Here is a 57671-nt window from a genome sequence, read left to right on the forward strand (position 1 = left end):
TTTTTCTGATGGCCTACAGCCAACTTCAAAAAACGAGGTTGGAAGGATCCATCGCGATCTACCAGAACAATTTGAATGTCATTTTAAACCAGGCGGAACGCTATGTGTTAACCCTCGATGTGAAGGGTGAAATTTTGTTTGCCAACCCATTCTTTATAAACGCAGTAAGTCCCAAAACAAAGATTAAGCATGCTAATTTTCTCGATTTGCTAAGCGAGACAGATCGCGGTGTTTTCCAGAAAGAAGTACTTGATGCTAAAGGTTTTACGGGCAAAGTCATCGCAAGTCATAATGGTGCAGACCATCCAATTACAGTGTCCTGGAGTTTTGTAAAACTCAAGGATGATGCGGCGCGAAACATCATGCATATTACGCTATTCGGCGCGGATATAAGCGATCAGAAAGAAACGGAGCTTTCTTTAATCCAGGCGTATGAGGAACTTGAGGTTATGAAGAATAAACTCGAGGCTGAGAATCTCCAATTGCGCAATGAAAGCAGTTTTCAGGGTTCACGTGGACGGCTGGTGGGCGCAAGCCCAAATTTCAATTATGTCCTCAACCGGATTGAAGACGTAGCCCCTCTTGATGTCCCGGTTCTTCTGGAAGGCGAAACGGGCGTTGGAAAGGAACTCTTTGCATCGGCCATTCACGAAAAAAGCAATCGAAGTACAAAACCCTATATTAAAGTTAACTGTTCGGCGATTCCGGAAAACCTTCTGGAAAGCGAGCTCTTTGGATTTGAAAAAGGTGCTTTTACCGGCGCAGACAAACTAAAACGCGGAATGTTTGAACTCGCTGATGGCGGCACCCTTTTCCTCGATGAAATTGGAGACCTGCCCATGTCTTTGCAACCCAAACTTTTGAGAGCATTGCAGGAAGGAGAAATAAAGCGCCTTGGGGCCGAAAAGACGATGAAAGTTGATATCCGCCTGATTGCGGCCACAAACCTGAGCCTCCAGAAACAGGTTGAAATTGGCGAATTCCGATCCGACCTCTTTTATCGCCTAAACGTCTTTCCCATAACCATTCCTCCGCTGAGGAAACGCAAATCTGATATCCCGAGGCTTATCAATTCCTTTATAAAGACCTTTAATGAAAAATACGACAAACAGATAACTGAAATTTCAGGGAGTCTTATGAAGGACCTGACCGATTATTCCTGGCCGGGCAACATAAGACAACTTCGAAATATTATTGAACGTGCGGTAATCACCACCAGCGGCTCAATCCTGAAGCTGGCCGATCCCCTTCCGTTTACCGAGAAGGAGGATTCACGACCTGCCAAGGACAAATCGGGCCTTAAGAGCCTCGGGACCCTGGAAGATTTCGAACGGGGGCATATCACAAGGGTACTTGAATATTGTGATTGGAGAATATCTGGCAAAAAGGGTGCTGCCGAAATCCTGAATCTGCCCGCGAGTACGCTCCGTTCAAAAATGAAAAAGCTGGGAATAACCTCACCGGCCAAATCCTAATACACATATTCCACTTCATTTTTGCTTCTGATTCTGATCACGATATTTCGCGTTAAACGAAATATCGCTAACTCAGAATACGACTGTATTAAATCGCTAAAAATATTTTACTAGCGTATTCTTTTGTTTTTCAATTGCTTATATTTTTTCATAACGAATTCTTAAAAATTGGTACGGTCATTGGCTATGTCGGGGACAACCCCTTAGCGAATCTCAATATGTACCTATTTTTATTGCAGTTTGAAGTTCCCACGAACAAACTCTATGAATTCAACCTCGCCTTAGGCCGCCTCGTAAAATGGCCTGTATATGCCCTGCATAGGACCGGGGGCGATCAGCATAAGGAAAAATTTGAGATTCTGCGCGAATGGGACAACAGCGATATCATGAAAGCTGAATTGGAAAGTCAGGCTTTTGAAAACCTGAACGGGATGATAAAGGTCTTAGGGGAGATCACCCAATCGAAGATTTTTCATGTTTCGGAACAAAAAGATTTGCTTTTAAAGCACCATAATTAAGATAAAGAAACCCCCAAGAATATCAATTCACACATTTAAGCTAGCAAAAACAACAATTATGAGAAGAACACTGTTAACGGCGATTCTGCTCGTCTTTTTTATGAGCTTTGGAAGGGCACAGGAAAAGGGAAAAGCGGAATTCAAGGGAAAAATCGGAACGACCCTTGCGGAATCTGAAGAATATTGGCCGGAACCCGTTAAAGCACCCGAAGGGGCTCCCAATGTACTCATATGGTTGATCGACGATATGGGCTATGGGCATTCTTCGGCCTTTGGAGGCTTAACCCCCATGCCAACCATAGAGCGTCTGGCAAATAAGGGTTTGCGATATAACAATTTTCATACCACTGCCTTATGTTCTCCTTCCAGGGCTTCAATTGCAGCAGGTCGGAATCACCATAACATCGGAATGGGGTCACACTCTTTGACTGCCATGGGATTTCCGGGCTATAATGCCCACCCCCCGGAATCCGCCAAAGGATTTTCTGAGATTTTAAAAAGAGAAGGCTGGTCTACCATGTTTATCGGAAAATGGGACCATACGCCTCAATGGGAAAGCACGTTTTCCGGACCCTTTGACCGCTGGCCTTCAGGAGATGGCTGGGAACACTTTTATGGTTTTATGTCCGGCGACATGAACAATTTTAACCCGATCATGTGGACGGATCATACCCCCATGCAACCCAACTACGATCAACCGGGCTACCATGTAAATGAGGACATGGCCAATACGGCGATCAACTGGATCTCGATGTTAAAGGCCTCTGATCACGATAAGCCTTTCTGCATGTTCTGGGCAACCGGAGCCGTACACGCACCCCACCAAGCACCTAAAAACTGGGTAGAAAAGTTCAAGGGAAAATTCAGTATGGGGTACGATAAGGCGAGGGAAATTATCCTGAACAACCAGATAGAAATGGGAATTGTGCCGAAAGGGACAAAGCTTTCTCCTCGTGACGAAACCATTCCTGCATGGAATACCCTGAATGAAAAGGAGAAAGCACTCTATGAGCGACAAATGGAAGCCTTTGCCGGCCAGTTATCCTATACGGACTATGAATTTGGCCGTGTTTTGGACTACCTGGAAAATATTGGAGAATTGGATAATACGGTTGTCATATTCACTTCAGATAATGGGGGTTCCGGAGAAGGTGGTCTGCACGGAACTTTCAATGAAAACGGCTTCTTTAATGGCGTACCGAACATTCCTTACGAGACGAATGCCCAATACATTAACGAATGGGGCAATAAGGTAGGGGTTTGGCATGTTACTGCAGGTTGGACCCAAGCGGGTAATACGCCATTTCAATACTACAAACAATCCGCCCACAGGGGTGGAAATGCCGATGCTTTGGTCATTTCCTGGCCCGAAGGGATAGACCCGGCAAATAACGGGCAGGTACGTGATCAGTACCACCATATCATCGATATCGCCCCAACTATTTTAGAAGCTGCAGGGGTTGAGGCTCCGGAGGTGATCGATGGAGTGAAACAAATGCCTTTTGATGGTGTACCTATGAATTATTCATTCAATCAGCCAAAAGCCGAAGATACACGGACGGTTCAATACTATGAGCTCTTCGGGAACCGGGGGATTTATGCGGATGGATGGACTGCAGTTACGCTTCACCGGGGTAAAAGACCATGGGTTTTAAATGCCGAAGGGACTTTAGCGGATGATAAATGGGAACTCTATAATTTAAAGGAGGACTTTTCGCAAAGCAATGATTTGGCAGCCAAATATCCGGACAAATTGGAAGAACTAAAACGTTTGTTTGAAGAAGAGGCTCGAAAGAATAATGTGTATCCCTTAGATGGTGATGTCGGGCCTCGTCTGGCCAAAATGCAGGCACGTGCGGCGCCACAGGATAAAGAATTGGTCTACTGGCCACCCGCGGCGATCCGGGTACATGAATCCGTGGCACCACCTTTAAAGAACAAATCCCATGAATTGGTGGCAGAAGTTGAAGTACCTAAAGGAGGGGCTAACGGCATGCTGGTAACCGCCGGAGGAAGAACCTCTGGCTATGCCTTTATGGTCCTGGACAACCAATTGGTCTATGTTTATAATTATATAGGGGACCGTACGGTTATCATGTCTTCTGAAGATGTCCCTGAAGGGAAATCAGAATTAAAAATGGTATTTACAAGTACCGGACAATTCCAGGGAGATGCGGAGCTGTTTATCAATGGGAAAAGCGTAGGCAAAGCGCGAATTCCAAAAACAATCCCCGCTACCTATAGCATAGAAGAAACCTTTGATGTTGGGCAGGATACGGGTTCTCCAATCATCGAAGACACCTATGCCGTCCCATTTAAAAACGAATCGCTTCAAAAGTTAACGGTTCGAAGGTTAGACTAATGGACAAAATATAATTTCAACTCCTATCAATTAAATTAAGTCATCAAAATGAAAAACTATTTAATCTTACTATGCAGTGCATTCCTGATTTTTTCTTGCCAGCAAAAAGAGGACGCTTCTCAGGAAGAAGACCCGAGAATGGCTGGTTTTAAAGGGAAAATAGCTAAGACCTTTCAGGAGTCCGAAGAAGACTGGCCTGAAGTGGAAAGCTTTACCGGTAAGGAACCTAATGTCTTACTCATACTTCTTGACGATGTGGGATATGGGCAGCTCGGACCCTACGGAGGTTTGACTGAAACTCCGAACATCGATCGGTTAGCCAAGGGAGGGCTGGTTTTCAACAACTTTCATACAACTGCGCTTTGTTCGCCTTCCCGTGCCGCTATCCTGGCGGGCAGGAATACGCATTCCATAGGTATGGGATCTCACGCACTATCTGCCATGGGATTCCCAGGTTATGCGGGGCGTGTACCCATGGAAGCCCAAGAAGTGACGAAAATTGCCCAAAAAAGCGGCTGGTCAACATACGCATTGGGAAAATGGGATCATACGCCGGGCTTTCAGACCCATCAGGTAGGACCATTTACCTACTGGCCAACGAGTGATGGTTTCGATCACACCTACAATTTTATGGCTGCGGATGCCAATAACTTTACCCCGGTCATGTACGCCGGTCATGAGCCAATTGAGCCATCAAAAGGGAATCCTGATTATCACCTTTCGACAGATTTATCTGACAAAGCGACTCATTATTTAACCGGCCATGCGTCTATCGATCCAGACCGCCCATTCTTTATGTTCTGGGCACCCGGTGGTATGCACGCGCCTCATCATGCGCCCAAGGAATACATCGAGAAGTACAAGGGTAAGTTTGATATGGGCTGGGACAAAGCGCGGGAAGAAATCTTCAAACGCCAGATGGAATTGGGAATATTACCTCCCGGTTCTGTCCTGACTGAGCGCAATAAAGAAATCCCTGCCTGGGACTCCTTAACAGCAGATGAAAAACGGATGTATGCACGCCAGATGGAGGCTTTTGCAGGCCAGCTGGAGCATCTCGATATGGAAATTGGTCGTATGCTCGCTACGCTGGAACGCATCGGAAAGCTGGACAATACCCTCATCATCCTGACCTCCGACAATGGGGCCAGTGGGGAAGGCGGGTTATCGGGATCGCATAACGAAATGCTAATCGTAAATAGCCAGCAAACAAGACTTGAAGAGAATTTAGAGCGCTATGACGTATGGGGATCGGAAGCGACAGATAATCACTACCATGCCGGTTGGGCTTTGGCAGGCAATACCCCGTTCAAATACTTTAAGCAAACGGTACACAACGGAGGTATTAAGGATCCGTTGATCGTCCATTGGCCGGCTGGAATTAAAGGTAAAGGAGAGATCCGCAATCAGTATCACCACATCATCGACATTGCACCAACAATCCTGGAAGTGCTCGATCTGGAGTTTATGGAGGAGATCGATGGGATTAAGCAAATGCCATTAGACGGCGGAAGCTTCGCCTATTCGTTCAATGAGGCAGATGCGGCGGATCAACACACCACCCAGTATTACGAAATGTATGGCAACCGGGCCATTTACAAAGACGGGTGGAAAGCGGTCACCATCCACGGAAACCGCATGCCATGGGACTTTGCCGGAACCTATCCCTTCGAGGATGATGTTTGGGAGCTCTATAATGTGACTGAAGATTTCACAGAGTCCAACGACCTGGCCGAAGAGTTTCCTGAGAAGTTGGAAGAGCTAAAAGCGGCCTGGGAAGAGGAAGCCTGGAAGTACAACGTATTCCCATTATATGATGACTTGGGTGCAAGGTTTAGCAACGTGGCCAAAATCTATGCGCCTAAACGTAAAGAATTCATTTTCTATCCACCGGGGGCTGTGCGAATCTCCGAACCTTATTCGCCCCCCGTGAAAAACAAAAACCATAGCCTGACCGCTCACGCGGAAATTCCTAACGGAGGTGCCAGTGGAGTGCTTGTGGCTGCAGGAGGTCTTTATGGCGGCTATACTTTATATGTAAAGGACAACCGATTGGTTTACGAATACAATGCCTACAACGAGGATAGATTTACGATCCGGTCGAACACTACCATTCCAACGGGTGAAGTCGAGCTCAAAGCAGTATATGACGTGAATGAGGATAAGACCGCAGTGGTCACGCTTTATATAAACGGTGAGCAGGTGGGGCAAGGTCCAGTAAACCGGACACATCCCGGACAATACTCACTTTCTGAAACTTTTGATGTCGGAGAAGATACGGGTACCCCGGTCTCCAGGAATTATACACGTGAGAATAAGTTCAGCGGTAACCTAGACAGGCTAGTTGTTACTTTAAAATAGAAATAATACCTAATCTAAAGTAAAAGGCTTAAAACATAAAAGAATGAAGAAGAGTTTCGCTTTAATTGTTGCCCTAGTAACACTCTCTTATATTGGGTTTGCCCAAGAGATGCCTATTACAGGTAAAGTTAACACCCACATAGGGGAATTGGAATTTGATCATGGTGTGCCCACAAAGGAGACTACTGATAAGCTTTATTATGAGAAGGATTACCAAAGAGCAGTACAAGCCTATCTTTGGTCTTTACCTATTGTGGGGCAAGCCCAATGGCGACAGTCTTATTTTGATCTATATGACTTAAAGCCCAATCAATCGGTTTATGCAAAAGAATTTAATGATCGTTCGTTAATTCTCACAGCAAATGAGTCAACCCCATACCTTTTCACATGGATTAATGTAAAAGAAAAGGCCGTCGTTCTCGAAGTTCCACCTGGATCAATTATTGGCTTGTATATTGATTTTTGGCAGCGAGGTTTAACTGACGTTGGGCTTTTGGGAAGATATTCGGCCAATGGCGGGAAATATATTTTCACAGGACCTGACACTCCGCGGGATCAAATCCCATACATGGAAGATGTTACTTATATTGAATCAAAGACGAACAATATCTGGTCTGTGGTCCGCTTTTCAGGGAGTTTGGAAGAAAGAGAGAACTTAATGCGCTCTATGAGAACCTACTTCTGGGACGAAGAACCTAAAATGGACATCGTTCCAGCAGGAAACAAGCCTGGCAGAAACTACCAACCCAGGGGTATGGATTATTGGAAAATGCTACATGCCATTTTACAAGAGGAACCGGTAGATGAGCGTGACCGTTTTTACATGTATTACTTAAAGGATTTAGGAATTGAAAAGGACAAGCCCTTTAACCCTACTGCCCAACAAAAGGAAATTTTGACCGATGCAATCATTGTTGGAGAGGCTATGGCAAAAAGCATGGTCTTTCGCGAACGACTGCCTGGTGTTCTTCGAAAAGATGGTTGGAGACACGTAATGGGTAGAGTTGTCGGGTCAGAACCTGGTGATGCGTGGGAACATACACAAAGAACAAAATACTACGATAGATTGGATCCCCGCGCTCGATATACGTACGAAGCATGCACCATCTCCGAACGAATGGCTTTCGCAAAGGATGGCTTTGGGTTGGGTTATGGGGGTATGTTTTTGGATGCTGAAGGTGAGCCAATGAAAGGTGACAAGTCCTACGTAATGAGAATCGAAGCTGACCCCCCGGCAAAACTTTTTTGGGCCGTAACAATTTATAATACGGATACACGGTCTTTGATAATAACAGATCAGGAAAAAGCTGAAATTGGATCTGCACATGAGACTACTCAAGTCAATGAAGATGGTAGCACCTACGTTTTTGTGGGTCCTAAAGCACCCAAGGGATGGGAAAGCAACTGGATAAAATCTGTTCCCGGGCAAGGATGGTTTCCGTACTTACGGCTCTATTTCCCTACAGAAAGATTTTTTGATCAATCCTGGCCTTTTCCAAAGATTGTTCCTGTGGATTTTAAAGATTATGAGAAGTAGATAATAGAATTATGGCAAAAATGAACCTGAAAATAAAGAACATTGGACTGTTAATGATGCTAATGGGTACATTGCTGTATAGCGGCTGTATTGAAAAGAATAAAAACGAAAAAGTAGCAGAAGGGGTTGAAGAACAAACCTCTAAAGTTAGTCACCTACTCCCTCCTGCCAATCCCTTTTTAATTGCGAATAGCAGCTACCCTTCTGTACATTCCAATCCCGCTCAGAGCGACGTAACAAAATGGGCCACCTGGAATGAAAATGTAGATATTAAGGAAGAAAACACCCAGTGGTTGCCCTGGGTAACTTCCATAGGAACCGTTCACCGTCCCTATCCCAATGGAGAAGAAGCCTTGTTTGTCTCGGGCACGAACAAAATTGGTAAGATCAAGATCACCAATGGTGTTTTTGAATGGGTTGACGAAGTTGTGGTACCCGGATACGAATACGAAGTGCCTTCCGAGGACGCGATTAGAGCGACGGTAGATGAAATGATCGCTGGTGGAACGGATGAATCTAAATACCTACCGCCCTATGCCAATCACGTAAAAGCCATTAAGCAAAGTTCAGCCAACATTGGAAATGGTATTTACACCATGATGGACAATGAAGGGAACTATTTCTGTGGTTTTGGCACTTCAATCTTTAAGGTGAGCGATAAAAATCCCGGGGATGTCAATTCAGAGATTGAGATTGTAAAGGCCTTTGATGTAAAGGACGGGGTAACCCCTGAAGAAGCGAAACAAATAAGCAGAATATTCGCCCTGGGCATGACCTATGACGGTTATATAGCTGTTGCCATGCCCGGTATTATCGCCGTCCTGGACCGAAACCTCGAAAACATGCAATACATTATTCTCGAAGGTGAAGCGGTGGATAACGGCATTAGCATAGACGATACGGGCGGGATTTACTGTGTCACTTCAAAGTATATGCGCAAGATTGTATGGGATGGGAAGAAAATATCCGATAAAGAAGAAGACGGCGCATGGAAATCGCCTTACGATTATGTCCCCAACCCAAAAGCGCTTTCAAGAGGCTCTGGAAACACCCCCTCCCTAATGGGCTTTGGACCCGATGAAGATCATTTGGTTTTTGTAGCCGATGCCGGGGAAGACATTAGCGCTGTGGCTTTCTGGAGGGATGAAATCCCCGAAGATTTCGAGCAAAAGGAAGGCACTAAATCCAGGAGAATTGCAGATCAGATTAAACTCACTATAGACGTACCTGCCACCATAGAATGGTCACCGCATATTTACGGAAATGGGGTGATGATGATGGCCTCTGCATGGCCGGACCCTGTCTATGATGAAAATGGGAAACTCGCCATATTTGAAACCGTACTTACTGCGGGTATCACCAGAGAACCGCCCACAGGGGTCGAAAAATGGAGCTGGGATAAGGAAACCTATAGCCTGAAAAGCGATTGGACGTTGCAACGCGGTTTGCAATGGGCACTATACCCCGTGTCTGCCACCTCCAATACCGTTACCCTTACCATAGCTGAAGAAGGGAATTATTCGCTGCAGACGGTGGATTGGGATACGGGTAAGGAGATCTCGACAACCAACCTGGGCAACAATCCTATTTTTAACACAGCCGGAGGATTGTTTATTCCCATCGATGAAAACCGGATTTATATTACCGGGGTGATGGGACCTGTGATGATTCACAAAGAGTAAAGTATGCCAATGGAAAATACAATGGGTGTGGGTGGTTAGAACCGTTTAAACTATTTTTTTATGCTCAAGGAGCGTGTTGGTTCAATTATCTCCTGCACGTCCTCTTCGAGGTCAAAACAAATATCGATACATCCTACTTAGCAATATGCCAACTGGGTAAATCGTTCCGTTGGAAAGATTTAGCATCAATAATTAAAAACTTTCAAGTGTATCCTTTCTTTGGGTATTGGGGTGTTTTACCTTTTATTTTTTACGTTGAATTCAAAAACATCAGGTCTTGCATAATGTCCTACGACATCAAACATTCGTTTTGCTTTTACAATCTGTGTGAGATCAATATCTGCATATAAAATACCCTCTTCTGCCTCAAGCGGACCTGCTAAAATCTGTCCATTGGGAGCAATTATAGCACTGTTTCCAACATTAATCCATTCTCTTCCTTCTGGATAAAGTTTTTTAAACTCGTACTCTTCGGGTATATCATCTATTTTTAATGCCATACAAGTGCTTATGACAAACACCCCTCCTTCTCTTGCGATATGCTGCATGCTTTGGATCCAGTTTGGGCTTTTATCCCAGGTAGGAGAAGCCAATATCTGAGTTCCAAATTCGTAGATTGCATTTCTTGCTAATGGCATAAAATTTTCCCAGCAAATCAATCCTGCTATTTTTCCTGCTGAGGTGTCATAAGAAGATAAGGTACTCCCATCTCCCTGAGACCATATAAGGCGTTCTCCCCCTGTTGGTATTAACTTTCTGTGTTTACCCAGAATTAGGCCCTTGTCGTCTATAAAAAGTAAGCTGTTAAATAAACTGGCACTACTGGTTTCCGTATTGCGTTCATGCATTCCAATAACAACATTGACCCCAGCCATTTTAGCCGCTTCACATAGCCTTTTGGTAGCATCATCAGGTACGGAAACAGCATTTTCAACAAGTTTTAAATAAAGCTCACTCAAATCTGCTCCTTTGCTGTTTGGAATAAGCCATACCCAATCGGGATACCCGGATATAAATGCCTCCGGAAAAACGATCAGTTCAGCTCCGTTTTTACCTGCCTCCAATATCGCCTTACAGGCTTTTTCAATCGTTTCTTCTTTGTTTAGGAAAACAGGTGATAGTTGTGCCGCAGCTACTTTTATTTTTTTTGTCATCTGTCAGATTCTTTAATGAGCTGTTTGCATGGTTAGCAAAGATTCTACTTGATAGCAACTACGGCACTTGTTGGACCGGTTAATGGCATAATACGGGTTTGCCTAAACCCTGCTTCTTTTGCCCATTCGTTAAAATCCGATGCTGAGAAATCAAAACCCTGCTCTGTTTCTATGGCCATATTTAATGACATCATTAGCCCAAAGGCATTCTTATTTCGCTCATCATCAATAATGTTCTCAATAACAACAAATGCGCCTCCTTCGGGTAAGGCGTCATAGGCTTTTTTTATTAATATTAGTTTGTCTTCCACACTCCAGTCGTGAAGAATATTCCCCATGGTAATCACATCTGCCCGTGGTAATTCATCAACAAAAAAATCTCCTGACGCCACCACTATTCGATCACTTAATCCAAATCTTTCCACATTCTCCTTGGCAATAGGGCCTACTGGAGGAAGATCAAAAGAAGTGGACTTTATATGGTCGTTGTTTTTTGCAATATGTATCGAAAGATTCGCACCCGAACCACCAACATCACAATGGGTCTGATAGTCCGAAAAATCAAAATCATGGGCCAGCTTCATAAAATTTCCAGCCTGAACCCCGCCCATGCCATGAATGAATTCCCTAAGCCTGTCTTCATCGGCATAAATAGCTTCAAACAACGATTTATCCCCATTTTTCGTTTCATTTTGCGGTTTACCTGTTTTTAAACACGCTTCCAGGTCATTCCAAAAAGGATATAATCTATTGTTTGACATTTCGAGTATTCCACCTATGTAGCTGGGTTTGCCTTTGTCTAAAAAAAAGTCTGAGTCATCTGAATTACTATAAATAGCATGATCTTTTAATCCAACACGTTTTAAAAATCCCAATGCGACTAACGTATCGAGAAAATCGTACAGTGACCTTTCATGCAGCCCTAATTTATCTTGAATTTCCCTGCCTGATAGTCCTCCTTTGGCAAGATGTGTAAACAGTTCCATGTTAACGGCTGTGAGCAAAGTCTTTGACGCCCAAAAACCCATTCCAATTTGCATTATTTTAGAAGGGTTAATCTGATTTTCATTTGGAGTATCCATAAGATGATTGTTTAGGTATGTTTGTTTAATTTTTGCAACGGTTGGGGGGGACAACACAATCTCAGCGGACTAAGCGCCTGAGCGACAGACCCTGCTAATAATGCCGTAAAGAGAAAAGCAATCATTTTCTGTCTTCGTTCACTTTACCATCTTAAGGTAACAAAACTCTTTGAAATATCGGTATGATTGTGGTTCGGGATTGCCCCAAGCGGTCGCACCCAGGACAGCTGCCTGTCCGGGCAAGCATAAAACCCTAACAAACTTCGTTTGTCGGTTTTGTATTCCCGATCCGCTTATGAAAACAAGTTTTCAACGCGTCCTGGAAATACAAAACCCGCAACTTGCGTTGCGGGTTTCTTTTGCGGAGGAAGAGGGATTCGAACCCCCGGAGGTGTGACCCTCAACAGTTTTCAAGACTGCCGCATTCGACCACTCTGCCATTCCTCCATAAAATAAAGCGAACAAGTCGCCAATCAAAAAGCCTTATTCCTAAGGCGGCACAAATATAACAAAGCTTATATACAAAACACTACGGTTTTTACAGAAATTATTCGAAACAATGTTTATCAGTATCCCTGTGGTTATAGACAAAAATTCCGGATAGTTTTGACTATTTTCATATCTTCAGACACCCTAAGGTTAAACGAATGAAGCACTATAATGTAGCGGTTCTAGGTCCCATCCCCAGGGATCACATCACAACACATAAAGGTGAGATTATTGAAAAATACGGCTGTGCCACACACACAACTATTGGTCTTTCCCGCCTTTTAGGGTCTGCCGGGACGGTCTATCCTATTTCTCATGTACGCAAAATCGACAGGGAGCCCATTGAAGCTATTCTCAATGCGTATCCCAATGTGCAGACCAGTCACATCAGGGATCGTGAAGACCAGGGAGATGTGATCCGGCTGAAGTTTCTGGACCAGAACAATCGAAAAGAAACGCAGACCGGTTTTATGAACCCGATCATTGCGGAAGATGTTGCCGACCTTCTCCATTGCGATGTTTTCGTGTGTGTCCCGATTACCGACTACGAAGTGCCTCTTGAGACCCTCAAGTACATTAAAAAAAATAGTGAGGGGACGATTATTTTTGACGCCCACGGACCTACCAACACTGTGGATGTCCTGGGGGCCCGTCATATGCGATTCTGGATTGAACGCGATCTCTGGCTGCCCTATATCGATGTACTCAAAATGAACCTTGAGGAATCCCGCTGCTGCTGGTTCGAGAAAGAATACAAAATGTCGGAGCTCCAGCCCCTTCACGATGTCGATACGACTCATCTGGACGCTATGGCAGCACACGTGCTCAGCAAAGGTGTCAAGGCGCTTATCGTTACCCTGGATGCTGGCGGAAGTGCCGTTTATTTCATCGAGGAGGGTCGGATGAAGAAAGAAATTGTTCCATCCGTGCCGGTTAGTGATGTTGTGGATACAACAGGTTGCGGTGATTCTTTCGCCGGGGGGCTTGGCTTTGGACTTCTGAAGAATGCAACCGACTATGTCAGGGCTGCGCGGTACGCCAATGCCCTCGGAGCCCAGCGTACGCAGGGCAGGACTTTTGAGGTGTTTAAATCCCTGGAAGAAACCAACCTCATGATCCGGGAAACCTACGGAGACTGATCTCAAACCCCTGTAATCCTGACTTAAAATGCCATCTAAGGCAGGACTCCCCTTCTTCTTATTTTTGACTATTTTTGGGGGATTAATAAAAACCCAAAATGAAAAAACTGTTCTTTATTGCTGCGGCCCTATTCCTTTCTTGCAACGGGTCTCAAAAAGCAATTTCGGAAAACAACGCCCTGGCACCTGAAAAACCAGATGTTTCAAACCTGGCGGCATCCATATCTGAAGAAGAATTGAGAGAGCACCTTTACACATATGCCTCAGATGAATTTCAGGGAAGGGAAACCGGTACGGAAGGTCAGAAAAAAGCAGTTGCATATTTGCAAAAGGCCTATGAAGATCTGGGTATTCCTTCTGCCGTTAAGGATGGGAATTACCTCCAGAAGGTTCCCCTTGAAATGGCAAAATTACCCACAGGAACCATGTCCATTGGAGATCAAAATATTGAAAACGGACAGGGTTTTCTAACATTTACAGGCCTTGAGGGCGAGTATAGCTCCGTCATTTATTTGGGTTATGGGATTGAAACCGACTCGTATTCCGATTATAAAGGGGTAGATGTCCGTGGGAAAATTGTTTTGATGAAGGCCGGGGAGCCTAAGAATGATGATGGGACCTTCGTGCTTACAGGAACTACCGAGGCCTCAAAGTGGAGCAATGTATCGGAAGCCATAGAAAAGCGGACCGAAGTAGCCATGGCCAAAGGGGCCAAAGCCATACTATATGTTGACGCGGCTAACTATTCCCGTTACAACAGGTATTACGAGTATATGAAAGTAAACAACGGGGGGCGTATGGATTTGGCGTCCAGTGATGAGAAACCCGGATTGATCCTGCTCAAATCGGATTATGCCAAAAGAATATACCCGGATCTCGATCAGAAACTGGCTGCAAAAGTAATTCCTGCCAATATAAAACTGAATGTTCAAAGCAGGAATGACATGGTGGACTCAGAAAATGTGGTCGCCTTTATCAGAGGGTCTGAATACCCTGACCAATACGTTGTAATATCATCCCACCTGGATCATATTGGGGTAACCTCCAAAGGAGAAATCAACAATGGGGCCGATGATGACGGTTCCGGCACCGTTGCGGTCCTGGAAATTGCCGAAGCCTTTAAAATGGCCGCAGACGAGGGAATGGGTCCTAAGCGATCTGTGGTTTTCCTTCACGTAACGGGTGAAGAAAAAGGACTGCTCGGATCGAGATACTACACGGATGTGGATCCGGTTTTTCCGCTAAATCAAACCGTGGCTAACCTGAATATCGATATGATTGGACGGATTGATCCCAAGCGCGAAGGGGATCGAAATTACATTTATCTGATCGGTTCAGATAAATTGAGTACGGAACTCCACGAACTATCAGAAACGGTAAATGACACATACACCAAAATAGAACTGGATTACACCTATAACGATGAGAACGATCCGAACCGCTTTTACTACAGGAGTGATCACTACAATTTTGCGAAGAATAACATCCCGATTATTTTCTATTTTAACGGGACGCATGCAGATTACCACAGACCAGGGGATACTCCGGACAAAATCAATTACGATCTATTGAAAAACCGGGCACAGCTCGTTTTTCACACCGCCTGGGAAATCGCGAATCGCGATTCCCGCCTCACTGTGGACAAAGCTGCTAAATAACAGGGTTGTTACGAACTAAAAATCCCGCTCCTTACGGAAGCGGGATTTTTGTTTTTCTGGGTGGAAGACCGGGTTCGAACCGGCGACCTCTGGAACCACAATCCAGCGCTCTAACCAACTGAGCTACAACCACCATTTTTTGGGCTATAGATGCATTATAAACAGGAATACTGCCAGCCCTTAAAGTCAGCCCCAGACGAGAATTGAAGTTCACCGAAGGCGGAGCCAAAGGTACTTTTTTTTCGGTATTACATCAAAATAATTCTTCTTCAAATTTTAACCTCAATGCCTTGTGCCTATGAGTTACAAACACCCTTTATTTACCTGGTTTCTATCCGTATCAGATCCCCTAATCTCACCTAAATTATAGGCTAACAGACAAAAAAAGGCGTTTCACAACAATCTTTAGCCTGATTTCAACACCTGAAATACCTTTAGGGTTCATCCTATTGTAAGGTATGTATAGAATCCGCCTGATGTTGCGGAAAATTCGCAATACGAAATTTGTAGGTACGGGGGTCCTTTTATGGTGTCTTCTGGGCATGGGTCATGTGGTGCATTCACAATTTGACCGGAAAGAAGAACTGAAGACAAAGCTCCGGCTGATGGAAGAGCGATCCAGTTTTTCCGTTCAGGATACGGCTTATCTGGATCTATTGAACGACCTGGCTTTCGAATTGCGGTATTTCGATACAGATTCCCTGTACAGCCTCGCCAAAAAAGCCCTCAAACACAGTACAGACGCTAACTATGCGCCCGGTCAAAGTATCTCCTTAAAACAATTGGGGGACTACCATTCTGACCGTGGGGTAACCGATACGGCCCTGATTTATTACCGCAAGGCTATGGACCTGGCCAGCCAAAATGGCTCGGTGGCCCTTGAGCTAAGTCTTCTCAACGATATTTCAGGAGAGTTTGAATACCAGGGCGACTATGCCAAAGCCCTCGGTGGGTACCTCAAGGCCCTTGAAATGGCCATAGAGCAGGAAGATCTCCTGCAACAGTCCATCATTAATGAAAATATCGCAAACCTGTACGCGAGCCAGAATTACTACGATGAATCCCTTGAATATTATAAAAAGGTCAAGCGCCTAAATGATTCCATCGGGAATGAGATTGCCCAGGCAGAAACGATGAGTAATCTGGCCTCCCTCTACGGGGATATGAAGAAACTGGAGTACGCCATGTTTAATGTCAACCGCAGTATTGACATTTTTGAGAAATACCGAATAATGGATTGGCTCGCCTATGCCTATGAGACCAAGGGAAAAGTATATCTGAAGAAATACAACTACAACTGGGCATTGTACTGGTATCGCCAGAGCGAAATGCTACACCAGAATCTGGAGGACGATCGGGCCCGCATCGATCTGTACAATGGGTTGGCAGAAACGTATATAGGCCTGGAAAATGACAGTCTTGCTACGAATTACGCAGAGGACGCCTTCAGGATCAGCAAAAGCATCAACTTTGCGGAGGGGATTAAGAAATGTTCCAAAACCCTTTACGAAATCTACAGGCGGAAGCAGGATTACGCAACGGCTTTGGCGTATCATGAACTCTTTCAGGAATTGTCAGACACCCTGAGCCGGAATGAAAACAGGCAAAGCCTGAGTCTTTTGCAGACCAAAACGGAGTACGAGCAACAGAAAGAAACCCTGATCCGGGATAACGAAAAAGCGCTGGCTTCTCAAAAACGATATTTGTATGCAGGTTCCGGGCTGTTGCTGTTCTCAATACTGATTATCTACCTGGTTTACCGGAGTAAAAAACTACAGCAGCGCCTGACCCGGGAACTTGAAGCCAAACACGAAATACTTGAAAAACGCAAAGCGGAACTACAGGTCGAAAATGAGACAAAGGTGAAGCTCTTTTCGATAATCGGCCACGATCTCAGAGGCCCCGTTGGCGCCCTGAAAGAATTGCTCCAGATTTTTAAGGATGGTGAAATCAGTATTACCGAACTGGCGTCGTATATGCCCAAGTTACGATCCGATGTGGACCATATCTTTTTTACCCTGAATAACCTTGTATCCTGGGGATATACACAACTCAATGGCTCCACTACCCGACCTACCTCAATTCTGCTTGAAGGAATTGCGGCAGAGAACATCAAACTGCTGAATGAAGTTGCGGAAAACAAAAGCATAAAAATCGTGAGTGAAATTCCGGAGAACACACAAGTCTGGTCGGATCCGAACCAGGTGGACATCGTCCTGAGGAACCTTATCAGCAACGCCCTGAAATTTACCCCGGAAAATGGGATGGTCACCCTGAGTGCCGAGGAAAAGAACGACTACTGGATCATATCAATACGCGATACGGGCGTCGGAATGGATCGGCTTACCCTGCAGAAAATATTTCAGGAAGACACTACTACTACCCATTCCACCTATGGGACTGCCAATGAAAAAGGAACAGGTATAGGACTCTCCCTCTGCAAGGAGATGATTAAGAAAAATGGTGGTGAAATCTGGGTAGACAGCTTACTGCGGAAAGGAAGCACCTTCTACTTTACCCTGCCCAAGGCCGCCGGGTTATACAGCAAAGCCGTCTAAATCAGGTCGCCCAGGCTGTTGACCGCCGGGGTCCTTTCAACGGTAAAACCTTCCGCGTGTTCCACACCTATGAGCCTGCCCAGGTCCCGGGCGCGGTATCGGACACTATCCAGAAAGTTCTTGCTGCTTATAGGCGTTTCCGGTTCTTCACTATTGGGATCGAAAAACTGAGAATCGTAGGCTCTGATCGCTTCTAACTTCGATTCGATAAAACCACTGACATCCACAGCGAAGTCCGGTTCCAGGTTCTTCCATTGAATATAATGGTAAACGAATTTAGGCCTCCAGGGTTCCTGCCACTGATCATCGCCCTCCAACTGGGTATCTATCTTTACCAGGCCGCTTAGAAAACAGGCATTGCTGACAAGGTCACTCCCCCTACCATGGTCGATATGGCGATCCTCTATAGCATTACAGAGCACTATTTCAGGGCGATACTTACGGATTTGCCGAATAAGTGCAAGCTGGTGTTCCGAGTCGTTTCGGAAAAAACCATCCTGAAATTCCATATTGTCACGAACGGTGAGCCCAAGAAGTTCAGCGGCCTTTGCGGCCTCCCGTGTTCTGATTTCCGCAGATCCCCTTGTGCCCAATTCCCCACGGGTAAGGTCGATGACACCTACTTTTTTACCCAGGGAAATTTCTTTGGCAATTGTGGCCCCTGCTCCTAATTCGGCATCATCCGGATGCGCACCGAATACGAGAATATCTAATTTTACGGACATATAGAGTCTAAATTTTTGTCAGTGCTTCCGCCTTGAGGTTTTTGGAGTTTTCAAGTGCCTGAGCCAAGTCTGCCTTCAGGTCCTCGATTTCTTCTATTCCGGTTGAAAAACGAATAAGCCCATCGCGTATTCCGGTTTTTAACCGTTCTTCAGGCCTTAACAGGGCGTGAGAAGTCTCCGATGGCGCGAGTAAGGTACTCTCCACGCCTGCCAGACTCATCGATACCTTTACCCATTTCAGGGAGCGCATAAAGGTGTGCTGATCCACCTCAGGCGCAAGTTCAAAGGACAACATTCCTCCAAACCCCTGCATCTGGGCCTTTGCAATATCATGGCCTGGATGGTCCTCCAAACCCGGGTAATACACCTTGTCAATATCCGGATGTGCATTCAGAAAGCGGGACAACTCAAGCGCATTCTCGTTTTGAGCCCGAACCCTCAGGCCCATGGTCTTGATGCTGCGCTCCAATAGCCAAACGGTATAATCGCTTAAACTCCCGCCGAGGTTTTTGGCGAGCTGAAAGATGCGATCAATATGCGCTTTACTGCCGGCGACAGCCCCGGCACAAATGTCCGAATGCCCGCCCATGTATTTCGTTGCGCTATGTATTATTATATCGATCCCAAAGTCCGCAGGATTCTGGTTAACCGGGCTGGCAAAAGTATTGTCGATAAGCGTTGTTAGGCCTTTTGAGCGGGCCAAAGCCCCTATGGCCGAAAGGTCCGTAATGGTCAGCAACGGATTCGAAGGGGTTTCCAGGTAAAGGATACGCGTGTTGGGCTGAATGGCACTTTCAAAATCGGCCACCGCCGTTCCGTCGATAAACGTAAATTCGATCCCGTACTTCGGGAATTCTTCCACAATGAGGTTATAAGCCCCTCCGTAGATCTGTCTCGGTACCACGAGATGGTCTCCTTTGCTCAGGAAGGCCAGCAGGGAAGTGCTCACGGCGGCCATCCCGCTACCAAAAATCAAGGCTGATTCTGTGTGCTCAAGTGCGGCAATTTTCAGGCAGAGCGCCTCCTGGTTTGGGGTATTGAAATAGCGCGGGTATCGCTTGATATCAACGTCTTCATAATCATATGAGGTACTCATGTACAAAGGAGAAACCGCCCCTTTGAAGGTCTTATCCTCCAATTCCCCGATATGAGTGCAGATTGTATTCACACCCCTTTTCCCTTTTTTCATAAATGAAATTTAAAAAACTAAAGGTAGTAATTTCATCAGACAGATACTGACTTCCAGCTTCCCTTTCTAAAGGCCCGGACAGCCAGCAGCGTAAGCAAAACCTCCGCGAGGGTTATCGCGGCAAATACACCAGCCGGGCCGGCTCCAAATACCTGGGAGGAAAAATAAGCCAGGGGTAATTGAAACATCCAGAAGGCGATAAAATTGATCCGGGTGGGTGTGCGCGTATCCCCTGCCCCGTTGAAAGCCTGGGTAATGACCATCCCAAAGGCGTAAAAGATATAACCGGCCGCCACTATTCTAAGGCATAAAGCCCCATTTTGTACTACGTCGGGAATTCTGCTAAAAAGCGTGAGGATCTCAGGGGCCCAAATCAGATATACCAGGGAGACCAGGGCCATAAACCCTGCATTGTATTTTCCGGTCAGCCAAACAGACCGTTCCGCCCGATCTGGCTTTTGGGCACCGAGGTTCTGACCGACCAGTGTTGCCGCTGCATTACTCATACCCCAAGCAGGCATCAGGCTGAACATGATTACCCGAATGGCAATGGTATATCCCGCGAGTACTTCGCTCCCGAATTCACTCATGAGTCGCATCAGGAACACCCAACTCGAGGTTCCTATCAGAAACTGGGCTATTCCACCAAGGGAAACGCGAATTAAGCGAACGATCACGGGGATATTTAAAATCCAGTCCCTCACCCCTATCCGGATGCGACCCCAGCCGAAAAACAGGACCGCAAATTGAAACAATACAGCTGTGCCCCTGCCGATATTAGTCGCGATAGCCGCACCTTCCACGCCAAATTCGGGAATGGGGCCCCATCCAAAAATAAATATGGGATCCAGGATTATATTCAATCCGTTGGATAGTACCAGGGTCCACATTGCCGCAGAGGCATCCCCCGCACCCCGGAAGATGGCATTGATCAGAAACAACAACATTATGGTGACGTTTCCACCAAGAAGCCATTTGGTATAGCCGTATCCTTCTGCGATCAGGTCTGAAGATCCGCCCATCAGCCGAAGTATTTCCTCAGCATACGCAAACCCGACACTACCAACTATGGCAGAAACCCCGATGCCAAGGATAATGGCCTGTACCGCCGTTTTTTGAGCTCCTGCGACGTCCTTCTCCCCTATTCGCCTTGCTACCATGGCCGTGGCGGCCATACTCAAACCAATGGCAACGGCATAGACTAGGGTAATGACAGATTCTGTGAGCCCTATCGTAGCTACGGCATTTACGCTCACCCGTGAAACATAGGCGATATCGACGATTGCGAAAACCGACTCCATCAACATTTCCAGGATCATGGGCAATGCCAATAGAAAAACGCCGCGTCGGATGCTCCCCGTGGTAAACGAGTTTTCTTTACCGCTTAGGGCGAGAATCGTAAGTTGATAGAATTTTTGAAATCCGGTTTTAAGTGAAGCCATGAAAATAGGAATTAACAGATGAGGGCAATGCCTAAAAGTCTGTGAAACAAGGGATCAGCCGTGCCTGATCCCAGCGCGAAGTCGCTTTAAAAAAATTCCTAATACTTCATAGTGTACCAAAGATGCAAAAAAATTTGGATACTTTGGACAAATACAGATCCGGCCTTTTTGCCGTGGTTATTTGAAGAGCACCTTGTAGCGCCACCAACTCAATCCCCCCAGCAGCATCACTCCGGCGACGGTATAGTAGACAAAAGTTGGCGTGATAACCTGTCCCCCGCTTGCGTAGCTGTGGAGGCCCACCAAATAGAAATTCACGCCAAAATAGGTCATCATAATACTCCCGAAGGCCACGACGCTGAGAAAATTAAACGTCCATGTACCCCTGAGGCCTGGGACTAATCGGGTGTGAATTACAAAGGCATAGACCAGAATGGAGATCAGGGCCCAGGTTTCCTTTGGATCCCAACCCCAATAACGGCCCCAGCTTTCGTTGGCCCATTGTCCACCCAGAAAATTCCCTATCGTAAGCATGATCAACCCAATGGTCAGGGCCAATTCGTTGATGATGGTGAGCTCCTTCAGATTGAGTTTCATCTTTTCCCGATTCCGCTCATTGGTGAGTAATATGAGAATAAGGCAAACCACTCCCAGAATCATCCCAACGGTAAGGGGTCCGTAACTCGCCACAATTACCGCCACGTGTATCATCAGCCAGTAACTGTCTAAAACCGGCTGCAGGTTTGCTATCGATGGATCAACCCAGCTCTGATGGGCGATCCACAACAGGATGGAGGTAACAAATGCCGTCGCTGCGATGGTCATATCACTTTTTCGTCCCAGCCAGAGTCCCATCCCCATTGTTGCCCATGAGACATAGAGAATACTCTCGTATGCATCACTCCACGGAGCATGGCCGGAAATATACCACCTGATGATCAGTCCACCTGTATGCCAGATGAACATTATGATGATGGTTCCCTTTAAAAAATATGTGGCTATATCCCAAATTCTTCGTTCTTTAAAAATTCTGAAAACAAGTACCAGAAACAGGAAGACCCCGACTAGGGCATAATACTTGTACAACCGGTTATAAATGTCCAATCGGTTATTGATCACTTCGGCCTTAACGCGATTATCCGATGGCAGTACTTCACTGCCGTGGTTCACCTGGTTTTGGTGAAAGGCTTCCAGCAAACGGTTTGCCTCAGAATAATCCCCGCTTTTTGCAGCCTTCTGCAGCGACATTACGTAAAACGGGACGGAATTGGTAATAAAATTAGCGTATAGGGAATCGGGAACAGAAAATCGCCCGGCCCTGTATTCCTGAGCGGAAATCCACTTATTATTGTCATCGTTCAGCAAGGGAAAGATTCTCAGGATTTCCCCACTGAGCGCCCTGTTGAGCAGACTGAGCCGAAAGTAGGCATCTTTGAAATCGGTTTGAAACTTATCCGGAGTATTGGTCGAAAAGGCATCCTGGAGAACCGGATCGAGTTTATTGTTCCCAAGGGGATCAAAGAAGTCGAGTAGCTTTACGTACCGCTTATCCTCAGAAACCCCGATGACAGTTCGGATACTATCGTTCTGAGCTTTTTTATCCAGGGCAATAAATTCAGCCAGCGTCCAGAGCCTGGGTTGCATCATCATAGAGAGCAGGACCTGATCTGGGGTTAAACCCAGGAAACTATCCTTAAAACTGAGTTTTCGGAGCAGTTCAGAGGAAAAAGTATTTACGGGTTTCATACGGCCTCCGTCATCCTGTATCACCAGATGTCCGAATTTTTCTGCCTCCTCTGCTGGCACAGCCGTCGCAAGAATCAAGGAATCTACCTGATCCTGGGAAGGTAACACCTCGTGATTGTGGTCGGTCTGCGGACTCGGTCCCTGGGCCCATGCCAGTGGTGCCAGCATTACAAATACCGCTGTCAGTCCCGCTTTTTTGACTTTTACCTTTTCCAACATCTGCGCCAGGTCCCGGAAGCGGGTTTTTCCGAAGAACATAATGGACATTAACCCCAAATACAGCAGGAAATAACCGATATACGTGATCCACGTTCCCCAGAAATCGTGATTTACAGAGAGTACAGTCCCTTTTTCGTCCGGGTCAAAACTCGCCTGGAAAAAGCGATATCCCTGATGATCCAGTACGTGGTTCATAAAAATATCATAGTCAAAAGACCGATCATCAATTACCGTGATTTTACTCATAAATGACGAATAGGCCTTTTCCGTCCCCGGATACTTCTCAGCGATAAAATCATTCAGGGTAATACTGAATGGCAGTTCCCTGATCTTTGACCCGTATGCCGCGCGGAAGGTAAGGCTCCCAAGTGTGAAGGGTTCGCTGTACTGCAGCCTTCCTTTTCCACCGATTAGTGCTTTTTGAGCCGTCTTGCCCTGGGCGGATACTTCAATGATCATCGCATCAGGGTCATTGTCGTTCCGTTCCGCATCCGGAATTCGCACGGCCTGATAACTCCCGCGGACCGGGAATTCAGGCAAGACAAACTGAAGGTTGCCAAGTGTATACAGGGATCGCAATTGCAAGGTTTGCACACTGTCCTTTGTGAGGGTGCCGCTGAACTGGTCCGCCATTCGCATAAAACTCCCTGCGAATGGAGAACGGATTTTAAAACCTTCTTCCGTTTCGAGAATATTGATGGCCCCGTCCGTCATCTTATTATAACTGAAAAGGATATTGTGGATGCTTTCGATGGTGCCCTCCTGGAGGTAATGATCATGGCGTCCGCCGTCTCCGGCTTCTACAATTTTAATATAACGGGATCCGGATTCGTCCGGTACAATCTCCATGCGCGCCCCTTCAATAAATCCGACATAGGAAATTTTAACGGGAATGGTGTCAAAATCCACCTTCCATGGCAGGTTGGATTGAATCGCCTGTTCGGTGACAATCAGGTCGTCCTCAAGGGGAAGGCGCTGCAGTTGGCCATCTTTTTCTCCATCAACCAGGACGGTGAGGTAGGTTTTATCGGAATAGAAAACATTTTCAGTAGCCCCTTCCCGGATTGGCATCATCCCCTCATAGCTGATGTATCTTGTGATGAAGGCCCCTACAATGATCAAAATCCATGAGAGGTGCAACAGGAGTACAGGCCATTTTTCCTTCCGAAGGAGGCGATAACGCTTGATATTCCCTATAAAATTAATCAGGAAAAAAGCCATGATCACCTCAAACCACCAGGCATTGTAAATCCAGATCCGTGCGGTTTCTGTACTATACCAGCTTTCGATAAACGTTCCAAAGGCCATGGCTACGGCCATTACAAGGAACAGAACCGCCATCAGACGGGTAGAAAAAAGTATATTTCCCAGGGATTTAAGCATGTTTTCCGTGTCTATAAGTCCATTAAAATAATGTAAACTCGGGCAAAAATAAAGCAGGAAAGACTGTAGCCCTAATTCCAATTGTTAAAAAGGGTTCTTTTTTTTATGTATAAGGGGATAATATCGAACAGTGGTTCCACGGGATATTGCCCCAAGACACACTTTGAATTCAGGTCTTAACCGCGGATTTTAGATAAAGCTGGGGCCGTGTTTGATTATATCTCTATTTTTACGTCGTGATCCGGGTAGTTCTTATCGGAAGCGGCAATCTCGCTTACCACCTTCATAAAGCCCTTCTAAAAGCTGAAGGTGTCGCCCTGTTGGCCATGTCGTCAAGGCGCGCTGAATCCCTGGTAGATTTTGAGGCAGTTGTTCCCAGATTGCCCTTAGGTGCCCCTCATAAAGAAGCTGACCTTTACATCCTGGCAGTTTCGGACCAGGCCATCGCCTCAGTAGTTGAGCTGTATCAGGGTGAAGACGCGCTATTTGTACATACCTCGGGCGCCATGGGCATCAGTGCATTAGGATCCGTACAGCGCAAAGGAGTATTGTACCCCCTCCAGACTTTTTCCAGGGATCGCGAAATCAGTTTTGAAACTATTCCAATCTGTGTTGAAGTCGCTCTGTACCCGGATACGGCACTATTGACGGATCTTGCACGGGCGCTGAGCAAAGAGGTTTATGAACTATCGGAAGAAGAAAGAAGGTCACTGCATCTGGCGGCTGTCTATGTCAACAACTTTTCCAACCACATGCTCTACCTCGGAGAAATGCTTTGCAAAAGGGCCGGTCTTCCGGAAAAACTCCTGCATCCGCTGATTGGCGAAACTTTTGCAAAAGTAAAGGACCTTTCGGCATATGAAGCGCAAACGGGCCCTGCCCGGCGAAAGGATTTACAAACCCAAAAAGCGCACCTGCAACTCCTCGAAAAGGCTTTTGAAAAAGAGCTCTACACAATGATCTCTGAATCTATACGACGAACTTATGAGTAAGAATTATAAAGAACGCCTCAAGGACGTTACAACTTTTGTTTTTGATGTGGATGGCGTGTTTACGGACAGTACCATCATGATTACGACTGAAGGAGAACTCCTGAGAACAATGAATGTGCGGGATGGCTACGCAGTTAAAACTGCCCTGGAACAGGGATATCGGATTTGCATAATCAGCGGGGGCTCCAATGAGGGGGTAAGAGCCCGGTTGAGAGCCCTGGGCGTCACGGATATCTATCTCGGTTCTGCATTTAAGGAGGAATCCCTCAGGGAATACCTCCTGGATTACGAGATAAGCCCGGATGAAATCCTCTATATGGGTGATGACATTCCCGATATTCCCGCCATGAAGATGTCCGCAATGGTCGCGTGTCCACAGGATGCAGTTCCCGAAGTCAAGCGCATTGCCCACTACATTTCACACGTAGATGGGGGCGCAGGGTGCGTAAGGGATATTATTGAACAGGTGCTCAAGGTCAGAGGACACTGGCAGACCCGGATGGATGCGGCCAACGACTAATGGAACTTATGGAAAAAGTGCCGTTTTCCAGACTGATCCTGGGTTCCGCCTCCCCCCGGAGAAAATCCCTGCTAAAATCCATTGGCTTTGCTTTTGACGTGGTCACAGCGGATATAGAGGAGGTTTTTCCCATGCATCTCGAACGCGAGAAGATAACCGATTACCTCGCCATTCAAAAGGCATGGGCATTGAAGCGGCATTTGGACTCCGATACACTTATCCTTACCGCGGATACCATTGTATGGTTCGACGGGGCGGTTATGGAGAAACCTGGGCATCGGGAAGAAGCCGAAAGGACCTTAAAAGCACTTTCAGGAAACTGGCATGAAGTGATCACTTCTGTTTGTTTTACAACCGAAAAAACACAATTTCTCAAACACGCCATTACCCGTGTTAAATTCGCCCCCTTGACGGATCAGATGATCCAAACCTATATCGGCTCAGGTCAGCCGATGGACAAGGCAGGAGCATACGGAATACAGGAATGGATAGGGCTCGTTGGCGTTGAGCGCATAGACGGTTCCTATACCAACGTAGTGGGGTTGCCTACTCAATTAGTTTACAAAACGTTAAGTACAATGGCCGGGAGCGCTATTTAAAGTATTTTTGCATAAAATACAGCCCGTTTTGAAGACTTTTCTCATTATTCCATTTCTTTTCCTATCTCTAACTTTAGCGCTTTCCGGTTGCGGACAGTCTGCCGAAGGTCATCCGAATATGGCCAAAAATGTGGCTGTGGAACCCCCGGCGCCGCTTCCAAAAACCAGGTCGCTTTCTCAGGAATTCAAAGCGTATTGGTATGCCGGCGTGGCAGAGGTTAGTAGCTATACCCTCCAACAGGCCCGGTACGGGGAAACGCGGAACGGGGAAGCAGTTCTGATCTTCGTCAGTGAACCCTTTGATACCGAAAAACAGGTGAAGGCAAATCAAAAGGGTACGGAAACCACTTCGGTCCTCAAGCTCAACAGGGTTCGGAAGTTTTTGACCGGGGTATACCCTTACTCTATCATGAGTAGCATATTTTATCCCATAACTGTGGAATCCCAGGCCTTGAAAGTCACTACTTCCGTGCAGGAATGGTGTGGACATGTCTATGCCCAGCTGAACAATCGCGATGCTTTTGAGGTGCAGTCGCACAGCTATTTTGAAGCGGAGGCAGATGAGTCGTTCTCATTGGAAAAAAACATCCTGGAAGATGAACTCTGGACAATGCTCCGAATAAATCCTGACCTACTCCCCACGGGTACCCTTCAGGTTGTGCCCTCCTTTGAGTTCCTGCGTTTAAAACACCAGCCTATCAAGTCGTACACTGCGAATGTCGAAGTCTCCGAAGCGGGAGCATACAAAAATCTTACGCTTACGTATCCGGAGCTCAACCGGAGCCTGAACATACAGTTCCGGAAAGAAGCCCCCTTTCGTATAGAGGGGTGGACGGAGACCTACCCGTCTGGCGGGGTTCCGATCACCTCGACGGCCACACTTAAAAAAACGATCCTCAGCCCATACTGGCAAAAGAATTCAAATTCGGATGTAACTTTGCGCGATAGTTTAGGACTTAGCATGCAATGAAAGAAGTACTATCGATTTACCAAACCGAAATTCTTACGACCCTACTGGCCATCGGTGCCCTTACCATCACCCGGTATCTCTCCATCAAAGCCATTAAAAAAGTAGGGCGACTCAGCGATCTGAATGATATTCGCACACGGCTCATCATAAAGTATGTAGCCATTGGACATGGCCTGCTGATGATCAGCGCCCTGTTGCTTATCTGGGGATTGAACTTTCGTGAAGTCGGTCTTGTTTTGTCGTCGGTTTTCGCTGTCATAGGAGTGGCCCTTTTTGCCAGTTGGTCTATCCTGAGCAATATTACTGCAGGGGTTATCCTGTTTTTCTCCCTGCCCTTTAAAATAGGGGATCGCATCCGTATCCTGGACAAGGAACTGGAGGGGAATAATGAATTTCTGATCGAGGATATTCGGGCGTACCACGTGCACCTGAGGAATTCCAATGCGGAATTGGTCACCTATCCGAACAACCTGTTTCTCCAGAAGGCTGTCACGGTTCTCAAACCTGAAGTTGCGGATACTTTTGAAGGGGATTCCCAATAAGGTGTTAAAGAAGTTTTAAAGTACCTGCTCGGCCTGTTTATCTTTCTATCTTTACCCTGCGTCTAATTCACCGATTTATGCGATATATATTGGGCTGGTTGCTCATAGGGACACTACTTTTACCCAACGTTTTTAACGGCCAGGGCTCGACTCCGCCCTCTTCAGTGAAGCTCTATAACGACCTCAGGAAACTCAATTTCCTGGGCTCTGCGCTGTATATTGCCGCCCATCCGGATGACGAAAACACCCGCCTGATCTCTTACCTGTCGAATCATGTCCACGCCAGAACGGCCTATCTTTCCTTAACGCGGGGGGATGGAGGACAAAACCTCATCGGAACGGAATTACGGGAATTGCTGGGCGTGTTAAGAACCCAGGAACTGCTGGCGGCCCGAGGTGTGGATGGTGGGCAGCAATTCTTTACTCGGGCCAATGATTTCGGATATTCAAAACACCCGGATGAAACCCTCAGAATCTGGGATCGGGATGCGGTCCTTTCAGATGTGGTACGGGTAATCCGGACTTTTAGACCGGATGTTATCGTAAATCGCTTCGACCACCGAACCCCCGGAAGCACCCACGGACACCATACGTCTTCTGCCATTTTGAGTACTGAGGCCTTTGAGCTGGCCGGAAATCGCGGGGCATACCCGGAACAACTCAATGGTTTGGAACCCTGGAGTCCGGATCGTTTGTTTTACAATGCCTCCTGGTGGTCTTACGGGAGTAGAGAAAATTTTGAAAAAGCCGACAAATCGCGACTCGTCCCCATAGATGTTGGGGTGTACTATCCCGAGAGAGGCCTTTCCAATAATGAAATTGCCGCTACGGCCAGTAGCCAGCACCGATGCCAGGGCTTTGGACGACCCAATGTACGGGGGTCCGAAATGGAATATGTTGAATTACTTAAAGGGAGCATGCCCGGTAATGGGGACCTTTTCGACGGTATCGATACGAGTTGGGGACGTTTAGCGGGTGGAGAAGCCATTGGGGCCATTCTGGATCCCATGGAGACCTCTTTTAATTTTGAGAACCCGTCTTCGCACCTTCCTCAGCTCCTCGAAGCGTATAAAATTCTGGGATCCCTCGCTGATTCGCAATGGAAGCGCATTAAACAGCAGGAGTTGCTCGAGTTAATCGTAAATGTTTCCGGGCTCTACATCGAAGCCTCTTCCAGGGAGTATTCGGCAAATCCGGGTGAAACGGCCGCAGTACGTCTTGAGTTTGTCAACAGGTCCGAATGGCCTGTGGAGGTCCAAAGTTTTAATTTGGACGCCGGAACCAAGGGTGACAGCCTGATCAAATTACCGTACAACCAGCGCATTTTTGTCGAAGCTGCCATTGCAGTTCCCGTAGATCATGAAGGTACCGATCCGTACTGGTTGCGCGAAGCCGGAACCCAGGGGTTATACAGTGTAAAGGACCCGAACCTTATCGGGAAACCCAGAACCCCTCCTGCCTTTTTTTTGCGAGCCAACCTGAATATTAATGGTACCCCTTTGACGTATGTCACGCCAGTAATCCACCGGTACTCCGAATCCGACAAAGGCGAATTAGTCAGGGCCTTTGAAGTATTGCCTAAGGTAACAGCGAGTTTTGAAGAGCAGGTAAGCATGTTTACCACTGCGCACTCACGCCCCGTAAAAATGGTGGTAAAATCCCATACGCAAAACGCAAAAGGCACTGTTTCACTTAAAGTACCTCAGGGTTGGCAGGCAGAGCCGGAATCCTATTCATTTGAGCTGGACGGAAAAGGCGATGAAAAGGTATTTCAATTTACCTTACTACCGCCGCCAGGGGATTCCCAAGGCTTTGTAAATCCTGAAATTAAGGTAGATGGCCTTGTTTACAACAAAGAACTTATTTCAATTGTCTATGAGCACATCCCGGCCCAGACGGTATTGCTGCCAGCCAGCGTAAAAGTGGTCAGACTCAATGTAGAAAAGGCCGGACAGCATATCGGTTATGTCATGGGAGCGGGAGATCAGGTACCGGAAAATTTGGAAGCCATTGGTTATACGATCCATCCCCTGGGCTTGGATGCACTGAGTAAAGAGACCTTAAAAAAGATGGATGCTGTCGTTTTAGGCATCCGGGCTTATAACGTGCTCGATGAGCTTCCCTTTAAAAACGACATTTTATTGAACTATGTCAAAGAGGGAGGCACGCTAATCGTTCAATACAATACCAGTGGAAGAGGTCCCCGTGATTTTAGCAACCTCGCTCCTTTTCCCCTGAGACTGTCCCGGGATCGGGTTTCCGATGAAACGGCGAAGGTAGAAATTCTTGAACCAGAACATCCGATTTTGAATTTCCCGAACCGGATAGATGAACGTGATTTTGAGGGATGGGTACAGGAAAGAGGGCTTTATTTTCCGGATACCTGGGATGATTCCTACACTGCCCTGCTATCCATGAACGATCCAGGTGAGACGCCAAAGCAAGGCGGTCTTCTGGTTGCCCCCTACGGATCCGGGTATTATATCTATACAGGCCTGAGCTTCTTCCGTGAACTGCCCGCCGGGGTGCCTGGCGCATTCAAACTATTGTCCAATATGCTCTCCATAGGGAAAGCTCCAATACCAATACAAGATGGAGTTAAAGGATGAAATGAAGGAAAAAATGGTATGGAAGCGCATCTATACCGTAGTGCTTGTTCTTAATGCGCTATATATCCTTGCTTTTTATCTTATAATGACCTCGAACGCATAGTATGGCAACAATTGATTGGATCATCCTTGCGGGAACACTTTTTTTTATTGTCTTTTTCGGGGTATGGAAGACACGGGGAAACAAAGATGTTAATGAGTATGTGCTAGGTGGCAACCGGGCAAAATGGTGGACAGTTGGCCTTTCGGTCATGGCCACACAAGCCAGTGCCATAACCTTCCTTTCCACCCCGGGACAAGCATTCCACGATGGAATGGGTTTTGTGCAATTCTATTTCGGCCTCCCATTGGCCATGATTATCATTTGCATTGTTTTTATACCCATTTACCATCATCTGAAGGTTTATACCGCCTATGAATTCCTGGAAAGGCGCTTTGACCTGAAAACCCGTACCCTGGCAGCCATCCTCTTTCTTATACAGCGTGGACTTGCAGCCGGTATAACCATATTCGCTCCATCCATAATTCTCTCAGCAGTACTTGGATGGGATTTAAAAACGCTGAACATCATCATTGGAATCCTAGTGATTATCTATACGGTTTCCGGAGGGACCAAGGCAGTAAACGTGACCCAGAAACAGCAGATGTTCATTATTATGCTCGGCATGTTTATGGCGTTCTTCTTTATCCTTGGATACCTTCCAACCGATATTGATTTTAACAAAGCCTTAAAAATTGCCGGTGCCAGTGATAAATTGAATATTCTGAATTTCGACTTTGATACAAATAGCCGGTATACATTCTGGAGCGGGATTACAGGAGGGATGTTCCTGATGCTCTCCTATTTTGGAACAGACCAGAGCCAGGTACAGCGTTATTTATCGGGTAAATCCGTTCGAGAGAGTCAGCTTGGTCTGATCTTCAATGGCCTGCTTAAGATCCCTATGCAGTTTTTTATCCTGCTGGTTGGGGTGATGGTTTTTGTCTTTTACCAATACAACCCTTCCCCTCTGAATTTCAACCCTGCTGCCACTGCCGCAGTAATGGAATCGGAGTACGCGACAGAATATGAAGAATTGGAAATGGCTCATGGTGAATTGGAAGCGGAAAAGAAAATAGCCCAGGATGCCTTTTCGAAAGCCCTCGATCTCAAGGAGTTTAATTCGACGGTTGTTGCGAAAGAAAACATCCTGAATATCAATCAGAAAGAACGCCTAAACCGGGAAGCTGCAAAAGCCCTTATCAGTCAGGCAGACGACAGTGTGGAGACCAATGATAAAGATTACGTCTTTATTCATTTTATCCTTAACTACCTCCCCAGGGGGCTCATTGGGTTGCTTTTGGCCGTTATCCTTTCTGCCGCCATGTCTTCTACGGCTTCTGAGTTAAATGCGCTGGGGACGATCTCAGCCCTTGACCTGTACAAAAGAAATAAGAAGACCGAAAGGGAGCCCAAACACTATGTAAACGCGTCCAGGCTTTTCACTTTGCTTTGGGGGATTTTAGCGATTATCCTGGCCTGCCTTGCCAGTCTTGCCGAAAATCTGATTCAACTGGTCAACATCATCGGTTCCATTTTCTATGGAAATGTACTGGGGATTTTTCTCCTGGCCTTTTTCTTTAAGGGAGTCCGGGGCAACGCTGTCTTTATTGCGGCCATACTTACCCAGATAATGGTGATCGTGGGCTTTAGCTATGACTGGATGTCCTTTTTGTGGCTCAACGCCTTTGGCTGTGCACTGGTTATTTTACTTGCCCTCTTGCTTGAAGGCTTTGACAGGCTGTTGAAAACCCCACCGATACGGATATAAAAAAAGCCCGATCGCAAAACGGTCGGGCTTTCAAATTTTGAAAAGCGGTTTACATCGCCCCCCACTCTTTGAGAGAGTCCTTATTCATTTTTACATAATCGGCATTTCCAGCCTTCTCAGCGGCTGCCAGAGAATTCTTTGCCGCCTTGATAGCTCCTGCCTTATCGCCCATTTTCGCGTAGATCAGGGATTGCTGGCGCATCATCCAGAATGCATCCGGATTCATTGCGACGGCCTTGTCGATATATTCTTTGGCTTTATCCATCTCCATTCCTTCCTGGAAGTAATATGAAGCGGCGCCATAGTAATCATTGCCAGAAGGACCGGCCATGGCCGCTTCTATACTTTTCATCGCCTTGGCTTTGGTAGGTACTTCAAATGGGACTCCGACATAGGTGTTCTCCCACCAGATACCCAGTGTTCCGCCATTGTTGTTCAGGTTGTCCAGGGTAATTGTAAATGTTTCGGCCGTTGGAGAGGCTTTCATCGAAGGAACAGTTACACTGGCCGCTACCTTGGAAGCATCCCAATCGGCAGGTGTACCCCAGTTGTTGGTGTCCATATAGAACATAACTTCCCACTTGTCGGCCATAGGCTTGGTAAAGACAGCATAAGTACCCGCCTTAAGCGTTTTTCCGCCAACCGTGACATCATCGCTGAAACTCACTGTAGTGTTGGCATTCGCTCCCGTTCTCCATAGTTTATCGAAGGGAACAAGGTTTCCAAAAACAGTCCGTCCTCTCATCGATGGACGTGAATAGGTAACCGTGACATCCGTAAGTCCGACCATCTGTTCCACTTTGGCGCCGGGACTTGGAGCGGGCGTTTGCATTTGCGAAAGCCCGATAAATCCTGTACACAAGGCCAGGATCAATAAAGTAATTCTTTTCATTTTAACTGGAATTTTAAGTTGGATCAAAACTACTCAGAATGACAGGCATGTTTTGTTAAATAAATCTTAAATACACAGTCTAATACGATCAGTCCCAAAACCTTCCGATGGACACGTTCAGTAAGAATTGCAGGACAACGAAGAATGTTCAAAAGATGCTTTATTTCAAACTTAGGTAGAGCTTATCGCTCGCCGGCCTTTGCCTGGTGTAAGGGCATAAGTGATTTGAAAGGGATGTGATACAGTCCTGAAGGGAGGGATATGATTTTGCGGTCAAATGCTTCAGAGCTGATAAATAAATCCCCGTTCGGGCTTATTGCCAGGCCTTCGGCCTGGGCAAACCCTATGGGAACAGGGGGTTCAGTCAGCGTAAGCGCTTCTACTCCCATCACTAAAGCCTCCTCTGTCTTTACAACGATTCCTTTTTCCTTTACAAATCCTACGGTCAATGCGTGTTTTTTGGTATTGACGGGAAAACCTGCAGCAGGGGATTCGGCCGGAACCTGAAGGATAAAAGGTTGTAATTCGCCTGTATACCCCAGCAGATACCACAAATCCTTATTGGGGTCCAGGGCCGCGTCGGTAACCAGCCCCCTCACATTAAACGAGGCGCCTTTTTGGGCTATATGCCTTCCAGGGGATTTGGGAAGGCTGTAAACCGTGGTGCCCTTCTTTTGCCATTGCTTGGTGAATACCCAAAGGGAATCAGGTCCGGCGATAAGGGCTTCGGCATCCCAGTCGCTATTTCCTTTCCCGCTAAAATTTACCTGGTCTTCATAGGAAAAAGAAATAACCTCAGCCTCTACGATATCCTTTTTCAAATACTCCGTTTTGGGAACCCTCAGGATGCGCAGATCGTTTCGTTTCCCCAGATTATTACCAAAATCCCCGATATAGATGTGTGTGGCGTCTGCCGAAAGCGCTTCCCAATCGGTATTAACTGCATTGCTAATGGTCACCTCCCGCACGACCTCAAGAGAGGTGGTATCCATTTCGTAGAGGATTGGAGCATTTCCCGAATCGTTTAGGGTTACCCAACGATTATTCAGCAGCAATAAACCTGAGCTCTCGTGAACTATTTCCGAAAGGGCACCCTTCCATTTGGCATGAAGCTGACCCGTGAGATTGAATGGCAAGGCCATAATACCTAAAAGAAGCAAGGTGAAGCAATATTTTCGCATTGTCGAAAGGTACGATTTCTGACCAAAAAGGAGGCCTGCAATGCATGTTGCTCAAGTTTTACATCCCGCGTAAAATGTAGTTGTTTTTATATTTTGTTTAACTCATTATCAATGTACATTGAACAGAATGATTGTATCTTTGTTTTACTTTTATGAAACTATATCGACTACACGCCACGCAGACGCTGCCTATTTCTCCTGAAGACGCCTGGAATTTCCTGTCCAATCCGGAAAACCTTCAGAAAATAACTCCGGCACACATGGGGTTCCAGATCCTCAGCGGGGCGGACCGGCCCATGTATCCGGGACAACTCATTCAATACAAAGTCTCCCCTATCCCTGGCATCCGCACACGCTGGGTAAGTGAGATCACCCATGTAGAACCCGGATCCTATTTTGTGGACGAACAGCGCTTTGGTCCTTACAGCCTGTGGCACCACAAACATTTTATCAAAAAGATGGACCAAGGGGTGCTGATGGAGGATATCGTCGATTATAAATTGCCCTTGGGTATCCTGGGCAGCCTGGCTCACCCGATTTTTGTCCGCAAACAACTCGTCGGGATTTTCAGACATCGGGAAAAGGCTTTGACAGACCTGTTCGGGTCCGTCCCGGGGCACCCCACAACTTTTGATATTCAGACTTTATAAATTGCTATGAAAAAGACAATATTTATCGTTGGTGGCTCCTCAGGAATCGGCCAGGAGCTTGTAAGCATCCTCAAAAAGGATTGTAACATCATTATGGCCTCACGGAATCCGGAAAGTTCGACAGAGGGTGGAGTTACCTCATTTACTCTTGATGTAACCGGAGACGAATGGGATTTATCCGCCCTGCCAGAGACGCTGGATGGCTTTGTCTATTGCCCGGGTAGCATCAACCTAAAACCTTTTAGAATGTTGAATCCGGAAACTTTTGAAAAAGACCTTGAGATAAATTTTTTGGGATTGGTACGGATCCTTAAAGAAATCATGCCCAGGTTCAATCCGGGAGCCAGTCTGGTTTTCTTCAGCACCGTGGCCGTAGGCAGCGGCATGCCCTTCCACACCAGTGTGGCGGCGGCTAAGGGAGCCATCGAAGGTTTTGCAAGGGCGCTTGCTGCGGAGTATGCCCCTCAATTACGGGTCAACGTAATTGCCCCTTCTCTGGTCGATACGCCTTTGGCGAAACGGCTTTTGAACAATGAGAAAAAGCAGGAGAAAATGGCAGAACGCCATCCGATGAATCGGGTGGGAACTCCGGGCGATATTGCCCGTATGGCTGCTTTCCTCCTCAAAGAGGATAGCAGTTGGATGACCGGTCAGGTCCTTGGTGTTGACGGAGGAATTTCTACCCTTAATATTGGCTGATTGAAAAAAAAGGTTTCCATATTCTGGTTTCGCAGGGATTTGAGGCTCGATGATAATGCAGGCTTGTTTAAGGCTTTGGCCTCGAACCACCCGGTCCTCCCAATATTTATCTTCGACCGGGAAATCCTGAAAGAGCTGCCGGAGGATGATGCCCGGCTCACCTTTATCCATCAGCAGGTTCAAAACCTCAATAAGACCTTGCAGAAGGATTACAACAGCGGAATTGCCATGTACAGTGGCACCCCTCTGGACGTTTTTAAAGAACTTACCTCCCACTGGGATGTCACGGAGGTTTATACAAACCGGGACTACGAGCCCTATGCCCGCCAACGCGATACTGCAATAGAAGAATACCTTCTCTCGGAAGACATTTCCTTTAAAACCTCAAAGGATCATGTGATTTTTGAAAAAAACGAAATTACTAAAGACGATGGGAATCCGTATGTGGTTTATACTCCTTATAAGAACAAATGGAAGGAGATCTACAAAACTTCAGATGTCCCATTATCATTGCCTTCAGAAACGCGTTTGAACAACCTCCTTCAATTCGGTGATTTTCCGGCACTGACTCTGGGTGAATTGGGATTCAGGGCCTCGGATATCTCCGTCCCCGACTACAATTTGGAATCCGAATTGGTTCGGAATTACGAAAAGACCCGGAACTATCCTGCTGCAGACGGAACTTCTCATTTAGGGCCTCATCTGAGATTTGGCACGATATCAGTGCGCAGGGCACTTAAAAAAGCCATGGAATCCGAAAATGAAACCTTTTGGAATGAACTGATTTGGCGGGAGTTTTTTATGCAAATCCTATGGCATTTCCCTCACACGACTACTGCTGCTTTCAAAAAACAGTACGACCGCATTGCCTGGCGCAACCGGGAAGATGAATTTGAAAAGTGGAAAAAGGGAGAAACCGGTTTCGCACTGGTAGATGCCGGGATGCGTCAACTTAACAAAACGGGGTATATGCACAACCGAGTTCGCATGCTCGTAGCCAGTTTTTTGTGTAAACACCTGCTGATTGACTGGAGGTGGGGCGAAGCGTATTTTGCGGAAAAATTGCTGGATTATGAATGCTCAAGTAATGTCGGGAACTGGCAGTGGGCGGCGGGAAGCGGGGTAGACGCTGCTCCGTATTTCAGGATTTTCAACCCGATGACTCAGGTGGATAAATTCGATAAAGACCACTCCTACATCAAAACCTGGATTCCCGAATTCGGCTCCCCGGATTATGTGGAAAAAATGGTGGATCACAAACAGGCCCGGGAACGTTGCCTCCAGACCTACAAAGAGGCGCTCAATTAATCTCTGCAACTTCCGCAGTTTACCTACTGCATTAGTCATACCGGGTAGTTTTTTTGATATCTTTAAAGGGAAATTAAACTACCAACCCTATGATCAAAAGAACCTTTATTTTAGCAATCTTTTTCCTTTTCGCCTTCTCGAATGGCACTGTCTACGCCCAGAAACTCAAAGGGAATAAAAAAGCTGTTGCCGAATCGATTGCCAAACATGAACAAGAATTAATCGCCATAAGTGATTCTGTCTGGGCTTTGGCCGAAACGGCTTTCGAGGAAACCGGCTCTTCCAGAATCCTCTCCGATTACGCTGAGAAAAATGGTTTTAAAGTCGAACGTGGTGTTGCCGGAATCCCTACGGCCTTTGTAGCGACCTATGGGAGCGGAAAACCCGTGATCAGTATCCTTGGGGAATACGACGCCCTTCCGGGAATCTCTCAAAAGGCGCAGCCCGAGAAGGAACCCCTTAACGCAGGTGCCGCCGGACATGGTTGTGGACACAACCTGTTCGGGACGGCGAGCCTGGCTGCCGCGATTTCAATAAAAGAGCTTATAGAGGAAGGAAAACTGTCCGGTACGGTGAAGTTCCTTGGAACTCCTGCCGAAGAGAAGTTTTTTGGCAAGATCTGGATGGTCCGTGATGGACTTTGGGACGATGTGGATGTAAACATAAGCTGGCATCCCGGCGCACAGACTGAAGCCGATGTCCAAAGCACCCTGGCCCTGGTGGATTTCAAAGTGGAGTTTTTCGGCCAGGCGGCTCACGCCTCGGCAGATCCCTGGAATGGCAGAAGCGCTTCAGATGCTCTGGAACTTTACACTACAGGAATTAATTACTACAGGGAGCATATAAAACCTACGGTTCGGGTACATTACCACATTCAGGATGGCGGACAAGTTGTAAATGTGGTTCCGGATTATTCCAAGATCTGGGTCCGGGTTCGGGATACCAAACGAAGCGGGATGACTCCGGTGTACGAGCGCATAAAGGAAATGGCTGAGGGTGCGGCTATTATGGCCGACGTAGATTATAAAATTTCGCTTATTTCCGGGATTTATGAAGTACTCGTAAACCGCTCCGGAGGAGAGATCATGCAGAAAAACCTTGAAATACTCGGTCCGATCTCCTATACGGAATCGGAAACGGAATTCGGAAAAAAAATACAGGAAGCCACAGGCAAACCACAAGTAGGTATGGACAGTGCCATACTTCCCTTAAAAGAAACAGCGGAGCATCCCGGCGGTGGTTCCACAGATGTAGGTGATGTTAGCTGGAATGTAGCCAACATCAACCTGGGGGTTACCGTTGCCCCTAAAGATACCCCTTGGCATTCATGGGCCGTAGTGGCCTGCGGAGGTATGAGCATTGGTCACAAGGGAATGCTCTATGCAGCAAAAGCTATGGGAATGACCATGGTTGACCTGTTTGAAAATGAATCCCTTGTGGAGAAGGTAAAAGCTGAATTCGTGGAGCGAAAAGGAAATACGGTTTACAAACCGATGATTCCTGAAGGACCGCCTCCAATTGAAATTGAGGACTAATGAAATTGGACTACGACCTGATCGACAATGCGGATAAACGCCAGTATGAATTCCATGTTGGGTCGGAAAGGCCACGTTTGGAGTACATACGGGCAAAAGATAAAATCTATTTAACGCATACGGAGGTCCCTCATACGCTATCTGGTATGGGCATAGGCTCTGCGCTTATCGGCGCCGCCCTGCGGGATATCAAACGACAGGGATTGACCCTGATCCCACTCTGCCCTTTTGTTGCCCTCTACCTCAAGCGCAACCCGGAATGGAAGGAGCTCGTCTTAAAAGGAATCAATATCGCCTGAATGAATAAAAAAGAAATTACAAAACACTACGATAAGGATGGGTTCAGCGTGATCTGGAAACCCGCCAAATGCATCCACTCCGAGATCTGCGTCAAAATGCTGCCAGAGGTATATCGCCCGGACGAAAAACCCTGGATTCGCCCCGAGGCCGCAACGATTGACGATTTAAAGGATCAAATCGGTAAGTGTCCGTCAGGTGCCCTGACCTACCGTGAAAAGGATAATGATCAGGACAGGGACTCCACGGCTGAAGCAGTAGAAATTAACGTGCTTGCCGGAGGCCCCTTACTGGTCAGTGGCAGTGTAAAGATCAGGGTCGCAGACCAGATCACCCAAACAGATGGCGGGAATGTTTCGCTTTGCCGATGTGGTGCTTCTGATAAAAAACCCTACTGCGATGGTTCTCATAAGAAACTGGATTTTGATTAGTGCCTCTCGAATACCCATGACAATGCTGAAGCTATTTTTACGCCCGGGAACAGGATGCTTGCTGTTCTTTATTTTAGTAACGACTACGGTACGACTCGGGGCTCAGGAATTTGAATTTACCTATGATCATTTTGCCCTCGAAGTCGAGGACCTGAAATCGGTCGGAGACTATTATGCAGAGGCCCTTCAGCTAAAGGAAATCCCGCACCCTTCAGAGCCTGAGGGATTCAGGTGGTTTGTAATTCAGGGGAATACCCAGCTGCATCTGATTCGTAAGGAATCTGTGCCAGAGCAGGACCGCAAAAGCGAACACCTTTGCCTGTCTACGACAGATCTGCAGGCATTTATAGCCCATTTGGACAAACTCCGGATACCCTATTGGGACTGGCCTGGGACGAAAGGGGCAGTAACCCTGCGCGCAGATGGGGTTCGACAGATTTATCTGAAGGATCCTGAAAACAATTGGATCGAAATCAACAACGCACCTCATTGAGACTGTAAACAAAACCCCTATGAAAACTGATTCCATAGCGATTTTCCCCCTGGGTTTTCCCTGGGAAACCGAGGACCCATTTCTTTTTTGCGTTCACCATCTGGATCATTACCCTAAAGGAAATTCGGACATGGGCCCCGATGCCTCCCTTTCCGGCAGGCCCCTTGGTAATGACTTCGTGATCAAGGATGGCTGGCGGATGTATCACGGGACGACTATCCCGGGGTTTCCCTCCCACCCGCACAGGGGGTTTGAGACCATTACCATCGTTACAAAAGGGTATTGCGACCACTCTGATTCACTTGGGGCCTCAGCCCGGTTTGGAAATGGAGATGTACAGTGGATGACCGCGGGTCGGGGTGTACAGCATTCCGAGATGTTTCCTTTGTTGCGGGAGGATGCCCCAAATACACTGGAACTCTTTCAGATCTGGTTAAATCTTCCAGCGGCAAAGAAAATGGCAGAACCCCATTTTAAAATGCTTTGGAACAAGGACATTCCACAAATTTCCGATTCGGGATGGGAGCTTCGGCTTATATCGGGTCTTTTTTCCGGAAAACAAGGACCGGAGGCACCACCGGATTCCTGGGCCGCCGATCCGGATAACGGTGTCCTTATCGCCCTGGTAAGCCTGGAGCCCGGAGCTGTGTTTGAGATACCTGCCGCATCAAAAGACAGTAAACGGCGAATCTTTATGTTAGAGGGCGGAGAAATCGACCTGGGCGGTCAGACCCTGCAAACCGGATTGGGGGCAAAACTTCCAGCCTCATCCCTTACGCTAAAGAACGGCGCAGGGAATGCTCGTTTTTTATGGCTGGAAGGAAAACCGATTTCGGAACCCGTAGCAAAATACGGGCCTTTTGTCATGAATGATTCAGACGAAATCCAGCGGGCGATGAACGAATACCAGTTAACCCGATTTGGAGGCTGGCCCTGGCCTTATCCGGACAATGTACACCCCAGGGAGAAAGGCCGATTTGCGCAATATCCCGATGGGAAAATCATCGAACCCTAGATCTATTTTTTACCCGACCCCGGTGCCTTACGCCAAAAGAATGTAAATACAGCCTGTAGGAACCAGAGCCCCACAGGGAGGAGGGCCAGGGCATAATTCAGTGTCCAGTATACCTTAGAAGCCCTCTGGCTTCCACGGAAGGCTTCCTTATTTTCAAAATTTCCTGCGAAATTCCCTGATAGCAAAAACATCACAGGTCCCCATAGCAAGGACAGCAATAGGGTAAAGAGAAATAATTTTCGAAGTACTAAAAGTAAGGGGTGCTCCGGATGGGCGAGTCCTTTGGAGCTCATGAAAAAGAATACTGACAAACCAATATACCCCACCCAGGTCAGAAGGGTTCCAAATGGCAAATAAGGTTGGTCCAATAATGGGATTAACAGGACCTGAGGGAAAAACAACAGTGATAAGAGCGCAAGAGCAGCGCATATCCCTGAAACCCATTGAATCCTTGACTTTTTCACCTACAGATCTGTTGTGAGTGTTTCAGACAGATTACATCAGACTCGGGTAATATGTGCCCCAATGGCCCTTAATCGGGTATCGATCTCCTCATACCCCCGGTCGATCTGCTCGATGTTGTGTATGGTGGATGTTCCTTTGGCCGAAAGTGCTGCAATCAGCAGAGAAACCCCTGCGCGTATATCCGGAGATACCATGGTGGTTGCCTTCAGGGTAGATTTAAAATCGTGTCCGATTACTGTGGCACGGTGCGGATCACACAGAATAATCTTCGCCCCCATGTCCAGCAATTTATCCACGAAAAACAGGCGGCTTTCAAACATCTTTTGATGAATGAGAACCTCTCCCCTGGCCTGTGTGGCAATCACCAGGATGATACTTAATAAATCCGGCGTAAGTCCCGGCCAAGGCGCATCTGCAATGGTAAGGATTGAGCCGTCTATAAAATTCTGTATTTCGTATCCCTTTTTATGGGCGGGGATGAAAATATCATCTCCTTTTTTCTTTAGGGTAATTCCCAGTTTCCCAAAAACGGATGGAATCAGCCCGAGATTTTCCCAACCTACGTTTTTAATGGTCAGTTCGCTCTGTGTCATGGCGGCCAATCCAACCCAACTCCCGATTTCGATCATATCGGGCAACATCCGATGCGTAGTACCCCCAAGAGATTCAACCCCTTCAATTGTAAGGAGGTTGGATCCGATACCGGAAATACGAGCGCCCATCTTATTGAGCATTTTACAAAGCTGCTGCAGATAAGGTTCACAGGCAGCATTATATATGGTTGTAGTCCCTTCAGCAAGAACGGATGCCATAACAATATTGGCCGTCCCCGTAACAGATGCCTCATCGAGGAGCATATAAGTGCCCTTGAGACGCCTGGCCTCAACACCGAAAAAATGTTCTTCCCGATTGTACCGGAATTTTGCCCCCAGTTTTACAAATCCTTCAAAATGGGTGTCAAGTCGCCGACGTCCTATTTTGTCTCCGCCTGGTTTGGGGATAAACCCCTGCCCAAAACGCGCGAGCATTGGACCGACCAGCATAATGGAGCCTCTGAGGCCGCGTCCGTCTTTTTTGAACGTCTCAGATTGTAAATAATCCACGTTCACGTCGTCCGCCTTAAAGGTGTAGGACCCCTTTCCTTTTTTCTGAATCTTAACCCCTAAGTCTTCGAGAATTCCGATGAGTTTATTGACATCGAGAATATCCGGAATGTTCTGTATTGTAACTGTTTCGGGTGTCAGTAATACTGCACAAAGAATTTGCAGGGCTTCATTTTTTGCTCCCTGAGGGGTTATTTCCCCATGGAGTTGGTGCCCTCCTTCAATGATAAATGTTCCCATGAATTAGTACCGTTTTTTACCACGAACGGTTCGCTGGCCCTTTTTATTGGATGAAGTACTCCGATTTGAACGCACAGTGCGTTGTCTGAGGAAGTGACCACTATCTGTAAGATTCTCTCCGTCCGAGGCAAGATCGATCTCGCCGTTGCTCAATTCGTAGAGGTGATTGAAAATCGCCTTGTCGTCTACCATATCCTTATTCCAGTTCAGGTAACACTTCTTCATATGGTTGGCGATGGCATATTCGAGACCCGAGCGTTTATCGCCCTTTTCCCATTGAACTGCCTGATCGATCATACGTTTGATGTTATTCCCGTAAAACCGATATTTCGGATGGTTCTGAGGATATTCCAGGGCATCAGGTCGCTGTTGCAGGAGTTCTTTACTCGGAATCGGATAGGGCGATTCCACGTCCAGTTTAAAGTCGGACATGATAAATAACTGGTCCCATAATTTGTGCTGAAAGTCCGGGACGTCTCTAAGATGCGGTTGCATATTTCCCATATGGCTGATTATCGCCTTGGAAACGCGGTTTCGCTCTTCCCGGTCTTCGATGGTCAAGGCATGATCGACCATTTTCTGAAAATGTCGTCCGTATTCCGGAATGTGTAAATGAGGACGTTCGGTATTGTACTCGAGGTTTTCTACTGTATTCAAATGTGAAGTATAGGTGGGTTAACTAAATAAGATGGGAGCTGCTCCCGGTGTGCAAATTACCAAAATTAAACGAAATGGCCATATTAAAGGGAAATCACCCCTTCCACTTTGCCTACTTCGATGTATTTTTCAATGACTTTATCCGGGTTTTCCAGGTGTACCGTAATGGACAGGCTGGTGTATTTTCCATTTTTGGATTTGCGGGTTTCGATTACTGCGCCCGTATTGTCAAAAATAGCTTCAATCCTGTCCGTCTTATCTGAATCTGAAGGCACGATAAACTTGTAGAGGTAAGTGGAAGGCCATTCGGTTCCATTCTGTAATTCTTCTTTTAGGCGGCCGTAAAACGCTTCAGATTCCTGATCCATCTTTTTTTTACAAATATAAAAGAATCTTGCAAGCTTATTCCCAGGGAAACCAAAACGGTTTCAACCTATCTGAATATACAATCGAATCATGAGGTTTTCCGGACTCTTTTGTTTCGGGTGTCCAAAAAGTTCATCTTGAATGAGCGCTTTGGATTCCGTACTTTTGCCTGAACAGACCGGAGAACATTGCTATGGCCAAAAAAACGGTGATTACGGGAGGGCCCGGGACCGGTAAAACAGCTCTGATAGAGGAGCTTGAACGCCGGGGTCACTATTGTTTTCATGAATTTATTCGGGAGATGACCCTGGATGCCAAAAAAAAGGAGGTTCAGGCGCTAACCAATCCACTTACTTTTGTAGAGGACCCTCTTACCTTCAACCGGATGCTGCTTCAGGCCAGGATAGGCCAGTTCGAAGATGCTATCAAATTGCAGCTTACTCCTGTATTTTTCGATAGGGGAATTCCGGATGTATTGGCCTATATGGACTATTTTGGACAGGCCTACGACTCAGAGTTTACCGGTCCGTGTAATGAGTACAAGTACGACACCGTAATTGTACTTCCCCCCTGGAAAGCCATTTACAGGCGCGATAATGAACGTATGGAAAGTTTTGAAGAGGCCTGTGAAATCCACGATTGTCTGGAGCGTACCTACCGAAGCTTTGGTTACGACGTGAAATCCATACAATTCGGGACCATAGAAGACCGGGTAAACCAGGTCCTGGAGATATTAGCACGAAACGATGAAAAAGACTCCGGAAGAAGTTCTTAAGGCTCATTGGGGCTACGATGGCTTCAGAGGTTCCCAGGCACGGATTATCCAGGCGGTACTCGATGGCTCAGACGTTCTGGCCCTGATGCCGACAGGTGGCGGTAAATCGCTCTGCTACCAGATTCCGGCATTGGTAAATCCCGGGGTTTGCATTGTGATCTCCCCCCTGCTGGCGCTTATGGAGGATCAGGTGGCGGATTTGAAGAATCGGGGGATCCGCGCCCTGAGCCTCTCGGGAAAACTAAAACCGGACGATCTGGGTCGCCTGTTGGACAATGTGCTTTACGGCAAATACGATCTGCTGTATTTATCACCTGAGCGGTTGCAACAGGAACTTGTGCTCAGCAGGTTGAAGGAACTTTCAGTTTGCTTAATTGCAGTGGATGAGTCGCATTGCATTTCGCAATGGGGTTTTGACTTCAGGCCTGCCTATCTGAAATGTGCTGTCCTGCGCGATTTACACCCCAATATTCCAGTAATGGCCTTAACGGCAACGGCGACGCCTAAGGTCCTGGAAGATGTGGAAACGCTGCTGGAGCTTAAAAATCCAGTTGTATTTAAAGACTCGGTCCACCGCCCCAATCTCATATACTCCGTCCAGAAAACTGAGGATAAAAACTACCGCATGCAGCAACTCCTGAAGAACCATCAGGGAAGTGCTATAGTTTACACAAATTCGAGACGTTCCACTGTCGTTTTATCCGAACACCTGAAACAACAGGGGTTTTCGGCAGCTTCATTTCACGGTGGCTTGCCTGCTGATGTGAAAAGTGATCGCCTTAAACAATGGCAATCGGGTAAACAAAAAATTATGGTTGCCACCAATGCATTTGGGATGGGAATCGACAAATCGGATGTGCGGCTTGTCATCCACTATAACGTCCCGGAAACCCTTGAACATTATTTTCAGGAAGCCGGAAGGGCGGGCAGGGACGGTCAAAGGGCTTATGCCCACGTGCTCCTGGGACCGGATGATATCTCAAGAGCCAGAAACCAATTCCTCGGCAATCTTCCTTCAGTTGCGGACGTCTTAAAAACGTATCAGAAGCTCAATAGTTATTTGAACATACCCTACGGAGAGCGGATTGAAACATCTTTCCCATTCCACCTGGCCGATTTCTGCCAAACTTATAAACTCCCTATAAATCTTACCTATAATGCCATGGAAATCCTGGACCGGCAGGGAATCCTCTCACTCAGCCAGGAATTCTGGAAACGAACCCGAGTCCGTATAACCACGCGTAAGTCAGAGCTATGGGAGTATTTTGGCAGGCATCCTGAAATGAAAGAGACGCTTCAGGTTTTGCTTCGGACCTACGGGGGGTTATTCGATTTTGAAACCCTTATAAATACACGCCTGATTTCTCAAAAACTCGGGACCTCTGAAAGGCAGATCAGCGATCGTTTAGATCGCATGCATAAAGACGGGATTCTCGAACTCCATCAGGCACAGGGGGATATCCTTTTAAGATTCCTGGTCCCCAGAGAAGATGAAAAGACAATTTACCCATTTTCCGAACAGATCAAAACCCGACGGAAGATCAAGGAGGAGAAAGTCGCGCAAATGGCAGCCTATTTAAAAAACGAAAGGAAATGCCGCAGTATGCAATTACTGTCCTATTTCGGAGAAACTCAAAAAAACCCATGTGGATCATGTGATGTTTGCCTGAGCCAGAAACCATTGGATTCCTCCGACCTGCAGGCAATTGAAAAAAATATCCTGATGTCTTTAAGGGAAGGCCCCAAAACCTCCAGGGAGCTCCTGGAAAACTGGGCGCACCCCGAAGGCCAAACCCTGGAATGCCTGCAGATCCTTCTCCACAAGGGTATGCTAATTCTCGGATCAGAAAACCAGTACATCTTATCATGAAAAACACCCTTAGAATTGCATTTATGGGCACTCCCGATTTCGCTGTTGCGTCCCTGGAAGCCCTGCTTGAAAATGGCTATCCCGTAGTTGTCGTCGTAACAGCCCCGGACCGCCCTGCCGGTCGGGGTCGGACTTTAAAGGCTTCCCCTGTAAAAGAATGCGCCGAGAAATATGGGATTCCGGTACTGCAGCCGGAACGGTTAAAAGATCCGGAGTTTGTGGGTCAATTGGAAGCATTAGATGTAAATCTTCAGGTCGTTGTCGCCTTTAGGATGCTTCCGGAGGTGGTATGGGCACAACCCGCCTTTGGCACATTCAACCTCCACGCCTCCCTCCTTCCCGATTTCAGGGGTGCCGCCCCCATTCATTGGGCAGTCGTCAATGGAGAAACAGAAACCGGGGTCACCACATTTTTTATCGATGCTGAAATAGATACAGGACAAATTATACTGCAGGAAAAAACGCCCATACGACCTGATGAAACTACAGGGGAACTCTATGAGAGGCTTATGCAAATGGGAGCCCGTCTTGTGTTGGAAACCGTAAGGATGATCGAAGCCGGACCTGTAAAAACCCGAACACAAAAACATCTTCAAACACCAAAAAAAGCGCCCAAACTAACTAACGAAAACACCCAACTGGACTGGGACACCCCCACACAAAAAGTCCATGATAAAATTCGCGGCCTATGTCCCTTTCCCGGGGCATGGACCCATTTTGAGAACAATGGCACTGTGGAACGGGTTAAAATCTTTCGCAGTACAACGGATGATCTGAACGATGAAGCCCCGTCCGGCAGTATTGTAAAACGCGAAAACCGCCTTTTGGCGCGAACTGCAGATGGCTGGCTTGAAGTACTGGAAATGCAATTGCCGGGTAAGCGACGGATGCCGGTTAAAGACATCCTGAATGGTCTGGAAATCCAAAAAAGTGCACGATTTCTGTGAGGCCCCATTTTATAGGGCTTCCCAAAAGTGGTTCATATTTTTCATGTTTATCAACAATGCTCCGAAGTTATCAACAAAAACGGGGATTTCCCCCGGTTTTACTTGTCTGGCCGCTAAATCCGTATAAATTTGTCAGCGCTTTGTAATATGTATAACAACTCTTAATTATTTTAAATTATGAACAAGACAGAATTAATCGATGCTATGGCAGCAGACGCTGGCATCACCAAAGCTGCGGCTAAAAAGGCACTGGAATCTTTCCTAGGAAACGTTGAAGGATCCCTTAAAAAAGGTAATCGTGTTTCTCTGGTAGGATTCGGATCTTGGTCCGTTTCTAAAAGGAATGCGCGTGAAGGTCGTAACCCTTCAACCGGAAAAACCATCCAAATCCCAGCAAAAATGGTTGTAAAATTTAAAGCTGGATCTGATTTGAGTGACGCTGTAAATTAATTCAGCTTACCTTATCTAAAATATTAAAGCACCCTTCGGGGTGCTTTTTTTGTTAATTAGGCGATTTATTCTATTTTTAGTTGAGCAACACCCGAGACCATGGTTGGTTTAAAACCAAAAAAAGGAAAACTTCTAATTGCAGAACCTTCGCTTACGGGGGATGTCTCCTTCAACCGTTCGGTTGTACTCTTGGCCGAACACAATGGTGAGGGTTCAGTGGGGTTTATTCTGAATAAACCGCTCAACTACAGTATGAACGAATTGGTAACGGAAATTGAAGTGCCCTTTCCGGTTTTTAACGGCGGGCCCGTAGAACAGGACAACCTGTATTTTATTCACAAGGTTCCTGATCTTATTCCGCAATCTGTTGAAATTTCTGATGGAATCTATTGGGGTGGGGATTTTGACATCACCGTTTCTTTGGTCAATACAGGACAAATCAGTCAGAACGAAATCAGGTTCTTCCTGGGGTATTCAGGTTGGGCCTCCCTTCAGCTCGACCAGGAGTTAAGTTCCAAATCCTGGATTGTAGTAGCCAACAACTACGAGAGCAACATTATTAAAGAGCCGGCTCAGACTTTCTGGCGGGAGAAAATGAGAGAGTTGGGAGGACAGTACTTACTCTGGTCCAATGCTCCTGAAAACCCCAGCCTTAATTAGTCGGCACTGCGAACAAATTCATTGATCATTTTTGAAGTAAACAAGGCTGCCTCAAGGGTGTATTGCGCTTTTCTGTATTGTCCTATAGCCGTTATACCTGTTGAAATATCGGTCATGAATAGTTCATCGGCCTGTTGTAGTTCAAAGGGGGATATATCGGCTTCCGTCAGCTGATAAGGTGTATTCTCCCATGACTGCTTCAGCAAGAACTTGCGCAGTATCCCATCCGGACACCCATTGGATAAAGGGGGCGTTTTGATCTCAGTCCCTTTTCGATAGAAGAGATTTCCATGCAGCCCAAGCGCGATTTCCTTCCTGTGATTCAGGATCAGACACGTGCCGTAACCATTTTCCCGGGCGAAAATCGATGCGAGTACCAGTGGAAGTTTGCTGTTGTGTGGGAGTCGGGAGAGCCCATCTGCCTGAACATAGTAATCCTTAAACAGATCGGCTTTGAGGCCAGGAGTTTTTAAAGTGTATTCCGCTTTTGAAAGCGGCGCAACATCTATTATAAAGGAAACCAACAAAGTATCCGGAAGCAACCCTGTTCCTTCTGCCCGGAAAACGGTGACGGAGATCTCATTGGGATCCCCCGCCCTTCCCGAGGCTTCGATCGTCTTTAGAATTTCTTCCTCCAGGTGTTCGAGGGTGAACTCCATGGGTATTTCCATCCGGAGCTGGCGCATTGACGCCATCAACCTGAAGTAATGCTCCTCCCAAAAGAGCAATGTACGGCCGGTATAACGTATCCGCTCAGATAAGGCGTCCCCAAATTGAAGGCCGCGGTTTTTATGATTGAGAAAGTGACTCGAATCCGGAAGGAGATCCCCATTGAAATTGACCATGAATTAGCCTTTAAATAAAACGGGGCAAAGATACAATACTTATAGCGTGAAGGACTATTTGGAACCGATTACCTGCTTGAGATCTGATACTTGATTATCCCACAGCATTTTGGCCTCCTCTACCTCATCTTCATCGGCAAAATCAATAATAAAAAGTGAGACGTCTTTGGTAATCTCATCTACAATAATGCGCATTTCAAAAAAGCAGTCTTCCTCGTTGTTTTCCCATGAAAAACGCACGAATTCATCTGTTTTACGCTTGAGTAATCGGGCTACCTCCTCAGATCCATCCCAGATAAAGGTAAAGAGTTCGCCTCTGGAATTCACATTATCAGCAAACCATTCCGAAAGTCCGGAAGGGGTGGCGAGATATTGAAAAAGGAGTTGGGGTGAAGATTGAATTACAAACTCCAATTCATACTTGATTTTCTCGCTCATTTGGGGTCTCCTTTTTGTCTTCGGACAATATATAGATTTCTAAAAGATAAAAAAATAATTCCCTAAAACTTTTTAAAGGATCAATTTTGAAGAGGAAGAAATTAAGAGTTATATTTGCCCCCGTTTAACGCGTAAATGGCGAGGTAGCTCAGGTGGTTAGAGCGCAGGATTCATAACCCTGAGGTCGGGAGTTCAAGTCTCCCTCTCGCTACACCAAAACCCCCTTCTATGGGGGTTTTTTATGCTCGGTCATTATCTCCTGAAGATCCTGTAGCCATCTCATGCCTGCACCTTTCAAATGGAATTTATCACGCGAACTGCGAAATCCGAATACCAGAATACTTTGCCTGTCCCCAAATTTTTATCGCTTGATAATCAAATTATTACTATCTTAACAGGGATGGATGTCGGATTGTTCTCCGACTATCTGCTGGGCGCTTCGTCATGCATTTTTAAAATTTACGCTCATGTGGATTGCCACGATTGTATTTCCAACAATCGTTTTTAATATCAGGAACCACAGCCAACTCCTCCCGATTTAGTGCAAAGATGAAACGTAGAAACTTTTTGGTGTATTCCGCTCTGGGAATCACTTCGGTAGCATTACCGATATGGTACTACAATAAAGATTCATCCGGTTATCATGAACTGGTCATCGAGCCGGAATTCCTCTCCCATATCATGGATGGACAATCCATTGATGAAATTGGATCCCACTACCTTGAGCTAAACCCTGGAGAATCATCGGAAACCGAATTGATTTCGCTGCTGCCAGAGGCAGATGCGACCACAGGGGATGGTATCATACAGAAGATAAGACAAGAGATTGTCGCCAATTATACCAGTGGAGACACCATCTGTATCGATGGATGGGTACTTTCAAGGACGGAAGCGCGACAATGTGCGCTTTATTCGCTAAACCATAAAACATAGCACGTGCATACAGATGCCAGAAAACTACCAAACCAATCCGTTATAACGGGGGATATATGTATTGTTGGGGCTGGTGCTGCGGGCATTAGTATTGCCCTGGACTGGATGAACAGCGACTATAATGTAGTCCTTCTGGAAGGAGGTGGGTTCGATTACGACGATAAGGTACAGGAGTTATACAATGGAAAGACCTCAGGTCAGAAATACTTTCCGCTTAAATCAGCCCGATTACACTATTTCGGCGGGACTACCGGGCATTGGGCCGGCATGTGTTCCCCCATGGATGACCTCGATTTTAAAATAAGGGAGTGGGTTCCAAACAGCGGTTGGCCTATATCCAAAAAGGATCTGGATCCATATTATGCAAAGGCACAAGAAACCCTGCAATTAGGGCCCTATAAATACGATTACGAATACTGGGACAAAGAACTCCCCGATCTGAATCCCTTCCCATTTAAAAAAGAAGTCGTTTGGAACAAGATGTGGCAATTCAGTGTTGCCCATTTCGGAAAGGAATATAAAAATCCCATCGTAAAGTCCGGGCAAATACATCTCTACACCTATGCCAATGCCATTGACCTCAGGCTGGATAGCACTAAAAAGCACATCACTGAAATTGAGGTAGCCAATCACTCCGGCAAGAGGCATATCGTAAAAGCGAAGCATTTTATCATGGCCTGCGGTACCATCCAAAATACGAGAATGCTCCTCGCGTCCAATACGCAAATGCCACAGGGCATTGGAAATCAGAACGATCTGGTCGGCAGATATTTTCAGGAGCACCTGGAGGTGGCGTCTGCAGAATTATGGCTACCCAAAAACTTCCCAACTAACTTGTATTCCTGGACGTACGGGGAGACCAAAGCCAGTGCGGAACTGGCTATTACCGAGCGCACTCAAAGGGAACATAAAATGCTTAATGGAACCGCCTCCCTGGAACCGCTCCGCATCGCTAAACACGCCAAACCCCGTATGGAAACCTGGCAGGACAATGATCCCCGAAAGAGCAGTGAAAATATGTTTGCAAACTGGAGGGAAGCCGAAAAATTAGGTAAAAAAGAAACCGGGAATATTGAGCGCGCCTACGCCCTCATTACGCGAATCGAGCAGGCACCAAACCCCAACTCGAGAGTTACCCTGGGAACTGAAAAAGACTCCCTGGGCGTTCCCAGGGCAAATCTGCACTGGGAACTAACACCGCTTGACAAATACAGTGTCCGTAAAATGTATCAGATTTTGGGACAGCAGGCAGGCCTTTCCGAAATCGGAAGGATACGCCTGAATGATTTCCTCAGGGATGAAAATGACCATACCTTCCCGGACTCTACAAATGGAGGCTGGCACCATATGGGAACGACCCGGATGTCAGACGATCCTAAGAAGGGTGTTGTGGATGCCAACTGTAAGGTCCACGGAATATCCAACCTTTTTATCGCAGGAGCCGCTTGCTTCCCGACCTCCGGAGCTCCAAACCCAACGTTAACCCTGACCGCCCTGTCCCTCCGCCTCTCGGATCATGTTAAAGGGTTGGTCTAACGATTCAAGCGGTTAAAAGCGCTGCTCAGAGGCAAGACTTATTACCTTGTCAGCTAAGGATATTTTGACGTAAATTGCTGGTATGAGCAATCGCATAGCTGAACGGGTAGCCGATTTCTTGGGCCGATACCCCCCATTCAACGATCTGACTAAACGTGACCTGAGAAGGCTGTCTGAGGCTGTTGAAATTATTTACAAGGAGAGGGGTACTCGCATTTTTGGAGTGGACGAACCTGCTCATGAATTTTTCTACGTCATTCACCGTGGGGCCGTAGAGCTTCAAAATAAGGACGGAGGGGAGATTATTGATATATGTGATGAAGGGGATTTATTTGGCCTTCGCCCCTTGATGGCCGGGGAGAACTACAAATTAGAGGCTGTTAGTCGGGAAGACAGCATCCTTTATGCCCTTCCAATATCGGAGTTTCGACCCCTGATTCAAACCTATGAGGAGGTAGGGGACTTTGTTATAGCATCTTTTGCCTCGAATACCCGAAACCCATATTCACGGAAAATCTCCAATACGCCAGGTAATGCCCTATCCGGGATGATATCCGGCAGGCATGATACCCCATTTACCGAAATCCTGCCCATTCATCCCCGGAAAGACCTGGTGTATTGCACCCCGAAAACCCCGGCACAGGAAGTGGCCGCCATGATGACTGAAAATAACGTGGGTTCCGTTATCGTCCTGAACAACAACCTTCCTCAAGGAATTATCACCGACAAAGATCTTCGCAATAAAATTGTTACCGGAGCCCACCCTATATCAGCTCCTGCCGCGGAGATTATGACCAGCCCGGTAGTTACGTATCCGGCCAGGATGACCATTACACAGGCACAACTCGCCATGATGAAAAATGGCATCGGGCATTTATGCCTGACAGAGGATGGAACCACGGAAAGCCCTGTGGTCGGTATCATCTCAAAATACGATCTGATGCTCGCCCTTGGCAATAGCCCGGAAGTACTGCTGAGGGCCATTAAACGTACGCGAAAAGTTAAGCGCTTAAAACCTATCCGCAGTCGCATCGCCATTCTGCTAAAAGGATATTTGGAGAACAACATCCCCATGTCCATTACGATGAAAATGATTTCTGAGCTTAACGATGCCTGTATTAAAAGGATCCTGGAGCTCAGTCTCCGAAAACAGGGTAAACCACCTGTCCCCTTTGCCTGGCTGGCCATGGGGAGCCAGGGAAGAGGTGAACAACTCCTGCAAACAGATCAGGATAATGCCCTGGTCTATGAGGATGTTTCACGAGCGGATTCAGAAATGGTTTCAGCCTACTTTCTCCAATTGGCAAAACGCGTGAACGAAGGCCTCAAAACGATCGGGTACGAATATTGCCCAGCAGATATGATGGCCTCTAATCCCAATTGGTGTAAGCCACTCAGCGCGTGGAAAGAAACAATCAGCAGCTGGATTCACAATCCGGGAAAGGAAGAAGTCCTGCTCTCCTCTATCTTCTTTGACTTTAACTATACTTTCGGGAGCCGAAACCTCGTAACTGAATTATCCAATCACATTTTCAGCAATACGGATAAATATCCGATGTTCTATTACCATCTCGCGAGTGGAGCCCTCCAAAACCCTTCCCCTACCGGCTTTTTCCGTCAATTCCTCGTAGAACAGGACGGCAAACACAAGGATTTTTTTGATCTGAAGCGCCGTGTTCTTATGCCCTTTACAGATGCTGCCAGGGTACTTATTCTCTCCCATCAGGTCCGCTATATAAATAATACGGCAGAACGCTTTGAAAAACTGGCGGAACTCGAGTCCAATAATCGCGATTTTTTTCTCTCCTGTTCCTATGCCACCAAGGCACTGTTGAAATTCAGAACCAAACAGGGTATGCTACACAACGATTCAGGGCGGTTTATTGCCCTGGATACACTGAACAAGGAAGAAAAGATAAAACTAAAACGCACTTTTAAAATCCTGAAGGAACTCCAGGAACTTGTTGCAGTCAGGTTTAAGGTCTCAAATCGGATTGTATGATATTAGGTAAATCATTTGATTTAAGACGGGTTTTTGCAGGGTCGGGCCGGGTTAGCGATACGCCTGTTACGGATGTGAGCTTCGCAGTTATTGATTCGGAGACCACGGGACTCGACCCGCTACAGGACCGCATCCTTAGTCTGGGTGGCTTGAAGATTAAGGACAATCGAATAAAAGTCAGCGAAACCCTTGAGCTTTTTTTAGCCCAGGACCATTTTGACGCCAGATCCGTTCCCATTCATGGGATTATGAGGGAAGGTCCCAATAAACGAATTTCGGAGAAAGAAGCCCTGGTTCAACTTAGAGACTATGTAGGGGATGCCATTTTGGTAGGCCACCATATTGGCTTTGACCTCGAAATGATTCGAAGGGCGCAACAACGTCATCAATTGCCTTATTTCACGAATATTGCCCTGGATACCGGACTGCTCTACAGGAAAACCCTCTTAAAAAGTCCGTTAGTTCCCAAAAAACAGCATTATTCACTGGATGAACTGGCCGAGAAGTACAATATCTCCTGCAAGGACAGGCATACAGCCCTGGGAGATGCGTACATAACGGCACTGGCGTTCCTGCAAATCCTGAGTCAGTTACAGGAAAAAAGGGACCTCACCCTCAAGGCTTTGATACGGATGGGTACTTGAATCAAATTCGATTCTGAAGATACTGAGCGACGTTTTCCCCAATTCGATTCTGGATATCTGAAATATCCGCCCTTCTGAAGGGTTCACCCAGAATATGCTCGTACAACTCGATATACCGTTCCGAAACCGAAGCGACGTAAGCATCGGTCATTTCCGGGAGTTTTTGCCCTTCCAGGCCCTGGAATCCTTTGGATATCAACCACTGCCTGACGAATTCCTTTGAAAGTTGCTTTTGGGGCAACCCCTTATTCTGCCGCTCCTGGTAGCCTTCGGAGTAGAAATACCTGGATGAATCCGGGGTGTGGATTTCATCGATAAGCATAATACGACCATCGGGTGCCCGGCCAAATTCGTATTTGGTATCCACAAGAATAAGGCCTTTTTCAGCGGCAATTTCAGTCCCTCTTTGAAAGAGCTTTCGGGTATAAGATTCCATCAGGGTATAATCCGACTCAGAGATCAGGCCGCGCTCCAGAATTGCATCACGCGATATGTCTTCATCGTGATCCCCCTTTTCCGCTTTCGTGGCAGGTGTTATCAAAGGTTCCGGAAACCTGTCGTTTTCACGCATGCCATCGGGCATCTCAACCCCACACAGGGTTCGTTTCCCTTTGGCATACTCCCGAGCCGCATGCCCTGCAAGGTAACCTCGAATGACCATTTCGACCTTAAACGGTTCACATCGCACTCCTACTGTTACATTTGGGTCCGGGACGGCTTCTATCCAATTGGGTACGATATCTGCAGTGGCCTGTATCATCCGCGAAGCAATCTGATTGAGGATCTGGCCTTTGTACGGGATCCCTTTCGGCAATACCACATCAAAAGCAGAGAGCCGATCTGTGGCCACGACAACCAAGAGGTCATTCTCAAGAAAATACACCTCCCGCACCTTGCCTTTATACACCTCCTGTTGTCCGGGGAAACTAAAATCTGTATTGGTAATCGTCTGACTCATAATTAGTTCTGGTGTTCGATCGTCTTGTAGGCATCAATGACCTTTTTTACGAGCTTATGCCTGATGACATCCTTGTCATCAAGGTGAATGATTTGAATACCGCGAACATTTTTAAGGATTAAAAGCGCCTCCTTAAGGCCCGAAATCACCCGCCTTGGCAAATCGATCTGGCCGGGATCACCGGTTAGCAGAAATTTGGCGTTTTTACCCATCCGGGTTAAAAACATCTTCATCTGGGCATGCGTGGTATTCTGGGCTTCATCCAGGATTACAAATGCGTGATCCAGGGTCCTGCCCCGCATAAATGCCATAGGCGCGATTTGTATCGTACCGTCCTCGATATATTTGACAAGTCGTTCCGCCGGAATCATATCCCTTAAAGCATCGTAGAGGGGTTGCATATAGGGATCGAGTTTTTCTTTGAGGTCCCCGGGTAGGAATCCGAGATTCTCCCCCGCCTCTACTGCAGGGCGCGTTAGAATGATCCTTTTCACCTCTTTATTCTTAAGCGCTCGCACAGCTAAAGCCACCCCCGTGTATGTTTTACCCGTTCCGGCCGGACCTATCGCAAAGACCATATCGTTTTTCCCCATGGCGTCCACAAGGCGTCGCTGATTTACCGTCTGAGCTTTCACCAAACGGCCATTTACCCCGTGTACCAAAACATTACTGCTGGTTTCAGAGGAGGCGTAGTCCTCTTTGCCATTGCTGCTAAGGATGCGCTCTATTCCGTTTTCGTCCAGTTTATTGTAGCGTGAAAAATGCTCGGTGAGCATTTGAAAGCGCTTTTCGAAGTCCTCCAGGGAGGAAGGGTCTCCGTATACCTTGATTTTACTTCCCCTGGCGACAATTTTGAGTTGCGGATAGGATTTTTTTATCAGATCAATGTTTGCATTTCGATCCCCGAAAAAATCTCTGGGGTTAATGTCGGTAAGTTCGAGAATGAGTTCGTTCAAAAAGAAAAGGGTGTTTATAAGTGCCGTGGATATAAGCGTTTGCTACGCGTTTTTTTACTTAATTTTGCTAAACAAACTTACGTAAAATTCAAGTTGAAGCCTCAAAAAAATATCAACAGCCACGGATGCCAATCATCACCCTGACTACAGATTTTGGCCTTAAAGATCATTTTGTTGGCGCAATCAAAGGGCATATATATAGCGAGCTCCCTGAGGCGACCGTTGTTGATATTTCACATCAGGTAAGTCCATTTGACATACAGGAATGTGCTTATCTTCTCAAAAATGCCTACAAAGCTTTTCCGGATGGGAGTATCCATATTGTCGGTGTGGATTCCGAAAAAACTGCGGAGAACACCCACCTGGCCATTAAGGTTGACCAACACTTTTTCATCACCGCAGATAACGGGGTGATCAGTCTGATCACAGAAGAGATTAGCCCCGAAAAAGTTGTTGAAATTCAATTGCCAAATGCCATTAGCAGTGCCTTTCCCGTGCTGGATGTTTTCGTAAAAGTGGCCTGTCACCTGGCACGGGGGGGTACCCTGGAGGTGATCGGGAAG

The 57671-nt window shown here is 46.7% G+C and carries 50 protein-coding genes and 3 tRNA genes (2 of these 53 cut by a window edge); 35 read left to right on the plus strand and 18 right to left on the minus strand.

The features are described 5' to 3' along the window. The 6 genes from QU605_RS11835 to QU605_RS11860 form a co-directional block, all read left to right on the plus strand. Positions 1–1475, plus strand: the 3' portion of a protein-coding gene (locus QU605_RS11835; protein ID WP_289725532.1) for a sigma-54 interaction domain-containing protein. Its footprint begins 577 nt before the window's first position; 1475 of the gene's 2052 nt are visible here — the last part of the coding sequence; its start codon lies beyond the left edge, outside the window; its stop codon occupies positions 1473–1475. A gap of 218 nt (positions 1476–1693) precedes the next feature. After that, on the plus strand, positions 1694–1993 hold the full coding sequence (locus QU605_RS11840; RefSeq protein WP_289725533.1) for a hypothetical protein: 300 nt from the start codon (positions 1694–1696) through the stop codon (positions 1991–1993). A 58-nt stretch (positions 1994–2051) separates the two neighbouring features. Then, entirely contained in the window at positions 2052–4355 is a 2304-nt protein-coding gene (locus QU605_RS11845; protein ID WP_289725534.1) for an arylsulfatase, read from the plus strand. A 48-nt stretch (positions 4356–4403) separates the two neighbouring features. Beyond that, positions 4404–6716, plus strand: a complete 2313-nt coding sequence (locus QU605_RS11850; RefSeq protein ID WP_289725535.1) for an arylsulfatase — start codon at positions 4404–4406, stop codon at positions 6714–6716. A gap of 43 nt (positions 6717–6759) precedes the next feature. Further along, a complete protein-coding gene (locus tag QU605_RS11855) occupies positions 6760–8253 on the plus strand; it encodes a DUF1214 domain-containing protein (protein WP_289725536.1) in 1494 nt (497 codons plus the stop codon). A 20-nt stretch (positions 8254–8273) separates the two neighbouring features. Further along, positions 8274–9935: a hypothetical protein gene (locus tag QU605_RS11860; protein WP_289725537.1), complete on the plus strand. Its 1662-nt coding sequence runs from the start codon at positions 8274–8276 to the stop codon at positions 9933–9935. A gap of 236 nt (positions 9936–10171) precedes the next feature. Here the strand turns inward: QU605_RS11860 and QU605_RS11865 are convergent, their stop codons facing one another. The 3 genes from QU605_RS11865 to QU605_RS11875 all read right to left on the minus strand — a co-directional run bounded on the left by QU605_RS11865 (position 10172) and on the right by QU605_RS11875 (position 12618). After that, positions 10172–11089 carry a carbon-nitrogen hydrolase family protein gene (locus tag QU605_RS11865; protein WP_289725538.1) on the minus strand — a complete coding sequence of 306 codons (918 nt, stop codon included), beginning with the start codon at positions 11087–11089 and terminating at the stop codon, positions 10172–10174. Between the two features lie 44 nt (positions 11090–11133). Continuing rightward, entirely contained in the window at positions 11134–12171 is a 1038-nt protein-coding gene (locus QU605_RS11870) for a methyltransferase (RefSeq protein WP_289725539.1), read from the minus strand. A 362-nt stretch (positions 12172–12533) separates the two neighbouring features. After that, positions 12534–12618: transfer RNA gene (locus QU605_RS11875), tRNA-Ser, on the minus strand. Positions 12619–12818: 200 nt separating this feature from the next. Here QU605_RS11875 and QU605_RS11880 point away from each other — a divergent pair. Then, positions 12819–13799, plus strand: a complete 981-nt coding sequence (locus QU605_RS11880) for a carbohydrate kinase family protein (RefSeq protein WP_289725540.1) — start codon at positions 12819–12821, stop codon at positions 13797–13799. Positions 13800–13897: 98 nt separating this feature from the next. Next, complete coding sequence (locus QU605_RS11885; RefSeq protein WP_289725541.1) at positions 13898–15457, plus strand: M28 family peptidase; 1560 nt, start codon at positions 13898–13900, stop codon at positions 15455–15457. A gap of 58 nt (positions 15458–15515) precedes the next feature. Here the strand turns inward: QU605_RS11885 and QU605_RS11890 are convergent. Continuing rightward, positions 15516–15591, minus strand: a tRNA-His gene (locus QU605_RS11890). A 324-nt stretch (positions 15592–15915) separates the two neighbouring features. Between QU605_RS11890 and QU605_RS11895 the strand changes: the two genes are divergently transcribed. Next, entirely contained in the window at positions 15916–18015 is a 2100-nt protein-coding gene (locus QU605_RS11895) for a tetratricopeptide repeat-containing sensor histidine kinase (RefSeq protein ID WP_289725542.1), read from the plus strand. Here QU605_RS11895 and bshB1 read toward each other — a convergent pair. From bshB1 to QU605_RS11915, 4 genes are all read right to left on the minus strand, one after another. Next, entirely contained in the window at positions 18012–18740 is a 729-nt protein-coding gene (bshB1, locus tag QU605_RS11900; protein ID WP_289725543.1) for a bacillithiol biosynthesis deacetylase BshB1, read from the minus strand. The genes QU605_RS11895 and bshB1 overlap by 4 nt on opposite strands. Before the next feature lie 7 nt (positions 18741–18747). Beyond that, a complete protein-coding gene (locus QU605_RS11905; RefSeq protein WP_289725544.1) occupies positions 18748–19929 on the minus strand; it encodes a trans-sulfuration enzyme family protein in 1182 nt (393 codons plus the stop codon). 35 nt (positions 19930–19964) lie between these two features. Continuing rightward, a complete protein-coding gene (locus tag QU605_RS11910) occupies positions 19965–21371 on the minus strand; it encodes an MATE family efflux transporter (protein ID WP_289725545.1) in 1407 nt (468 codons plus the stop codon). Between the two features lie 177 nt (positions 21372–21548). Further along, positions 21549–24719: a cytochrome c biogenesis protein CcsA gene (locus QU605_RS11915; RefSeq protein WP_289725546.1), complete on the minus strand. Its 3171-nt coding sequence runs from the start codon at positions 24717–24719 to the stop codon at positions 21549–21551. Between the two features lie 236 nt (positions 24720–24955). On the opposite strand from QU605_RS11915, the gene QU605_RS11920 reads away from it, so the two are divergent. The 7 genes from QU605_RS11920 to QU605_RS11950 all read left to right on the plus strand — a co-directional run bounded on the left by QU605_RS11920 (position 24956) and on the right by QU605_RS11950 (position 32762). Continuing rightward, positions 24956–25711 carry a Rossmann-like and DUF2520 domain-containing protein gene (locus tag QU605_RS11920; RefSeq protein WP_289725547.1) on the plus strand — a complete coding sequence of 252 codons (756 nt, stop codon included), beginning with the start codon at positions 24956–24958 and terminating at the stop codon, positions 25709–25711. Next, positions 25704–26231 carry a KdsC family phosphatase gene (locus QU605_RS11925; RefSeq protein ID WP_289725548.1) on the plus strand — a complete coding sequence of 176 codons (528 nt, stop codon included), beginning with the start codon at positions 25704–25706 and terminating at the stop codon, positions 26229–26231. Before QU605_RS11920 ends, QU605_RS11925 begins: the two co-directional genes overlap by 8 nt. 8 nt (positions 26232–26239) lie before the next feature. Continuing rightward, positions 26240–26830 carry a Maf family nucleotide pyrophosphatase gene (locus tag QU605_RS11930; RefSeq protein ID WP_289725549.1) on the plus strand — a complete coding sequence of 197 codons (591 nt, stop codon included), beginning with the start codon at positions 26240–26242 and terminating at the stop codon, positions 26828–26830. Positions 26831–26858: 28 nt separating this feature from the next. Continuing rightward, positions 26859–27800, plus strand: a complete 942-nt coding sequence (locus QU605_RS11935; protein WP_289725550.1) for a septum formation inhibitor Maf — start codon at positions 26859–26861, stop codon at positions 27798–27800. Continuing rightward, a complete protein-coding gene (locus QU605_RS11940) occupies positions 27797–28342 on the plus strand; it encodes a mechanosensitive ion channel domain-containing protein (RefSeq protein ID WP_289725551.1) in 546 nt (181 codons plus the stop codon). The genes QU605_RS11935 and QU605_RS11940 overlap by 4 nt, the downstream gene beginning before the upstream one ends. Positions 28343–28419: 77 nt before the next feature. Next, positions 28420–30951: a PIG-L family deacetylase gene (locus tag QU605_RS11945; protein WP_289725552.1), complete on the plus strand. Its 2532-nt coding sequence runs from the start codon at positions 28420–28422 to the stop codon at positions 30949–30951. A gap of 104 nt (positions 30952–31055) precedes the next feature. Then, positions 31056–32762: a sodium:solute symporter family protein gene (locus QU605_RS11950; RefSeq protein WP_289725553.1), complete on the plus strand. Its 1707-nt coding sequence runs from the start codon at positions 31056–31058 to the stop codon at positions 32760–32762. A gap of 49 nt (positions 32763–32811) precedes the next feature. Here QU605_RS11950 and QU605_RS11955 read toward each other — a convergent pair whose 3' ends face one another. Beyond that, positions 32812–33654, minus strand: a complete 843-nt coding sequence (locus QU605_RS11955) for a DUF2911 domain-containing protein (RefSeq protein WP_289725554.1) — start codon at positions 33652–33654, stop codon at positions 32812–32814. A 182-nt stretch (positions 33655–33836) separates the two neighbouring features. Beyond that, positions 33837–34835 (minus strand): hypothetical protein, encoded by a 999-nt coding sequence (locus tag QU605_RS11960; RefSeq protein ID WP_289725555.1) that lies wholly within the window; start codon positions 34833–34835, stop codon positions 33837–33839. 152 nt (positions 34836–34987) lie between these two features. Here QU605_RS11960 and QU605_RS11965 point away from each other — a divergent pair, with 152 nt between their 5' ends. From QU605_RS11965 to QU605_RS12000, 8 genes are all read left to right on the plus strand, one after another. Further along, positions 34988–35485, plus strand: coding sequence for an SRPBCC family protein (locus tag QU605_RS11965; RefSeq protein ID WP_289725556.1), 498 nt, complete (start codon positions 34988–34990; stop codon positions 35483–35485). A gap of 6 nt (positions 35486–35491) precedes the next feature. Next, positions 35492–36184: an SDR family NAD(P)-dependent oxidoreductase gene (locus QU605_RS11970; protein WP_289725557.1), complete on the plus strand. Its 693-nt coding sequence runs from the start codon at positions 35492–35494 to the stop codon at positions 36182–36184. Beyond that, positions 36185–37492 (plus strand): cryptochrome/photolyase family protein, encoded by a 1308-nt coding sequence (locus tag QU605_RS11975; RefSeq protein ID WP_289725558.1) that lies wholly within the window; start codon positions 36185–36187, stop codon positions 37490–37492. Positions 37493–37581: 89 nt separating this feature from the next. After that, positions 37582–39027 carry an amidohydrolase gene (locus QU605_RS11980; protein ID WP_289725559.1) on the plus strand — a complete coding sequence of 482 codons (1446 nt, stop codon included), beginning with the start codon at positions 37582–37584 and terminating at the stop codon, positions 39025–39027. Beyond that, positions 39027–39326 carry a GNAT family N-acetyltransferase gene (locus tag QU605_RS11985; RefSeq protein ID WP_289725560.1) on the plus strand — a complete coding sequence of 100 codons (300 nt, stop codon included), beginning with the start codon at positions 39027–39029 and terminating at the stop codon, positions 39324–39326. Before QU605_RS11980 ends, QU605_RS11985 begins: the two co-directional genes overlap by 1 nt. Continuing rightward, positions 39327–39755: a (4Fe-4S)-binding protein gene (locus QU605_RS11990; RefSeq protein ID WP_289725561.1), complete on the plus strand. Its 429-nt coding sequence runs from the start codon at positions 39327–39329 to the stop codon at positions 39753–39755. A 22-nt stretch (positions 39756–39777) separates the two neighbouring features. Next, positions 39778–40248, plus strand: a complete 471-nt coding sequence (locus QU605_RS11995; protein WP_289725562.1) for a VOC family protein — start codon at positions 39778–39780, stop codon at positions 40246–40248. 19 nt (positions 40249–40267) lie between these two features. After that, positions 40268–41263 (plus strand): pirin family protein, encoded by a 996-nt coding sequence (locus QU605_RS12000; RefSeq protein WP_289725563.1) that lies wholly within the window; start codon positions 40268–40270, stop codon positions 41261–41263. Positions 41264–41265: 2 nt separating this feature from the next. Here the strand turns inward: QU605_RS12000 and QU605_RS12005 are convergent, their stop codons facing one another. The 4 genes from QU605_RS12005 to QU605_RS12020 all read right to left on the minus strand — a co-directional run bounded on the left by QU605_RS12005 (position 41266) and on the right by QU605_RS12020 (position 44096). Next, positions 41266–41556: a hypothetical protein gene (locus QU605_RS12005; protein WP_289725564.1), complete on the minus strand. Its 291-nt coding sequence runs from the start codon at positions 41554–41556 to the stop codon at positions 41266–41268. A 207-nt stretch (positions 41557–41763) separates the two neighbouring features. Beyond that, the gene (murA, locus tag QU605_RS12010) at positions 41764–43071 is read right to left on the minus strand and encodes a UDP-N-acetylglucosamine 1-carboxyvinyltransferase (RefSeq protein WP_289725565.1); all 1308 of its coding nucleotides are present in this window, start codon (positions 43069–43071) and stop codon (positions 41764–41766) included. Positions 43072–43074: 3 nt separating this feature from the next. Then, positions 43075–43728, minus strand: a complete 654-nt coding sequence (locus QU605_RS12015; protein WP_289725566.1) for a DUF4290 domain-containing protein — start codon at positions 43726–43728, stop codon at positions 43075–43077. A gap of 83 nt (positions 43729–43811) precedes the next feature. After that, on the minus strand, positions 43812–44096 hold the full coding sequence (locus tag QU605_RS12020; RefSeq protein WP_289725567.1) for a DUF493 family protein: 285 nt from the start codon (positions 44094–44096) through the stop codon (positions 43812–43814). Positions 44097–44287: 191 nt separating this feature from the next. On the opposite strand from QU605_RS12020, the gene QU605_RS12025 reads away from it, so the two are divergent. From QU605_RS12025 to QU605_RS12045, 5 genes are all read left to right on the plus strand, one after another. Beyond that, complete coding sequence (locus QU605_RS12025; protein ID WP_289725568.1) at positions 44288–44869, plus strand: AAA family ATPase; 582 nt, start codon at positions 44288–44290, stop codon at positions 44867–44869. Next, positions 44841–46739 carry a RecQ family ATP-dependent DNA helicase gene (locus QU605_RS12030; RefSeq protein WP_289725569.1) on the plus strand — a complete coding sequence of 633 codons (1899 nt, stop codon included), beginning with the start codon at positions 44841–44843 and terminating at the stop codon, positions 46737–46739. Before QU605_RS12025 ends, QU605_RS12030 begins: the two co-directional genes overlap by 29 nt. After that, positions 46736–47686, plus strand: coding sequence for a methionyl-tRNA formyltransferase (fmt, locus tag QU605_RS12035; protein WP_289725570.1), 951 nt, complete (start codon positions 46736–46738; stop codon positions 47684–47686). The genes QU605_RS12030 and fmt overlap by 4 nt, the downstream gene beginning before the upstream one ends. 177 nt (positions 47687–47863) lie before the next feature. Further along, entirely contained in the window at positions 47864–48136 is a 273-nt protein-coding gene (locus tag QU605_RS12040; RefSeq protein WP_289725571.1) for an HU family DNA-binding protein, read from the plus strand. Positions 48137–48235: 99 nt separating this feature from the next. Beyond that, positions 48236–48796, plus strand: coding sequence for a YqgE/AlgH family protein (locus QU605_RS12045; RefSeq protein WP_289725572.1), 561 nt, complete (start codon positions 48236–48238; stop codon positions 48794–48796). Here the strand turns inward: QU605_RS12045 and QU605_RS12050 are convergent. Together QU605_RS12050 and QU605_RS12055 are read right to left on the minus strand one after the other, a co-directional pair. Then, positions 48793–49641, minus strand: coding sequence for an aminotransferase class IV (locus QU605_RS12050; RefSeq protein ID WP_289725573.1), 849 nt, complete (start codon positions 49639–49641; stop codon positions 48793–48795). The genes QU605_RS12045 and QU605_RS12050 overlap by 4 nt on opposite strands. A gap of 54 nt (positions 49642–49695) precedes the next feature. Further along, positions 49696–50079 carry an START-like domain-containing protein gene (locus QU605_RS12055; protein WP_289725574.1) on the minus strand — a complete coding sequence of 128 codons (384 nt, stop codon included), beginning with the start codon at positions 50077–50079 and terminating at the stop codon, positions 49696–49698. A gap of 137 nt (positions 50080–50216) precedes the next feature. On the opposite strand from QU605_RS12055, the gene QU605_RS12060 reads away from it, so the two are divergent. The 5 genes from QU605_RS12060 (at position 50217) to QU605_RS12080 (ending at position 55194) form a co-directional block, all read left to right on the plus strand. After that, positions 50217–50290 (plus strand) — tRNA-Met (locus QU605_RS12060). Between the two features lie 338 nt (positions 50291–50628). Then, a complete protein-coding gene (locus tag QU605_RS12065; protein ID WP_289725575.1) occupies positions 50629–51012 on the plus strand; it encodes a hypothetical protein in 384 nt (127 codons plus the stop codon). A gap of 3 nt (positions 51013–51015) precedes the next feature. Next, the gene (locus tag QU605_RS12070; protein WP_289725576.1) at positions 51016–52548 is read left to right on the plus strand and encodes a GMC oxidoreductase; all 1533 of its coding nucleotides are present in this window, start codon (positions 51016–51018) and stop codon (positions 52546–52548) included. A gap of 82 nt (positions 52549–52630) precedes the next feature. Continuing rightward, positions 52631–54550 carry a DUF294 nucleotidyltransferase-like domain-containing protein gene (locus QU605_RS12075; RefSeq protein ID WP_289725577.1) on the plus strand — a complete coding sequence of 640 codons (1920 nt, stop codon included), beginning with the start codon at positions 52631–52633 and terminating at the stop codon, positions 54548–54550. Then, positions 54547–55194, plus strand: a complete 648-nt coding sequence (locus QU605_RS12080) for a 3'-5' exonuclease (protein ID WP_289725578.1) — start codon at positions 54547–54549, stop codon at positions 55192–55194. The genes QU605_RS12075 and QU605_RS12080 overlap by 4 nt, the downstream gene beginning before the upstream one ends. Position 55195: 1 nt before the next feature. Here the strand turns inward: QU605_RS12080 and QU605_RS12085 are convergent, their stop codons facing one another. Both QU605_RS12085 and QU605_RS12090 read right to left on the minus strand, forming a co-directional pair. Beyond that, positions 55196–56152 (minus strand): phosphoribosylaminoimidazolesuccinocarboxamide synthase, encoded by a 957-nt coding sequence (locus QU605_RS12085; protein WP_289725579.1) that lies wholly within the window; start codon positions 56150–56152, stop codon positions 55196–55198. Between the two features lie 2 nt (positions 56153–56154). After that, positions 56155–57108, minus strand: a complete 954-nt coding sequence (locus QU605_RS12090) for a PhoH family protein (protein WP_289725580.1) — start codon at positions 57106–57108, stop codon at positions 56155–56157. A 125-nt stretch (positions 57109–57233) separates the two neighbouring features. On the opposite strand from QU605_RS12090, the gene QU605_RS12095 reads away from it, so the two are divergent. Next, positions 57234–57671: the 5' portion of an SAM hydrolase/SAM-dependent halogenase family protein gene (locus tag QU605_RS12095; protein WP_289725581.1), read on the plus strand. Its footprint extends 393 nt past the window's final position; only the first 438 of its 831 coding nucleotides appear in the window; the start codon lies at positions 57234–57236; its stop codon lies off the right edge, out of view.

The organism is Robiginitalea aurantiaca, from assembly GCF_030380815.1.
Classification (GTDB): Bacteria; Bacteroidota; Bacteroidia; order Flavobacteriales; family Flavobacteriaceae; genus Robiginitalea; species Robiginitalea aurantiaca.

Coding starts and splice junctions, on each gene's coding strand:
- QU605_RS11840 (WP_289725533.1), top strand. CDS start 1,694: ATGTACCTATTTTTATTGCAGTTTGAAGTTCCCACGAACAAACTCTAT.
- QU605_RS11845 (WP_289725534.1), top strand. CDS start 2,052: ATGAGAAGAACACTGTTAACGGCGATTCTGCTCGTCTTTTTTATGAGC.
- QU605_RS11850 (WP_289725535.1), top strand. CDS start 4,404: ATGAAAAACTATTTAATCTTACTATGCAGTGCATTCCTGATTTTTTCT.
- QU605_RS11855 (WP_289725536.1), top strand. CDS start 6,760: ATGAAGAAGAGTTTCGCTTTAATTGTTGCCCTAGTAACACTCTCTTAT.
- QU605_RS11860 (WP_289725537.1), top strand. CDS start 8,274: ATGAACCTGAAAATAAAGAACATTGGACTGTTAATGATGCTAATGGGT.
- QU605_RS11865 (WP_289725538.1), bottom strand. CDS start 11,089: ATGACAAAAAAAATAAAAGTAGCTGCGGCACAACTATCACCTGTTTTC.
- QU605_RS11870 (WP_289725539.1), bottom strand. CDS start 12,171: ATGGATACTCCAAATGAAAATCAGATTAACCCTTCTAAAATAATGCAA.
- QU605_RS11880 (WP_289725540.1), top strand. CDS start 12,819: ATGAAGCACTATAATGTAGCGGTTCTAGGTCCCATCCCCAGGGATCAC.
- QU605_RS11885 (WP_289725541.1), top strand. CDS start 13,898: ATGAAAAAACTGTTCTTTATTGCTGCGGCCCTATTCCTTTCTTGCAAC.
- QU605_RS11895 (WP_289725542.1), top strand. CDS start 15,916: ATGTATAGAATCCGCCTGATGTTGCGGAAAATTCGCAATACGAAATTT.
- bshB1 (WP_289725543.1), bottom strand. CDS start 18,740: ATGTCCGTAAAATTAGATATTCTCGTATTCGGTGCGCATCCGGATGAT.
- QU605_RS11905 (WP_289725544.1), bottom strand. CDS start 19,929: ATGAAAAAAGGGAAAAGGGGTGTGAATACAATCTGCACTCATATCGGG.
- QU605_RS11910 (WP_289725545.1), bottom strand. CDS start 21,371: ATGGCTTCACTTAAAACCGGATTTCAAAAATTCTATCAACTTACGATT.
- QU605_RS11915 (WP_289725546.1), bottom strand. CDS start 24,719: ATGCTTAAATCCCTGGGAAATATACTTTTTTCTACCCGTCTGATGGCG.
- QU605_RS11925 (WP_289725548.1), top strand. CDS start 25,704: ATGAGTAAGAATTATAAAGAACGCCTCAAGGACGTTACAACTTTTGTT.
- QU605_RS11930 (WP_289725549.1), top strand. CDS start 26,240: ATGGAAAAAGTGCCGTTTTCCAGACTGATCCTGGGTTCCGCCTCCCCC.
- QU605_RS11940 (WP_289725551.1), top strand. CDS start 27,797: ATGAAAGAAGTACTATCGATTTACCAAACCGAAATTCTTACGACCCTA.
- QU605_RS11945 (WP_289725552.1), top strand. CDS start 28,420: ATGCGATATATATTGGGCTGGTTGCTCATAGGGACACTACTTTTACCC.
- QU605_RS11950 (WP_289725553.1), top strand. CDS start 31,056: ATGGCAACAATTGATTGGATCATCCTTGCGGGAACACTTTTTTTTATT.
- QU605_RS11955 (WP_289725554.1), bottom strand. CDS start 33,654: ATGAAAAGAATTACTTTATTGATCCTGGCCTTGTGTACAGGATTTATC.
- QU605_RS11960 (WP_289725555.1), bottom strand. CDS start 34,835: ATGCGAAAATATTGCTTCACCTTGCTTCTTTTAGGTATTATGGCCTTG.
- QU605_RS11965 (WP_289725556.1), top strand. CDS start 34,988: ATGAAACTATATCGACTACACGCCACGCAGACGCTGCCTATTTCTCCT.
- QU605_RS11970 (WP_289725557.1), top strand. CDS start 35,492: ATGAAAAAGACAATATTTATCGTTGGTGGCTCCTCAGGAATCGGCCAG.
- QU605_RS11980 (WP_289725559.1), top strand. CDS start 37,582: ATGATCAAAAGAACCTTTATTTTAGCAATCTTTTTCCTTTTCGCCTTC.
- QU605_RS11985 (WP_289725560.1), top strand. CDS start 39,027: ATGAAATTGGACTACGACCTGATCGACAATGCGGATAAACGCCAGTAT.
- QU605_RS11990 (WP_289725561.1), top strand. CDS start 39,327: ATGAATAAAAAAGAAATTACAAAACACTACGATAAGGATGGGTTCAGC.
- QU605_RS11995 (WP_289725562.1), top strand. CDS start 39,778: ATGCTGAAGCTATTTTTACGCCCGGGAACAGGATGCTTGCTGTTCTTT.
- QU605_RS12000 (WP_289725563.1), top strand. CDS start 40,268: ATGAAAACTGATTCCATAGCGATTTTCCCCCTGGGTTTTCCCTGGGAA.
- QU605_RS12005 (WP_289725564.1), bottom strand. CDS start 41,556: ATGAGCTCCAAAGGACTCGCCCATCCGGAGCACCCCTTACTTTTAGTA.
- murA (WP_289725565.1), bottom strand. CDS start 43,071: ATGGGAACATTTATCATTGAAGGAGGGCACCAACTCCATGGGGAAATA.
- QU605_RS12020 (WP_289725567.1), bottom strand. CDS start 44,096: ATGGATCAGGAATCTGAAGCGTTTTACGGCCGCCTAAAAGAAGAATTA.
- QU605_RS12025 (WP_289725568.1), top strand. CDS start 44,288: ATGGCCAAAAAAACGGTGATTACGGGAGGGCCCGGGACCGGTAAAACA.
- QU605_RS12030 (WP_289725569.1), top strand. CDS start 44,841: ATGAAAAAGACTCCGGAAGAAGTTCTTAAGGCTCATTGGGGCTACGAT.
- fmt (WP_289725570.1), top strand. CDS start 46,736: ATGAAAAACACCCTTAGAATTGCATTTATGGGCACTCCCGATTTCGCT.
- QU605_RS12040 (WP_289725571.1), top strand. CDS start 47,864: ATGAACAAGACAGAATTAATCGATGCTATGGCAGCAGACGCTGGCATC.
- QU605_RS12045 (WP_289725572.1), top strand. CDS start 48,236: ATGGTTGGTTTAAAACCAAAAAAAGGAAAACTTCTAATTGCAGAACCT.
- QU605_RS12050 (WP_289725573.1), bottom strand. CDS start 49,641: ATGGTCAATTTCAATGGGGATCTCCTTCCGGATTCGAGTCACTTTCTC.
- QU605_RS12055 (WP_289725574.1), bottom strand. CDS start 50,079: ATGAGCGAGAAAATCAAGTATGAATTGGAGTTTGTAATTCAATCTTCA.
- QU605_RS12065 (WP_289725575.1), top strand. CDS start 50,629: ATGAAACGTAGAAACTTTTTGGTGTATTCCGCTCTGGGAATCACTTCG.
- QU605_RS12075 (WP_289725577.1), top strand. CDS start 52,631: ATGAGCAATCGCATAGCTGAACGGGTAGCCGATTTCTTGGGCCGATAC.
- QU605_RS12080 (WP_289725578.1), top strand. CDS start 54,547: ATGATATTAGGTAAATCATTTGATTTAAGACGGGTTTTTGCAGGGTCG.
- QU605_RS12085 (WP_289725579.1), bottom strand. CDS start 56,152: ATGAGTCAGACGATTACCAATACAGATTTTAGTTTCCCCGGACAACAG.